This is a genomic window from Paenibacillus intestini (assembly GCF_030803945.1).
Classification (GTDB): Bacteria; Bacillota; Bacilli; order Paenibacillales; family Paenibacillaceae; genus Paenibacillus; species Paenibacillus polysaccharolyticus.
The window spans coordinates 57672-115342 of sequence record NZ_JAURUN010000014.1; the positions used below are offsets into that span (position 1 = coordinate 57672).

Here is a 57671-nt window from a genome sequence, read left to right on the forward strand (position 1 = left end):
TCCATCTTACGAATATATCGTTTGAGTTCCTCTTTATGGGCTTCAAGTTCGGCAAGTTTAGTGGAGGCTCCTTCTACAAAAGACTGCATTTTGGAGGTTAATTCGGTTGCCGATACCCCTACCCAATCCTGCTTTAATCTTCCATGGATCGTTCGCATTTTCTGTTCCTGTTGCATAAGCCGTTGTTGTAACTGTTCACATTGCTGAACTGCTCTTCTTAAGTCTGATAAGGATACGGAAATTCTGCCCATGTCCTTCCTCCTGTTAGTCTGAATAAGATGCCTTGTGCTTTACTGCTGGTCTGCAATGACAAAATCTTCTCGCTTACGCTCAATGTAATCTGCAATCTCACTAATCGATTCCTGGTACCAACGATTGATCCGTTGCAGAGTCGCTGTCGCGTTATACGCAATTGGGGTAAAAGACTGACTTTCGCTTGTGGAAATATGCGTCTGAAACATCTGAATCGAAGCTTGCGCATCACTGGAAAACCCAGTTAGACTCATTCTCATTTCACGAGCAGACTGTGCTAACTCTTCCGGTGTTAATTGTATCTTTCCTCCGCCTAGTCCCCCTTGATTCCCAGCAATAGCTGTTATCAGTGTGCCTACTGCTCCTGAGGTAATTTTAGAGAAGGCAGCAAGAGCCTCTTGGTGTGCAGTCCATCTTGGAGAGATATCCAGGGTAGCACCTGTTTTCCGATCAATTAATGGACTAATCAAATTCCCTTGTTCATCAAAACTATATTGTTTCATGGAGTGATATCCTTTCCCCTCATCCTTGGAAAAGGAATCCATGATTCTGACAATGTTGCCCATTTGCAGTTTATCCAGATCAAAACCGAGTTTTAAATCATGCACCAGCATCGGTGATCCCGCCCCCAGAGGTTGAAACGGGATTTTCAGCTGTAACTGAAATTTCCAATCCTGATACATCGCATTGGCCGACTCGAAATCTTGCCCTTTATATACGGTAACACCGACATGTCTGTCATATTCGACTAATCCGCCCGCACCTACAGAGTCATTAGGATGAACAACATTAAGTATTTTGTTATCGAAGTATCCTTCGTTAACCTTGGCAATGCTGGCATCATCCAGCAGATTCATCACACTTGGGGCACTGTAGGTCATCCCGGATACATCATTCCGAGCGGCAACATATTGAGCTAAGCCACCACCAAGAGAATGACCTGTCACCGTAATATCTGAGTCAGGATATGTCTTCTGTACCACCTCATATAGTTCCTCAGCTTGGTGAAACTGATTGTTCTCCCAAGACATTTTATCCATAAGAAGTTTGAAGGGACTATTTTTAAAAATGTTATGGCGTTCCGGGTCAGTTACTGCATCTTCGAGTCTTCTAGTTCTGCCACCTAAAACATCGAAGGCATCTGTTTCCCAATCCGCAGCCATATCAGTAACATTACCTCCTGGTTCTGTACCACGATAACCTATAATTACTTGATTCGTTTTTGGATTCTCAAGTACAACTGCATCAAATCCTGAATACTTTCTATGCAATTCTGCACCATCAGGTTCGACTGTAGTCCAATCTTTATATTCATCCTTATCTAAAACATTACTTCTTCCAGCAGGGACATTCGTATAAGCAAGTTCTGATATTTTCATATATAATTCGTCCGGCTTGTAAGAATTCAATCAAATCACCCTTTTCTCAATTTAGAAGAAGTTGTATAATGCACAATATCTAACGACAACATTAGGAATATGAGGTGAAATATTGAAAAAGTCATTATTTCTTTTTCTAATACTAGGCACGGTTGCACTTACTTTATTAGGTTGTATGTCCAGCGAAAAAAAGGAGATTATCCAAAAGGCCGAGGAAGTAAGCTTGGCTTATTTCAAAGAAACCTACGGCATTGACGTTGTGTTTACAGATCATAAGTTCATCCCCGCGGATCTATCTCATACGGTTTCACTGACAGGGTATGTACAAGGACACAAAGATCAGGAAATTTTTGCAATGGTTGATTATGATACGTATACGGTAAAAACCGGTTCAGTACCTGATGCGATCAAATCCTCTAAATAGAATATAATGTCACCAGCTTGACCCTGCGTAAGAGCCCGATACTCCATCAGGCTCTTTTTGGTATAAACGTATAGGATTGAATCTATCCTGCATTTTCCAAAGAAGTAGAATCATTATAGATCATCTAATACATATCGTGTATAACAACGCCCATAAATGAGTAAAAGGTCATTATGAACATCCTAATCTAAACCTACTTTATTAAATTTATTCATAGGACGTTGTTACCAGAATATTAATATTATATTGCATCTTTACACGTGCTCTATCAACACTTCTTCATCGACCACATCTTGCGCTTCACTCCACCCAAAGGGATGCCCAGATAAATAAGCAGAAAAATACAACGGGAGCCAGCGCTCCGGCAGCAATCCATATCCATAACTTAACCGGTCTAGCGTCTCTCCAATACTTTTTGACCCCATTCAAACGTCCATTGCGCCAGTTGGCGGACTTTAACTGACGAATCATTCGCTGCATCACTTGCTCCCGTTCTTTCCCTTGCGGCACGTCTTCCAGTGCACGACGAAGCTCCTCATATAAATGCGCCTCTTCCAGACTTGTTTCTTCTAGATGTGGATTACTCATCTTCTAACCTCCCATATCATGATCCCTATACCTACTCAACAAACGAACCCACCCTAAAGTTTGGTCCATTTCATAAAAAAGACAAGTCGATGACAATACGTTCAACATTTTAATAATAGAAAAAAGCCCAAGTGTTCCTGGGCTTGTTAACTTCTTTTCAGGCATATTGAAATTTTAGCGAATCCAAGTTAATTAACATCGGGTTCTACCATCTCTTACGCGGATGATCTCCAGATTGATGACCGTTAATATCACCCAGACTTTCTATGGTATCTTTATAAATTTTAATGAGAGACTGAACCTTGCGAAAGTCAGGATCTTCAGGCCCGATTCCCTCCATAAACATTCTCTGAATGATCTGTTGAAAAAAGTCCACCCTTGCACCCAGTTGCTGTTTCTCCAGTTCAAGCACCTCTTCAAAACTATGATTCTCTATGTAATCCATTAACTCATCGTTCTGTGATGACCGATGATCCCACCGATGATCCCTCTCGAACTCTTCCGAATCATCTGATTGTAGATTAACCGTGGTTCGCAGACGCGATAATACGATTTTTTCTTTGGCAAGCATCACATGAAAATCCTTGTTTTGTAACAGATCCGAAACGACCAGACGACACATCTCCCGGTTCTCAATCAGAATGCCATCAAACGGATGCAGCTTCCATTCTCCATTGGAACAGAACAGATTAAAGTTGAAAAACTGACTACCATACTTGTATTGAATGTTAATTTTGGCCTCATCAATGATTTCGAAAGTAAACTCCAGCATGTTAGGCGGCTCCTTCTTCGACTTCCAAGGTTTGCCTTAATTTTATCAAAGACTCCCCGGAAAATATAGCATATTAACGTTCATTTAATTCCGCAATAGACTCTGCTTTTTCACTGCTAGCTACGACGATCAGAACACCCACGATACCGGCAATAATGAGAGATAACATGCCCTGCCCCCTTCACGATGAAGATGTACATGTTCACAGTGTATGCCAACAAACTTCAATGTATGCCCAGTATCGTCCGCATGAGATTGGAATAAACCTGTGCCAATTTCGGACTTGAGAGTTTCTTCTCATCGATGCAACTACAGAAAAACAAAAAGAGACGCCACGGCGCCTCTCTTTTTGCTTATATTATGATTAATATATGAACTGACTTACTAGAAGCTATATAAATTGAACTATTCTTTTATACATTAACGGAGAGGACAGAAAAAACCTGGAAAAGCGAAGCGCTCGCCTTTATCACCGGATTTTTACCTTTGTGAAAGGAAATCCAAAAAATCTGGGGATAACCGCTACTCTCCAGGTTCTTCTGTCATCGGAGTGGACTGTGTAAACTCTCTAGTTCAACTTATATAGGCACCGAACTAATCCAGATAAGAGCTTAACGCATTCGCATCCGGTTGCTTTTTAGTCTGGATACTGCCGGCTTTGGGAGCTTCCAGGCCTAACCGTTCACTCATGCCAGCATTGAGCGCAGTCATCTTGGCTGTATAATCATTGCAACTTTCAATAATACGGCGATTCGACTGCTCCGAGAGATCCAGAGCTGACATCAAATCTCCAATAGCCTGATTAACCGATTCCATCGACATCGCCGGTTTGGCTAACAGATCATTTGTCTTTTCGGTCGTGGTTCGCAGCAATCTTGCATTCTCCTTGAACTGTTCTTCAATCGTTCTATTGGTGGCTTCCACAGCCGAGATAACCTTCTCCTGATCATTCAATGCCATTGCAATCATGGCGGATACCGTGATCAGATTGGCTGTTTTATCAATCGCATTGTTTACGGAATCAATCAGTTTATCATTGTTATCATTAATAATATCGGTAGCCGCAATCGCCTGATTATAGAGCATAATCATCTCGGTCATGGATTGTGTACGCGTAACAACCTTTCGCAATCCGCGCTCCAAGTGAGCCTTGCGGTTCTCATTTTCCGGCTTGGCAATCTCCGCCTCGAATAGTTCCTTCAACTGATTACCAAAAGCAATTTTGGTTTGCAAGTTATAGATTTCCTGAATCGAAGAGCGTTTTAACTGACGCATGCTTACAATGCTTTCTTCCAGATTGTCCTTACCATCTCTTAACCCATTAATGATACTATCAATGTTGGTTCTGACAGACTGGTAGCGATAGACATAGTTTTTCAGTGGGCTTTTGCGCAGTAACCGTCCTACAAAACTCACATTTTTGCTCTGTTGCAAGCTTTCGCACTCATCACGTAGCTTCAAGATCATCGTTGACACTTCTGCCCGATTACCAGACATCAGATCATTAACAGGTCGGTCCAGCATTTTTAGCGTTTGACCCGCTTTTTCTTGCGTTTTGACACCCAGTTTGCCGATATCATCCATTAACAGATCTAGCTGAACAACATCCGTCTGCGATACTTTCTGGATTAATTGGCTTGCTTCCTGGTTAATTCGCTGCTGATCATCCTGCTTCAGTTGAATATATTCCGTTGCCATCTCTGACCATCCCTCCTATAATTCGGAGCTACTATACCTCTGATGAATAAGCTCTGCTTTATTCTGAAGCTCCATTAAATCCTTATGTTCAATGGTAGATACAATCTCTGAAACTTTGGAATCCACATCCTTCAAACCATTTAACAACATTCGGCGATTCGTGCGCTTCGCTTCTCCACTCAAACGCAGGAAGGGATTAATAAATCCATTGAGATCTTTCAAAATCAATCTGCGCATCGTATGGTTAATATCACCATTGTTTAACTCTTTCAGTGCCGGAATGACTCGTTGTAATCTGGCAAACAAAGCTAACGACTTCTCCACAATTTCATTGTCCAGTTCATTCTTTTGTCCTTCGGAGATCACCATATCCTCAAGCACCTCAAGATACTCAATGACCGGTCCAAAGACAGGGTCCATATCCGTGTGTTTATGCTTTGAACTGACTTCGGAAGTGCTGGTCATCTCTGCTTGTCCAGTTGTTGGATGGATTCGCTGATTAGCCGAACGTTCAACACGTTCAACTGTCCCCTGCTCACTGGATGCACTATTGAGCGCCGAAGGTTCAGGGTACCGATTTGAATCCAATGTCTTCACTACGGGCTCATGCGGCCTGGATGGAATCAAGGCACCAACCATTGTAGCCACAGCCGGGATAGCCCAGGTTACAAATTCAGGGACAAAAAAGCTGCTTACAGCGGCAAGTCCATACCCGATCAGTGCACCTAATCCAATTTTTGTTTTGCGTAACATCTATTTTCCTCCTGCCTGTAACAACACTACCGTATACAATGAACAAATGAAGACTACACTTGATCACTTCGCTGCGGTGTACTTCTCAAGATCATCTATATAATCGTATTGTAAAAAAATCAGTCAGAAGGTGTCAATGTTTGGAAATGGTTCTTTAATGATTCCTAACCTTCTGCTCATCCATAATGAGTGACTGCTCTACATGGCTTCCCAGTATGCCATACTGCGGGTGTAGAGGCCCAACCTCATGACCCAAAGCCAGTTTTACAGCCAGATATGGAAAATTGATTCCTGAAAGACAAGACACATGTAACCCTCCAGACATCCTTGGATTAATCTCTAGCAGTTTGGGCGTTTCATTCTGATACTTCATCTGAATATTAAAGTTATATGGAATGCGATACGCGCTAGCCACCTCACTCGCAATGTTCAACAGGTCTGCATTTTCCTCAAGTTTTCTTAATCGTCCACCTGCTTTGCGGCGAGGCACAGCTGCCAGCAGATTCCCTTCACTGTCAGCCAGACAATCGATACTGTACTCATATCCCTGAAGTCTCTCCATAACCATAAGATTCGGAAAAGATTCTACAGAGGAGAAGGCTCGAAATGCGTCTTCAAATGATATACGATTCTGCGTATGTCCAGACAGTTCTTCCAGCGGATTACGACTATTGTCAATCACCCTGAATCCCATTCCGCCCTCACCGTTGCAAGGCTTGAAGCATACTTCATGTCCTGCGTTAGTGAGTGCTTCATAAGCATGTTTGAATTGAGAGGCATTACTGACGGTATAATAATCGGGAATGCTCATGATTCCAAGTTCACGAACTGATTCGTAGAAGTGATGCTTCTCCATCAACTTTTCCATCAATTCTGTATCTCTGCAAACCAAAACCTTGGTTCCTACCTTTTCAAAGAGATGTATATTCCGACTGATATCCAGCATGTGGAGACGTGGAATAAATAGATCAATCTGATGTCTGCGGCAAAAATCAACACAGAAATCAATATACTCTTTTCCTGTCACCTTCGGCTCCAGTTCTGCATGATCACATGCCTGAAGCGCCATGTTGTTCGGATCAGAATGTGTGCCATAGATTTCGAACTGCATCCCGTCTTCGTTGTTCCGAATCATATTCATATAGTGATATGCCACCGAAAACCAGCGGTTAAAATATATACGAGTCTTGGTCATGAGACAACATCTCCTATCGCAGCGTGGTGTATAGAGCGAACATATTTCAATATCTCGTCTGCGGCAAAAATACCGGATTGTTCGGTGAACTGGTAGTGAACCGTTTCAGGATTCCGCTGTTTCTCGCGGTATAACTCTCCATGCCGTGGAGCAATCGCATAATCTGCAAAATCGAGCAGACAACGATCCAGTAAAGAATCACCGGACGCAACAACGGGTACATCGCCAATCTGATAGCGAATATGCTCTACCGCAGCTCGTTTATTCACCGCCGAGGGAACCAGATATAACTTACGGCCTTGTATGGAAGCCTCCCAGCCCAGGGATTCCACATGCTTGATCTTCTCTGTAACTTCTTCTACCGGCATGAGATCACGATGGATGACAAAAGCAAAAAACAACTCATCACATAGTCGCTCTCCTACAATCCATTCCTTGTTCAGTACATCGTCAAAGATCTGGCGTACCTCGGCAGCCGTTGCTGCATGCTCTTGAAGCTTGGAACGAACATGTTCGTTCCAGGAGGGATCGACCTTGCCATTCATCAGAATGTTGCCACCATTGCTAGTTATCGCATAGGACGGAATAACCTCTTGCTGAAAGATCTGTATCCGCTGATACTGTGCCACTGTCCGTGTCGTTACTGGAATGAACAGGATATCTTTGGGGAGTGTCATCAGTTGATTCAACGTCTCGGCTGACATAAAGGCAGACAACTCACCACGAATCCATTCTGCCGGAACCAACCCGGGCGCATCCTCACCAACGCCCATAGAACGGCGAGAATAGACCAGTGTCTGATCCAAATCACTTGCATAGATCATTCGCCGCCCCCCTTTACAGATCGAATAATGCCACAACATGAATAACTTAGCCCAGGGAATACCTCAACGGGAACTCCACGATCTTGAGCAAGTAGCATGATATGTTTCAGGTTAGGATTGTTCGGACGGTCAATCAGGATTTTCCAAGGCACACGGCGTAGCAGTACCCGCGTCGTCTCCCCAATCCCTGGCTTGATCAGATTTACATCCTGGATATCAAACGCCTGTTGAATGGATTGAATATCCTTCATCCCCTGCCATGTGACTTCTGGAGGATCGGCTAGCGCATCCTCTGCTTGAAGCGAGGCCTCCGTTTCAACTTTGGTAAAATATTCTGAAATCTTGTCTACATACATCGTCGACAGATCAGAAGAAGCCCATTCCTTGTACCATTTGGCTCCATGGAAGTCATTCGGTCCAATAAGATCATCCCGTAGCACAGTCCGACTCATCAATCCCGATACGGTCGAGTTGAGACAGGCACTTGGAATCAAATAATCTTCTCGAGTGCCATAGGTATCTGAGCAATGACCGGGGTCAGCGAGTACGGCCAGATTATCATTCAACCGAATACCATAACGTTGATCCAGGCTGTCGCAGGCATCGACCAGCACCTTGCGAATAGCCCCTTTGCCTGTCCAGCCATCGATGAATTGGATTGGCATATCAACCCCATGCTGTTGCCAAATATATAAAATGGCATTCTCATCTATTCCTTTGCCACGGATAATCGAAATGCTGTAATGAGGCAAGTCCACGTTATATTTCATGGAAATATAACGTTTCACCAGAATGCCAATGGGCGTTCCTGCACGAGCCAGCGAGACAAGAACGGTGTTCAATCCCCGCTTGCGTACAATAATCTCCGCTACCGTTGCGGCGGCTCTGGCTACTTTTTCAGCGGATTGTGCTAAAGTCTCGTGAAATAGCTCAATATATTCATCCGAAGGGTGATACTCGACAGGTAGCATCTCTGAATAATGCACGCCCGACTGAATGGCATGTTCACGTTCTCCGGTCTCTTTTTCTAATGAAATGTTACTTAGATCCTTCAACAAAAATATAACATCGGACGGGTCATAACTCCCCATGGGTTCAGGAGGTTTAATCTGTTTCTTGATTATGCTTTCCATAGCAGGTAAGTTCATCGCTTGTCTTCTCAGCCTTCCTGTGGAGCACCGCAGTACACCACATGTATTTGCTTACATCCGAGTTGTAACAACACATCAAGCATAGGCCGCATGCGTTCCTCTGACATATGTCTTTCCATCAAAACAAAGATCTCATCATATTGCCCAGGCAATATATTGTAGATATAATTTCGGACAGCCGGATCTTCTGGAGAAGCATATCCTTCACCTGCAACAACAGCATATCCCGGGCGATTGACCGTATAGATCGGACTTCGAGTCGTAGACTGATAGAGAACACCGTCGCCCATCTCAGCTGCAATCCGCATCGGAATGTGCATAAACTCACCCGTTCCCATGACAAGGGTTCGTTGTCCTTTTCTTTTTTCACGTAAAATGGATGCAATCCTTGAGATGCCTGCACTCAGCATTGAATTAAGGCCGGAATGAATGCCGAATCGTCCCGAATATTTCAGGTAGGGCAGTGAACAGCGATTCCCCTCGGAATCTGCGGACACCATAGCCCGAGGCTCCAGTTCGCCTGCTACAGATATAACACTTATCAGAGATGTGGATTCAGAGATTTTCTTTTCCCCCGAGATATCAATGGCTGGCTCACCCGTGACCTGAATTTTTCCTTTTAACAAAGAGAGAGGGGTGATAGTTATTCCAAGTTCATCTTCTAATGAAGAAAATTTTTGCTCATCTGCATCCGTACGCCAATCCAGTAATGACGCAATATAATAATGTTTACGCGGATAATTACGCTGAATATCCCGAATGATGTTTAACGTGGTGTTGCCTGTCGTAATCTCATCATCCACGAGGACTAGCGGCCCGCCCTCAGCAAGGGAGGCAGAATCCACTGCATAACAGCGATGAGACATGGCATGGGAATGCTCCTCCTCGAACTGGATATCCGGCTCAATCTCGGGAAGGAATTCTCTCGTAGAATGAATGTAGGTTGCACGGTTAGCAAATAGCTCGTACATGCTGTGTCCCAAAGCTGTGGCCGTCTCGGCAAAACCAACAAAGCGAACCTCTTCAGGCAAACTCATCTGCACACCCATTAGATATTCATAAGCCTCACGGGCCTGTTCTGGATCGATTAGTCCACGGACCATTTGTTGCTTCCATTCTATAGTACGCTTGTCCTCTCCGTGCGTTACATCCTCATACAATAGAACGGCCAGAGCAGCGCCGCTTAGAAGTGAGGTATATGGATTGACGGCAATATGCTTGCCCAGCAGCTTACTGACAAAGAGAAAAGATCTCTTTTTATTCAGGCGTGCCGCCATGGAGAACAGATTCTCCAATGGGATTGCAAGCGGATTATGTGTAGCCTCGACGGTGACTTCGAACTGATCAAGAATAGGAAACGTAAGTCTGTTCGTGTTTGGGCAAGAGCCCGACAAAATGCTGCTGTTCATGTAACACCCCATATATTTGTGATCGGATCAAGATTCGTTTAGCCCAACTTAAATGCGGTTTAATTTCGTTCATTTTATTGGTATACGTGCTTTTAAAAACACCCAGGCTCCCATCATTTCGAGCGATAATTCCCTGTGCGTCCATGAATTCCTCATGCGTAACCACATACATCGCCTGAACAGGTTTGATCTGTGTCGGATGGATGATCGTTTTACCTACAATGCCGTTCTCCTTATCCATCATCACTTCACGCATGAGCCCGTCCATGGAGTTCGTAATATATTTCATTCTGAGGTTCCGCCCTGTCTTGCCCAGAGATTCCTCGAATGGCGTCTGCCTTAATTGGGGTTTGAATACACGTTCACGCTGGCTAAAATACTCCCAGACCGGCCCGGATATCACATATCCCTGATCTGCACGCCCGAATAAATTGACAATATCAGCTATGCAATCACGTATCGTTGCAATGTCGTAAATCGTAAGCTCCGGGCTTCGCCGCAGACCGAACAGGCTTGAGAAATCTGTGGCTCCGATTCGGACATTCAATACATATGGTGCATACTCATCCACAATCTGTTTCAGATCCATCAATGTCTGCCAACGTGACTCACGGTAAATAACTTCCGCCGTCTCCAGAATGGGCATCGCATATAAGAGTGGATGTGAATGATCTTTCTGCTGATTATACTGGTGAACAAGCTGCAAATAAGCACGTCCATTCTCACAGCTAAACTTCGGCAGTACAACACCTGTTAATAAAGAGATTCGTTCTCCCAACATTTCTATAAGGTGTTCCAACTGTTCAGGGGATCTCATCCGGACGAATAATAAAGGCATGTCATTGGTGTGCAATTTTCCTGCCTCCATGTAGTCGGTAATAAGTCCAAGTTGCTGAGACAGACATTGTTCCGCAAATTCGACTTGCTCGTCGCCTACCGCATCTTCCAGATCAATAACGATGGTTGTAAGTCCTTCATGTTTACGTTGTAGAATATCGTCTGCTATATGCGGACGTGTGGCTGGCATGTACAAAGCAGCCCCAACAGCGTATGCCAGCATTTCTTTGGAGGTTCGATGACTAAACGATATGGGCGAAGAAAAAAACAAAGCTTCTTCTTCCTCTGCATTCAAAAAACTAAAATATTTCAGGTTATTCTCCTCCTTGCACTTCTGACTTGAAGTCAGTTCTGCATCATAAAATGAATGCTGTCGGGGTATAAAAACCAATCCCTCCAAGATGCGGAGGGATTGGTAGTAGGTGTTGCGATTTTTAAAACTAAGCCTGACCTTGATTTTCTTTTTTCTTTCTTGCGGAACTTATCAGCATAGCTCCAACAAATACAACAATCAGTAACGAGAAGAAGAGTACGTTAGGGATATGGAAGCCAAAAGCACTCAACATCATTTTTACGGAAATGATCGCGATAAGAATAAATGCCGCTTTTTCCAATTCAGGAAATTTGTCAATGAGTTTGAGGAACACTTGTGCAACTCCACGCATCATGAGTACCCCGATAATCCCTCCGAGGAACAACACCCAAATCTGCTCACTGATACCAAATGCAGCAATAACACTATCGATACTGAAAGCAATGTCCATCAGTTCGACCATAAGTACGGTTTTCCAGAACGAGTATTGCTTGCCTTCCTGATTCTCCTCTTCCTGAGACTTGAATAGTCCCTTGTAAGCAATGTAGAGGAGGTATAACGCTCCAAGTACCTTGATCAAGGTAATCTTGACAAGGAATGTTCCAAGCCCAATAGCAATAAACCTGAAAATATATGCACCTAAAATACCATAGAACAATGCCCGTTTCTGTTGCTCCTTAGGTAGGTGTTTAACCATTACGGCAAGCACCAGAGCGTTATCTGCGGACAAAAGACCTTCCAGCAAGATCAAACTGCCGATGATTCCCCAACTTACGGGGTCGGAGAGAGTAGCCACAATCTCGGTCCAAGAGAAAAAATGACCGTAATTCTCACTAATACTTCTAAAGAAATCACTAAACATGAACAGAGAGCCTCCGCTAACTCAAATTGTTATTTACTGCCGGCAGTCCAGCGCATACCCCATCCATGGGCTTCATCCAGAGCGCGGTGTCCATTGTAGAACTGAACGATCCTCTCAATACTAAATGTTTCATCATTCACGTTGCTGAACATAGCGATTCCGCACATTCCTAAGGAACTTCCATATTCATTCATTCGCACGATAATGTCCGGGCCGTCCTTCTGGTTAATGGTAACGACACCGTCCGCTTGCGACCAATTCGTAACCCCTTCATAAATGTAGGTGAATACGAGGAGTCGTTTGATTTCGGAAATACGTGCACCATTAATACGCAGATTCTCTCCCGTTTTCACTGAACCTGTCCGGTCATCCCCATCCAAAGCAATATAAGGATACCGATTCAAAGAACCAAACGATTCACCTAACGCCTGGATTACTCCTTTGCTACCATCCTTCATTTCGAAAAGGCAACCCAGATCCAGATCCACGCTCTTGTTTCGCCCAAACAATCCCTTGCTCGTCTGTTGATTCCAGTTCAGATTAATTAGAATCTCACCAAGTCCACCTGCATTTTTCTTCAGATTGATGGTATCGCCCTTTTTCTTCAGCTCAATCTTGCTCAGGTTCAACTCAATCTTGGGTTGAGGCGGTGGAACTGGTGGAGCAGGAGGTTTAGGCGCAGGTGGCTGAGGCACTGGAGGGACGGGCTGTGAGGAGGTCGTGTCGTTCTCCACACTCACGCCAAAGTTACTGCACAGTGCATCCAGTCCACCGGAAAAACCAGCCCCTACAGCGTTGAATTTCCATTCTCCGTTATGTCGGTATAACTCGCCAATAACGATCGCCGTTTCCACGGTAAAACCACTCGCTAAATCATACCGCAACGCTTCCTGTCCGCTATTCGCATGACCAAAACGAATATAGGTGTTCTGAACCTGGCTAAAACTCTGGTTTTTGGACTCCCCTTCATAAATCGTCAGACTGAACGCAATCTTTTCAATACGGGCAGGAATTTGGCTCAGATCGATATCGAACTGCTTTTTATCTGATTGCTGCGGTGTGTCTTTGTAGGTAATAAAACCGCCTGTGGGCTGGTTATAGAAGATAAAATCTTCATCACCAGATACCTTTCCGCTAGCACCAAGAAGAAAAGCAGATGTGTCTAGTTCAAGCGCAGGAGAAGAATCCCAGCCAATGCCCACCGTCAGCCGGGTAAGCCCGGGATTCGTTTTAGTGAGGTCCGTTTTTTGCCCTTTGACGACAGTTACAGCCATAACAGATTCACCTATCCTTCTCTTATTTCGCGTCTAGTCCATAATTCTGGCATAACGCGGCGAGACCGCCTGCAAAACCACTGCCGATTGCTTGGAACTTCCAATCTACACCCGACCGATAAAATTCACAGAAAACAACAGCTGTCTCAGTAGAGAAGTCTTCGCCCAGGTCGTAACGTAATACCTCGCGGTCACTAGAAGCATCTACAACCCGAACAAAGGCGTTGGATACCTGACCAAAATTTTGTGCGCGTGCTTCATAATCGTAGATCGTTACTGTAATACCGATTCTCGTGATGTTTGCAGGAACCTTGCTGAAATCCACGATGATCTGCTCATCATCCCCGTCTCCCTCACCCGTACGGTTGTCTCCTGTGTGAGTCAGTGATCCTGCGCCGCCTGTTGGGTTGTTGTAAAAGACAAAATCATCTGTTCCTTTGGCTTTGCCATCCTCATGAAGCAGGAAAGCTGAAGCATCCAAGTCGAAATCGACTCCGCCACTATATTTGTTGGTATCCCATCCCAGACCTACTACAACTTTAGTCAAACCAGGATTTGTTTTCGTAAGATCAATCCGCTGTCCTTTAGCCAAGCTAATCGTCATCTATTCGTCCGCCCTTCTTTTCAGCAAAAGATTTTAAAAGATTTTAATGTAATGAAAAGGAAAACCGTCAGATCGACGGCTTTCCGGTATTGCTATACATGCACAGCTTGATTAACAATTCTATTGCAAGCCATAATCCCGAGTCAGTCCAACCAGACCGTCTTGGTAACCACTACCGATTGCGCTGAATTTCCACTCACCGCTATGACGGTACAACTCTCCAACGACAACACCTGTCTCAATAGAGAAATCTTCGCCCAAGTCAAAACGGATCAATTCTTCGGAATTCGCTTCGTTTACAATACGTACGTAAGCGCGTGATACTTGTCCAAAGTTTTGGCTGCGCTCCTGCGCTTCATAGATCGTAATGGTAAATGCAATTTTCTCAACATCAGCCGGAACGTTAGGCAGGTCGATTTTAATTTGCTCATCATCGCCGTCCCCTTCTCCAGTGCGGTTGTCACCTGTGTGCACGACAGAACCGTTCTCATTTTGAGGATTATTGAAGAAAATAAAGTTTTTCTCCCCGTTCACTTTACCGTCAGCGTTAGCGCAGAATACGGAGACATCGAGGTCAAAATCTTTACCGCCGTCATATTTGTTCGTATCCCAACCCAAACCTACAGTGATTTTAGCCAATCCCGGGTTTGTTTTTGTTAAGTCAATCTTTTGACCTTTAGACAGATTAATAGCCATTCAAGATTCATCTCCGCTCACTATAATTTTAGTTACTGAATTCATTTCAGGTAATCCTCATTTTTACGTATAACGACGAGCAAGCTCATCGATATGTACAGCATGAGCACCTTCACCAATAGCTGAGAATTTCCATTCGCCACCATGTCGGTACAGTTCTCCACAGATGAGGGCTGTCATACCCGCATAGCTATCCGACAGGTTAAAACGAACCAATTCTTGCGAATTGCTACCATCCAGGATACGAATATAAGCACGTTCAATCATTCCAAAATCCTGTTTACGATTAACACAATCATATATGTTCACGACGATCAGAATTTTATGAACATCAGCAGGTACGACGGAGAGGTTAATTTTGATTTGCTCATCGTCCCCTTCACCTTCGCCCGTCAAATTATCTCCGGAGTGAACGACAGATCTACATAAACTCGTTTTGTTATGAAAACAAACCAGATTTGTTTCTTTGGTTAACTTTCCATTTTCACCTAATAGCAAAGCTGAGGCATCACAATCGATATTGGCTTGTTTTTTTCTCCCGAAAAACCCTTTCGAGGCTACAGGGTCCCAACCCAAACCGGCGATCACCTGGGTTAATCCAGCTTTACCTTTGGTTAAATCAATTTTCTGTCCCTTTACCAAGTTAATACCGGCCACTAATATTCACCTCCTTTCAACTTCTCTATCTAATAGACTCTAGAGACTAAACTCACCTGGATTCAGGCCCAGAACTGTACAAATTTCCGCTACTACTCTTCGCTCTTGATCATCAAAGTTACCATCAGCAGCACCAATAGCACTGCATACACCTACAATGACACGCCCTACTTCAGGTTTGGACTTGAACTTGGCAATCGCCTTCAAAGCTTCCTGCTTCCCGATCTCAGGGGAAAATTCGAAATTATTTACATAATGATTGAATCTTTCAATCACGGTTGTCATATCAAAAACCTTCAATTCCTGACTCAGGTTAATATAACCTGCCATCTTGTTCTTCTCTGAAGCATCGACGGACCCATCTGCAAAAGCAACCAGGGCACAACCAGCTACTACAGCATCCATGAAATCTTTGTTCTTGAATCGCTTGACTTGATCCTCTAAACCTTGCTTGGTTGAATTGAGCCAATTCTTAAAAGCACTCATATGTACCCTCCGTTAACTTCATAATAAATGCATTTATTCTGGTCAATACACTGTAAAATTCCAGTATACTGTTTACAACCTAAATGTCAGAAATCAACAGTTAAATTCTTCCTCAACTATACTCTTTTCTGTGCCAATTTTCTACAATAAAAAACAAAAACCAATCTTTTATACCACTTCATACTTTTTTCTAATATAATTCGTAATTTATTCATTTTATCTACAATTTATTACAATATTCGACATCATAATTCGACAATAAATGCGCATATGAACAATATCTTTTGAAGAAAACAGGAATCATATAATCTCCAAAATTTGCGGATTTCTACCAAATAACATAAATTAGTACTAGAGAAAATCTTTAATTTAATCTATTACATGAGAATCCGATCTACACGCTACATACCAGTCCCATATCTACGAACGGAGGAATATATGAAATCAAAATCAAACTACTCCAAGCTGTTCGGTGCCTTTTCCCTTACGTTTCTAGGAGATGGATTAACGCTCGCTGCCGTCCCCTGGCTTGTCTCCACCCTAACAACGGACACGTTATATGCATCCATTACGATGACTGCCCTGCGATTACCTTGGCTGATTTTTAGCCTGCCGGTTGGCGTATTGATCGACCGATATTCACGCAAACATATGCTGGTTGGAGCCAGCTTTACCCGGATGATATTTCTATTGTTCCTGACGATCTGTATCTGGGGAGGCTGGATCAGCATACCTCTGCTTGCCTTGTTTATGTTCGGGATTGGTCTAAGCCGCGTTGTCTTTGACAGCACCGTGCAGACGATCATTCCCCAGGTTGTAGAGGAGAAAAAACTGGAAAAAGCCAACGGCCAATTTACTGCCGGGCAACTGATCACCAGTGATATTCTGGGCGTAGCGCTTGGCGGATTCATTATTACGATGCATATCGTCTACCCTTTTGCCATTGACACCGTGACGGCTATACTCTCGTTGTTACTTATTAGTGGTCTGCGCGGCAGCTTTCATCCCGCGAAATCAAACGAATCCCAAGTTGAAGAAAAGGCGGAGAAGGAAACTCGCCCGATGAAAAATTGGAAACGCGAGATGTGGTCCGGCATTCAGTATGTGTTTCAAGACCGCTTTCTTCGCGGCCTGGCCATCTTGTCGGTAACGATTACGCTAATGTTCTCGATGATTCTGGTCACTCAAATTTTCTTTGTACGTGAAGTATTACAGCTGGAAGCGTATGCCTTCGGTATTCTGATCTCTATTGCAACCATCGGCAGTATTCTGGGGAGTCAGGCTGTAGCTTATATGCGGAAACGCTGGAGTTCCAAGCAACTCATTCTGCTCTCCATTCTGTCGATGGGTCTACTCTATGGAGCTGTTGGTCTAACGTCCAATGCGTATGTGGTCGGTGGTCTATACTTCTGCGCAGCCTTCTTCATTGTTGTCTACAACGTGGTCCGTTCGTCGATCCTGCAACGCTCCGTTCCAAATGAACTGCTCGGACGTGTAGGCAGTGTGTTCCGTTTTCTGTCGTTTGGCATAAGCGCCATCGGCACCTTGCTGGGCGGATTGCTCGTTCGCGTGAGCGAAACCTTTTTCGACCGTCTGTTCTCACTGCAATTGCCTTATCTGTTACTTAGCGTCGTTTACATCCTGGCCTGCTTCCTGTTTGCTTCCAAAATGCGAAATGTAGCTGAGCAGTGACAGTAGCAATCGTCAATATACACATATCGTTGATTCGCTCCTTCGAAAACAGTGACAATCTTAACTATCGTTTCAGCATGAGGCTATCGTTGGATCTCCATGTTAAAACAAAAAAGCGGACTTGGAAGGAATATCCTACCCGAGTCCGCTTTTGAATTCATTCTGTCTTTATATAGCTATAATCAAGCCGGATTAATTCAGTTCTGCATTCAAGCAGATCGAACCATGCTGACGCACGTTAACGACAATGACTGGTGTATCCAGCATACCGCGCATCCAGTTCATATACTCTTCTGCCTTCTCGTTTGGTACAATCGCCAGAATAACACCTGCGAATCCACCACCATGCACACGACATGCGCCATCACCAAGGTTGCTCAGGTAGTTCTCGGTCAAGGCAAGCGCCACGGAGATCTCCTGTTCACGAGAAGCCCCGCCTTGATACACGTTCTGCAACCATTTCCATGAAGAGTTACCCGATGCAGTGATCAGTGACAAGAAATCAGCAAAACGCCCTTCGCGCAAAGCGGATACCTGTCCATCCACACGTTTGTTCTCAGCCAGGAAGTGCAATGCACGTAACACCGCACGGTCTCCTGCTGCTTCACGAATCGCAGGCAATTTTGCATAAATATCTTCTTCTGAGATTTCACGCACGTATTCAGCGCCAAGTGCTTTCGCAACAGCTCTCATCTCGTTAGGTACAGAAGCATAATCTTCTGTCAGATCGGCATGGTTGCCACCTGTATTCACGATGACCAAGGAATATCCGTTTTCTTGGAAATTCCACTCCACAGGCTCAATCACAGGTTCAGCCGGATTTGCAAAATCAATCGAGATCAAACCGCCAAATGCACAAGCCATCTGATCCAGCAGGCCGGACGGTTTGTTCCAGTAGTGATTTTCCGCATATTGTCCGATTTTTGCCAGCGTTACGACATCCAGTTTGCCATCGTTATAGAAATGGTTCAGGATCGTACAGATCAACATTTCGAAGGATGCAGAAGAACTTACACCCGAAGCCGCAAATACGTTACTGGAGATGTCTGCTTGGAATCCACCAATGTTGAACCCAAGCTCTACAAAGCCCGCAGCCATACCACGAATCAATCCGGTAGTACCGTCATCTTCGGTATTAGGTTTCAAGTCCGCAAGGTTGATGACATACTTTTTGTCGTATCCCTCGGAGTAGAACGTAATTACGTTATCGCCTGTCGGCACAGCCACGGCAATCGTGTCCAGCGTAATGCTTCCCGCGAGCACTTTACCATGGTTATGGTCCGTATGGTTACCGCCGATCTCACTGCGGCCCGGGGAACTGAATAGATGCATTTTCTCCTGCTCACCGAAATGCTCGCGGAACGAAGCATCCAGCTTCTCGTAACGGGCACCCTGCTCCTCTACATGCTGTGGTCCGTACATTTGCGCAAGCAAAGCCTGTCCCTGTGCTGATTGAATGAGTTCTGTTACCTGTGTGGTCATCTCTATTCCTCCCATTTCATATGCAAGCGGTATGTAACCGCTATCCCTTGTGTCGTCTAAAATCCTTCATCGGATTAGCCATCCCCATTATCTCAGCTTCTGAGCCGAAAAGGTAGGGCAGAATTGAAATTTTGGAAGCGTTTTTTGAAACATGTGTCCATTTGGGAAAATGCATAATCCCTAACTTGAACGAGATTATGGAATATGAATCTTGATGGTGTATTTTCTTCCATATTTTTGTTGAAAAGGAGCCGATATATACGTACTGACTACAGGAATTTATTTGAGTAATATACATACTGATGTGCTTTAGTCTTTTGGGTTGCATATCTGGTCTGATCTTATTTTGTTTTGTTAATTTGTTTGCCCGCCTGAAAAAAGAAAAAACCTTTAAGACTTATGCTCCGTTGTGGGAGCATGTCTTCAAAGGTAAGGTTCGGATGGATCGGACTTCCTTCCATGAACAGTCTGCAAACATCGTTGTGGACATGAAGCTATTGGATGCTCGACATTTGCGCTGAGATGGACACGTTCCCCTCTTTTACAATAACCTCGTTGAAAAAAGGTTCAAAGAATGAAGCAGGCACATAGGTTATGCCTTTTCTGGATTGAACGGGTACAGGCAATTCTACATCCTGAGTCAGATTGATGACTTTCAGTTTCCCCGTAAACTTAGCTAGCGTACTGCCATCCTTCACGATAACGGATTGAATGCTGTCTTCTACACGAATGGCCTTCTCTGCTACGAGCCAGCTGACCTTGTATCCCAAAGACTCTGCCGTAGCGCGCAAAGGCACCAAGACCGTTCCTTTTTGCTCGAAAGGCATCAATTCCGTTTTACTCGTCTGTATCTCTTTACCGTTCACGGTTAAGGTGTATGCTGGTGCGGCCGCCGCTGCACTGACTTTGGTAGCTGAAGCATATAGCGCACCGGCTACGGTGACAACGCATAGTGCGGTAGCAAACAGTATCCATTTTTTCATAAAAGTGTGCTCCTTTCTCGCTTATCCTCGGTTTGGAATTTATGTTTCAGACGTGAGTCGTAGCTATTTTGTTTCACAGCATACTTTATAATCCCCAGTCTAATTACAAGCCTTGTAGCTCATAATTATGTGCCAAAGCTCTATTGCAAAAAAAAGCTTATCTGCTTCGTTAATGATGAAGCACAGATAAGCTTTCTTAAAGGCCTATTTTAATCAGTCCAATTATATCTACATTTTATTGTAATTAAAAAATATGAATCTCCAAAAAAAACAAAATTAGCTGTACATTAAACAAATACTTCAGCGATTTTCCCCATAACTACACACTCTAATTTTAGTAGTTATCTGAACTCACCAGCTAAATCAACTCCATCGAATGTAGCTTTAGGATAGTAAAACACAAGAATAGGTAACCCAGTGAAAGAATCAGTCTTATTCAACGTCAGATAACTTACCTTACCAGATGAAGCCTGACTCACTGTATTATTATAAATCTTCCCCATTGAACCATTTTCAAAGTTGACAATACCTACACAATCAATCTTGATTTCTGCTCGAATATTTCTTTTTATTGCACTAGTGTCCCATGCATCCATGTATAGTTTCCAACTATTTTTACCAAAACTAGATTCATACTCTACATATCCAGTCAAGGCTAATGTTTTATCATTTCCTGTGAAATATTTCTTTGATGTAGATAAAATTGAAACTTCACCTTTATTTTGATTATATGTTATATTATTGTTTAAAGATGAATACTTTATTAAAAATTGTGTGTCCTCCTCGGAGAAAGGTTCGTTTATATCATACTTGTCCAAAATATTTTGTATTGTAGATGTAATATCTTCTTCTCCAACACTTGCATATGCTGAATTCGTAAAAATAGTAGAAATAGATGTAGAAACAAAAAGTATAATTAAAAATATACTGATCTTCTTCATTGTACTTCCTCCTGAAATTTATATTATGAAAGGGGTTTAGAAATGGATATTGTTTGGAGCAATATAATATTCTTCATTCTTGGTCCTATAGGTTTAGGAGTATTAATCTTCGGAATAATTTATTTTAGTAAGAAAAAGTCTTAAATTTATCACCTCCAACAAATAAACCTCCTCCCATATAATATTATATATTCTACAATTATCCATTTAACCTCTTTATAATTTTATTTTCTCACTGTTTTATTCATTCTTATAACTTCAACATACCAATAGTATGTTAATTAAAAATCCATCAATACCCTTGTTCACCTTGAAAGGGGTATTGATGGATAAGTTCTAAAAGCAAGTATATCTATATAAAATACCTTGTACCTTTAAGTTTTCTCTTATTTTTCTCCCTTCTCGAAATACGCATGCAACCGATACAAACATATTTCCCGTGTCCAGCGATATAACACTGCTCTTTCCTCTGAGTTATGCACCTCTATATTCAACGAGAATACGCCATTTTCGAACCGCGTCATACTTCCCTTTGCCCCGCTCCACTTGGACATGGGCATGTCAATGATTAGCTTCTCAATCTCCTTTTCTGTCAGATACGTATAGAAAAATTCAAAAGCTTGTCAGTGGCTTGGAACTGCTCATGCTTCTTATTATGCTGGAGATTGACCGCTGTATTCATTCCATCCATCTTTACTGCTCTATAGTAAATCTCATTATCTTCTACTGCAATATAATCATTTGTCTCTACATTTTTTACTTTAAATAATTTTGTCCCTTTTTGATACTTGTTGGAGAACAGATTGGGTAATTTATCGCCCTCATCTGTAGAGTGTTTTTTAATTGTTCCAATTTCGATTTCCACATCAGTTGTAGGAACAGTGTCAGTTGTCACCTTGTAAACCCCATTCTCCCAAGTTACGACATCAAATGCCCAGCTTTGAAGTTCATTGTGCCCTGAGTTTGAGCATGCCACAAGTAACAACATGGAAGTCAGAATGAATACAAAAGTCCTTCTCATAAAAATCCTCCCACTACAAAATAATGTTATATCATAATCCGGAAAATTATCATTATGCCAGAAGTATAGTCGTAGGATAGTTAAAAACTTAGAATAAGAACCTCCAAATTCTGTTACCTATAAGGAGTTCGGGTTCACATAACACCAATCAGACAGATTAGAAGTTTTCAAAGCTTTATCGAGATCAGACAATGTATACACCCAATCTTCCTCTATCCAAACTATCATCTGTGTGTATCTCGTAAGAAAATGATACAGAAAGGTCAGCGTGACCTCTTCATTTTGATAAACCTCATCAATAATAAGTGTGTTAAAGTATACCTGCCGACCCTCTCTCCATTCCAACTCTCTGTATTGATGTAGAGCAGGTTCATCGTACACGTCGACTCTGATCGTATTATTTACCTTGCCATGGTCTGACTCTTCTTGGTTTGAAAGTGAAATGCCTAAGGCACAATGTTTCATGTTCTGTTCTGAATCTACATCTTGAATTCCATCAATGAAGTGCAGGTTTGATTCCAGACAGACTTGTCGTATATCTTCCACCAAACGATCTATGGGTATATTGCTGTTCTCTTCTACCAATACAAAAGCCGATGCCATTATTTCAGTACCTCCAAACAAAACAGCCCATTACTCCTCTATTAAAAGTGAAATGGGCTTCTTATAATAATATTTATTTGTTAAACACGATATTCTCCTGTTCACTTTCAAAAACTTTATTCTCATATATCTGCCAGCACAAATGATAGTCTCCATCATGATCATCTATCAAAAAATATCCTGTTATATCCTGAATGTTAGCCATCTCAGAAAGTTGATTTTTCATAAAATCAAGGTGATACTCTCTAATATCTGCCCCATAAAAAACATATGCTGTCCAATTAATTTGCTTCTCCGGGAATGTCCAGCCCAACTGGTACAGTGCCAATTTATCTTCATCTAGTAAACCTTCATTAGAACTCGCTGTGAAGTCATCTCTTATCTTTTTCACTTCGCTAACTGTATTCTCATCACACTCTAACCAACCTCTAACAGATACATACTTTCCCATGTCCAAAACTCCTTTGGGCAGTAAAGATCATTCGTCCAAACCACTCTGGTTAAGTTCGCGGAGATTGAATTGAAATTTCGTGTTGTCAGCTCAATATCTCAATATATCTATCCATTTAAACATTTCAACTTTTAACTGCTCATCGCATTGTTTAAGAGCCTCTTCTAACAAGTCTTCAAAGATTTCTTTACGACTTATAGTTGTCAACCACCTATCTAATTCAATATCCTTCAATCCTGGTGGCATATCTTCAAAATCACTCCACCATTTTTCTATTGCAAGCAGTAACCACCCATTTTCGGTATACAGTTTAGTTGAATTCTGATCCATTACTTTAAAAATGCACTGAAGTACTGCACCTAATTGAGCATCATGTATATAACGTGTACGCTGAGCATAGCGAATTGCACTTTGTGCCAAAAGAATCTCCCCTACTCACTAATTTGGTATGGTAGGTGGATAGAGTTGTTTGTGCTCCAACTCGAACCATTGCTCAATATGGTTGCATAATAGAGGAATATCTCGAATCGCTAGTTCACAGATTTCTTTATAAGATGCTTGAAGCACTTCTTCCAGTTCCAAATTCAACTGATATGCCTCCGTTTGTTTTGCATGATATACATCGGCGGGCTCAATAACATAATTTTTATTTTTAGATATAGAACTTAAATGTATTGCCCATTTTAGGCTACCTTTAAATTCCTCGATGCAGTGCTTTAATTGTTCATAAACCTGATCAGCTTTGTGGAATCTAAAATAAAAACCTGCAGGTTGCTCATAGATCCGATTTGGATTGTACATCTCAGTCCTATTCCATTCGTACGATCCCAATTTGGCCAATGTATAAGCCATGAGTTCCTCTGGTAATAACTCTTCTTTTTCCTTTAGATAAATACTCTTTGACATAATATTCACCTCACTTAAGAGTGCGTTTACTTACTACAATATCACCATTGTTATGTCTGCTAACTGAGTCCATATATTCCTTTATAGGCACAGGATCATTAGTTAGACGAGGATCATAAATATACTTACCATCAGAATAAACGGTATGATAAACATATGATTTCATTTCTCCATATTCTTTTACTTGGATATCCTTCAATTCTGTCCTAGATTTAATTGTGAATATCTCACCTTTTCCACCTGCTGCTTGAGCTAAATCGTCTGCAATCTCTGAACAATCGTAGGCTAGCTCTTTTTTATAAAATTTTGACCTTGATTGTATTGTATTCAGAACTGCTGAATTGCCAATTCCGGTAGTGGAATCTTGAGATGATTTTGTCCCATGTTCAGACGTGGATCTCCGACTAGATAAGGATCTATCACTCATACTATTAAACTTAGACTTTGTGAAGGCTAGTCCGTCTTTCGGAACTCTATAGCCCCTATTATACATCCCCGTAAAAGCCATCGCGATCTTACCGATTTGTAAACTTGCAATAGAAACTCCTGCTTGCCACGGGGGTATAGATGCTCCTGTAATAGGATGATGGCCTTCTTCAAAGGCCTTAATTTGTTCATCATATATATCTCCCCCACCTGACGCCGGTCGCTTCGGCCCTGCTCTCATTTCTTCATAGGTGCCACCATGTTCCCAATACTTAACAAACTCTTTTTGCCCTGGCATCCCATCCTCAGCTTCACTGGCAGGCATGTAAACACCAAACAATGAATTATATACCATTCTCCGTTCCTTTTCGAGATTACCAGTATCACGATTCGTCATAATGCCGGCAGCAATCTGTCCTGCAACTGCCCCCACGTTAACCTGTTCCTGATCTGCTTGCTGGAACCTCTCGGCAATAACCTTGAGTTCCTGAGAGGACTTCACCATACTCTCCAATGCACGATCCAATACAGGACGAGATTGCTGAAAAGCGAAGAAAAACCGTTCTTGTGTGGCTCCCGCCCACTGTGACTCTATGAAATCGATCCGTACGGTCAGATCACTTCGTATAGACTCCAGCTGTTGTCTTCCCTGCTCAATCTGTTTAGATACATGTAGTAGTTGCTCTGGTGTTACTTTAATTGTACTCATAAGGTTCTCTCCGAAATAAATATGATTTAACTATGTTAGCAGAAGTATAAGACACATACATCCGTCCAATATCCTGATTTTTCCTTATTATAATAAACTTTCGCTAAGTACCTGTACTCTTGAAGTCCTATTTTTAATAAAGCTGACCACTACATTCAATTAATAGTTTATTTCAATTCTGCATCATTCTTCAGTCGATTCTCTAACTTCCCTAGTATTTCTTCTGTTCGTTGAAGCAGCTTCTCGATGTTGTTTGGTTTTAGCGTCTGATCTTGGTTAAACTCTTCTATGCAAGACATATGTTGAATCGTACCGATGAACATAGCAATATCCAGTCCGGGCTCAGTATCCGTATGCACTATAGGCAAAATCTCATTCATGGTAAGCTCCTTCGGTGGATGTACTACCTGATACTTTTGGATATATAATGCCTTGATCATGGAAGCTAGCGCCCAATCGCAGAGGATCAGACAAGCTTGGAACTGATTGTAAGCAAGCATAATGTTGGCAAGTTTGATGTGATGATTAGAAAGTTTCTGATATTCAATTGCCTCAGTCTTTAAACGAGATGAACTATCATTCAGGCCAATAGCAAATTCTTCATTCTGCCGATTCGTGTAGGAGTAAACATGATTCATATCAATCAACTCCTCAATATATTAGTTTAGAAATCACAATACATTGAACACCCTGTTATGATTTTTTGTTATTTTGGACAAGATATAACTGAAATATTACTACATAGTAGTTTTTATTACAAATAACTTATTTTCTATTGGTTAAATAACCATGGTTCTTTCTCTACACTTCTAATTAAAGAGAGGTGTTCATATGTCTGAACTTTTGGAACTGGTGGGCGCGAGGATCAGAGATCTAAGAAAGTCTAAAGGTCTTTCTCAAGAGGTATTAGCTGAAAATGCGGGATTTAATCCGAGTTACATTGGTTTTATCGAAAGAGCAGAACGAAACATATCATTGAAAAATCTAGAGAAGATTGCTGCTGCCCTAGATGTCGGCGTATACGAACTATTTACATATGTTAAAGAGCGTGAAGAGCTTTCACAATATGATGAAAATATTGTTAAGATTATTTCTCTTCTAAGAACCCACGAACCTAAGCACACTCTGATGGTGCTTAATGTCATTACGGAAATCTTCGATACTTACGATAAAAACTAAAATAACGAGGTACATCGATCTAAGAAGATCGAATGTACCTCGTTATTTCATTATGTCTTCATCTTTTATTCACGTAATTACGTACTATATTTACTTTATTATGTAATTTAGACATTGAACATTCGTTCGTATTACGATAAAATCAATATACATTCTACGTTATTACGTACGTAAAATAGGAGGATGCCTATGAATTTTAGTTATAGTTTTCCAGCAATTCGCGGGATTCAAGCTGGAAGAGATTTCTATACAGTAATGTGTCCATTGAAGTTAATACCCAGGATATTCCTTTTTGATGAGGAGGAAATTCCGGCCGACCACCGTGCACAACGCTTAATGAATAAATCAAGAATTCCGGATATTACAAACTATATTCTTGAGAATCCTAAAGATTATATTTTCTCTTCGTTAACTGCATCAGTAAACGGCGAGCTAATTTTCCAGTCACAATCGGAAGAGTTTAAGGATCTTGGTTATTTAAATATTTCTTTAGATGCTCAATTTCTCATTAATGACGGTCAACATAGACGAGCAGCTATTGAAGAAGCTCTCAAAATCTCACCTGAACTTGGTGATGAGACAATTTCTGTAGTTTTCTTTCACGATCTCGGACTGGTGCGCTCCCAGCAAATGTTTTCGGATCTGAACCGTCATGCGGTAAACACTACGTCTTCGATCGGAATTTTATATGATCATCGAGATCAACTATCCTTGATTACCAAAAGTCTAATTAATGAAATCCCATTGTTAGAACGTTATACAGATCGTGAAAAAGTTTCTTTGTCTAAAAATTCTCCAAAATTATTTGCACTGAATCACATATTTAATACAATATGTAGGCTTTTAGGAAAACGTAAAGGTGAGTTGATTTCGGAACCGGAGAAGAAATTCGTATCCGATTTTTGGGCTCTTCTTTGTGTTTCTATTAATGAATGGCAAGATGTATTTAATAAACGAACCTCTCCAAGAGATCTTCGTATTGGCTCCGTTGTCGCTCATGGTGTATTTCTAGAAGCTGTTGGTATAGTCGGTCACTATCTTTATCGTTATCATGCAGATGAATGGGATTCATATGTTAAAAAGTTCTCAAAAATTGACTGGAGTCGAGATAATAAAACGGATTGGCTAGGGCGAGCTTACGGACAAACTGGACGTATCAATAAGACTAATGAGACCATTCAATTGACTGCTAATCTTATAAAAATCAAACTTGGTCTCCCCCTCACAGAAGCCGAGCAGAAAATTGAAAATAAAATAAAAGAAGGTATATCTGCTGATGTTTAATATATTTGATACAGGAACAAAGTTTATAGAAGCCAAAGAGCTTGTTAAAGAAGTCTATTTATCTGATGAGCGGCCGTGGGTCGTCGGATTCAGTGGAGGAAAAGATTCCACAGCAGTTGTACAGCTGGTTTTCCAAGCCTTGACCGAATTGGAACCTTCTCTTCTGAAGAAAAAGGTATACGTAATTTCATCCGATACGCAAGTAGAAACACCACTAATTATTGACAAAATCACTAGAACTCTTGGACGCATACAAAACAAAGCACTTGCAATAGGTTTGCCTATCGAAACTCACAAAGTACGTCCAAAAGTTGAACAAACATTTTGGGCCTCTATTATTGGAAAAGGGTACCCTACTCCTCGTCAAAAATTCAGATGGTGCACAGATCGCTTGAAAATCGAACCTGCAAACCGTTTTATTTTGGATAAGGTAGATCAGTTTGGTGAAGTCGTTATGCTACTAGGAGTTCGCGATTCAGAAAGTTCTACAAGAGCAGGAGTAATGCAATCTCATACTATAGAAGGATCAAATTTAATGCGTCATTCTACTCTTCGTAATGCATTTGTTTTTGCACCGATCCGCTCCTACAATCTAGATGATGTATGGGAATTTTTATTGCAACATGAATCGCCCTGGGGCGATGATAATAATGAGTTACTTCAACTCTATCAAGATTCAAGTAGTGAATGCCCTCTCATCGTAGATAAAGAGGTAAAAGAAAGTGCAGGATCTTGCGGCAATAGCCGTTTCGGTTGTTGGACTTGTACAGTTGTTAGTGAAGATAAGGCTTTAAGTGGGTTTATTAACAATGGCGTGGACTGGTTACGACCTTTATATGATTTCAGAAACTTCCTAGTTCAAATCAGAGAGGATCGTACCAAAAGACAAAAACATCGTATGAATGGCGAAGTCTATTTAACGAACAATTTAGGCGGTATAGATCCTGAAGATCTGAGTAATCCAAGAATCTACAAATCTGAAATCAAACATTTCATTGAAGAAAACAATATCGATCTTGCCTCAGTTGAAGAATTGGATGTTTTAATTTTTGATGATTCAAATCCAGATGCTCCTCCAAAACGCTTTGGTGTTGGTCCGTTTACAATGAAAGCACGTGAAGAAATCCTAAGAAAGCTATTGCAAACTCAGGAAGAAATACGCCGCTTGCATGATCCTAATGTCGAACTGATTACATTTGAAGAACTTAAGGCGATTCGTAAATACTGGCATGATGACTTACAGTGGGAAGATCGACTTCCACTAATTGTTGAAGAAGAAACAGGCATTTCCTACGACTGGCATCAAAATGATCGTCCTGTTTTCAAAGAAGATCAGGTTACTGATCTTGAATCTCTCTGTCAAGAAGAAGGGGTCAATCTTAATTTGCTTAAAGAGTTAATATCTGTTGAAAAAGAATATTCAGGTGTAAAGGTTAGAAGAGGTTTATTCCAGGCATTTGATAAAACACTCAGACAAGATTTCTTACATTTATAAAGGTGGATTAAAAATCAATGCACATTCAAAAACTGGCTCTTCGAAATATAGGAGCTTACCATGGAGAGCTTAATAAATTTGATTTTCGTACAACAACTAACCGTAATGTAATTCTACTTGGCGGTAAAAATGGCGCTGGTAAAACAACAATATTAGAATCTTTAAGAATCGTTTTATTTGGTTCAATGGCATATGGTTTTGTAACAGAAAATGAACCCTACTATCGTAAAATTAGAACATTGCTCAATCGTAAAGCAATTAATGAAAATGTAAATGATGAATTTCAGATTACTCTCGATTACAGTTCAACTGAGGATTTCGAATTGCATGAATATTCATTAGTAAGAAGCTGGCGAATAAAGAATGATCGTATTCGTGAGAGTTTTTCAGTAAAAAGAGACAATCAATTTTTAACAGCACAACAGACTTCTGATTTTCAGAGTCGTTTAAGGGAAGAAATGCCTCCAAAATTGTTCGAACTTTGTCTTTTTGATGGTGAAGAGATATCACGGATCGTTTCAGAAGAAAAAATTCCAGAATACTTGAAAGAGTCAGGTAAAATTCTTTTCAATCTTGATCTCTTTGTGAATCTTGAAAAAGATCTGAACACATATCGAATGCAATATGCTCAGCAAAATGCTAATGCAGCGGAAGAAGTTGCTCAGTATGAGAAACTTGAGAATGAAATTAGGCAGCTCCAAGAGACCATTGAAGAAAAGCAGCTACTTTCAATTTCATATGAAGATGAGATCAACAATCTGAATCATGTAATTAAACAAGATAAAAAAGATTTTGAGACTCACGGAGGCTTATTACAAGAAAAAAGACAAGAAATTGTTTCACGGATCAATGTGATTGAAAACAAACGCAAAGCAAATTCAGAACATGTTCGCCATTTCGTTTCTTCCCTTCTTCCCTTTTTTATAGCAAGAAAACAGCTCCAACAAGTGGATCATCAGTTAAATGCAGAAAAACAATATGAGTCATATGAGTATGCTGCGAATACGCTTAAACAAGACAAACTAACTTCACTTCTGACTAGTACTCTTGGACAAACTAAAGAAATTGAAAGTTCCGAAATGAAGTCCATTTTTGAAGGTATCCTGGATTTAATCAAACCGAATCAAACGGAATTAATACATCGTGCATCTTTTGAGCAACGTAGCGAGATTCATAATTTGAATAAACAACTTGAATCTCTTAATATTACAGATTACATTAACCGCTTTGATGAGAATGCTCTGCTATTAAAAGAATCTCAAGAACTAAGGACTAAATTGGAAACCAATGATCAGGCCAGTGAGTTTAAGGAACTTCTTGAACGTATCGAGCAAAAAACAAAACTATCTGAACAACACAAGATATTAATTGAACAGCTTGGATCGGAAATTAATAATCTTACAGAAGCCTTGCACACTAAGCTGTCTCAAAAAGATAAAGTAGAAGAAAAAATTAGAGAATATCATAAATCAGAAAAGTCATATGAAATGACCGAGAAATTACTGACAGTTAGTCAACGTTTCAGAGAACGGCAGTGGCGTAAAAAACTAGATGATGTAGCTAATGAAACAGTACGTATGATTGACGTACTGTTTCGAAAGAAAGGTTTTATAAAAAGAATTCACATCGACCACACTTCTTTCGAATTAAAGCTGTACAACTTAATGAATCAAGAAATTTCAAAAGAGCGCTTATCTGCTGGTGAAAAAGAAATGCTCATGCTCACTGTAATATTGGCAATGTTTCGAGTATCGGGTTGGAAGCTACCTTTTGTATTTGATACACTCATGGGGAGATTGGATCAAGACCACAAAAAGTCACTTATTCAACATTTTATTCCTCGTTGTGGAGAACAAGTCCTTATGTTTACAACGGACTCTGAAATAACGTCAGAACAGTTTCCTGTGATTGAAGAAATTACGGCACGTTGTTACACCTTAGAATATGATACCTCTAAGGAAAGTGCAGTTATTGTGAAAGACCGCTACTTTGATATTATTAGAGAGGCGGTACAATAATTATGAATTTCACCTTAAAAACATCAAAATACGCTAAAGAAATTCTTACGCAACTTCATGCCTCTACTGGAATCACACCTAATATCCTGATCCGGTATGCTGTTGCTTTATCCCTAAGAAACACTACTGAGATTGTGCCTATTACAAAGGATTTTACAGATGGTTTAGTATTGAATCGAAGTACTGTTACTGGTGAATATGACTATGCCTTCCGAGCGATGATTACTCAGGCTGCAGGCTGTGAATTGACAGATGAGGAGTTTTTCCCTGCTTATTTTAATGCTCATTTGGAACGTGGTATACGAATGTTGGCTTCAGAATATAAAACGGCAGGAAATTATGAGAAATTCATTCGTAATTTGTTATCTTAACGAAAGTAGTGATCCTAATGCTATATCTCGACAATAGCGCTACAACAAAGATCCATCCTGAGGTTTTGGAAGCAATGCTCCCTTATCTCCAAGAGGAGTTTGGTAATCCCTCCAGCAAGTTTTACTCCTTGGCGGAGAATGCTAAAAAAGCGGTGGCTACTGCAAGAGAACAAGTTGCTCAACTTTTAGGGTGTGACCCGGACGAGGTTGTATTCACAAGTGGGGCTACTGAAAGTAACAATATGATTATTAAGGGTGTAGCTGATTATTATAGTCATAAAAACAATTCTTCTAAATATTTGTTAACCTCTGCTGCTGAGCATCCTTCTGTACTCGAAACAGTAGAGTTTCTCGGTGAACGTGGGTACAAAACGAAATTCCTTGAAGTGGATACTTTTGCAAGAGTTAATGTTCAGAATGTCACTGAAACAGTTACTAAGACCCAGCCTCTGCTTACTTCTTTTATGTGGGGAAATAATGAAATCGGGTCATTAAATCCCATTGACGAAATTTCCAATTTCTTTTCCACAAATGATCTATTCTTCCATACGGATGCGACACAAGTTATAGGTAAAGTACCTGTTAATTTGCGGAAGCATAGTGGAATTCGCTTTCTCTCTATGTCGGCACATAAAATAGGCGGCCCCAAAGGAATCGGGGCCGCCATCATACGGAAACAGTCGAAAGAGATTTTCACTCGCCTTACCCCTCTTTTACACGGGGGAGGACAGGAGAACAACTATCGAAGTGGAACTCTTGCTGTTCACAACATTGTTGGACTAGGCAAAGCTGCTGAGCTAGCTTCTCAGCATTTAGAGAAAAACTCAAAACGTTTAAATCAATTGGAAACCTATCTAGTTGATATTCTAAAAACTAATCTAGGAGACAAGATTAGTTTTAACAGTGACGTTCACGATAAAATCCCAGGATTAATTAGCCTTCAATTTATTGGTGTAAACAATGAATTATTGCTGAAGAAACTTTCTAGCTTCATTGCTCTTTCTTCCGGGTCTGCTTGCAGCTCAAGTAAGCCTAGCCATGTGCTGAGTGCCGCTGGTAAAACGCTGGAGGAGGTTCGCCAGACGATACGAATTACTTTAAGTGCTGATGTAAGTGAAACAGAGCTGGACTTATTTAGAGATATAAAATAACAAAAAATGACAGTCAGGCCTTAAAAGAACCTGACCGTCATTTTTTTAAATTTTCATTATAAGTTGTGAAGAGATATAATTGATTCTTCTTCCCCCAATATCCGGTGTCCTATTCGGCTCCAACAGTTCAATTTGATCAAGCTGAGAGGACTGATTGTAATTTGTAAACTCTTCAACTAACCACAAACAGTAAGGGTGTACCTGATGTGTGTTTGATTGAATGTAATTTATATATATACCTTGTGGCCCTAACTTTGAGGAGCAAGAGGTAGCTTTGGCTACCCGGTTTTGGTTTTGAGGAAGAGGCGCAAAATTCCTCAAACTTTCTCCCTCTTCATTCAAACTACCTATTAGACTTTGGGGAATCAAATGATCTATATGAAAACTAGCTGATGAACGTCCAAAAACTAACGGTGTGTAATCTGTTCCTTGACCTCTATTTGGCAACAACATAGCATTGAATATCCGCTTAGCTTTATTTTTATCAACCTTATTTAAGCAGGCAAGCAGCCAATTTAAATCCGCAGATTCGGAAATAGATCTATTTATAAAGTGCACTGATATTTGATTTGCTATATCAGTAAGAGTTCCTACCTGTGTTCCACTAATTATTCTTTCTGCATAGATTCTCGACCTTCCTATTGTCCCATCTAATAATACACGATAACTTGAGATTAAAAGAGATTTTAAATCTTCATCTTCACATGTCCCTCCTTCCAAAAAGGAAGGTTTAGGAAGATCATAATGAATGAATTGAATATAATAATGAGAGATTAATATAGCTAATGGGATACTTCCACAATCTTTAATCTCTTGTAAATAACCATTAAATCCTGTGGGACTCTTAAAATACTCGACAAAATCAAGAAAATTATTTACATCACTTATAAGAAGATCTCTTCCCCAAGTTGGAAATACCCTTGTCGGACTCTCATTTAAAGATTTTAGTATAACATTTACAAACGGCAAAAGACTGGTATCAGGTTTATCATTATTTGTGAATATTCCTGTAAAGTCGTTCTCGATCTCATCTATATCAGTTGCAGACCAACCGGCACTAGCACCTTGCTCTACAATAAGTGCTCTCAACAAGTCAACAGGCCCTAAATCAACCCTTACAGTATTTATTCCTAAGAAAGTACTCATTATTTCTATTGGTCCATTAAAATTAAAATAGATATCTAATGCAACTTGTCTATTTAAATAAGTAGAATGAACTAATCTTGACAATCTTTCACCGTTATCTCTAATTAATTGCTGAGATATATAATTTTCTACTTTTTCTTTTAGTAGCCGATATTGCGTTTGAATTGCCATTCTAGGATGATTTAGAAACTCATAGTCATTATGCAAATACACAGCTGATAAAGATAAAACTCTAGCAATAAGTCCTGTAAAATAACGACTACAGCTAGAATGAGCTGCTGAGCCAGAAGAAAAAACTTTTTCATGTAGTATTGATAAAATCATTGTTCCTACTGAGAATCTTTGTAACCCATCGACTAAAATAAGATAGTTAGGAGAACGTAAATTACTAAATTGTCCCTCATGTGGGAACTGAGCAAGTATAACATTCCCTAGTAGAATAGAGGGAGATTCCAGAAACTCCTCTACATTATCAATCTCCCATGAAATCCCTCTTTGATATCTTGGAATTTCTATCCATTCATGTATTCCTAGATCAATAAGTGTGCTAACATCACTTCCGTTATGGGGAATTAATGCTTTACTTGTTACATATTCGTAGAATGGGGGTACTGGACCACTTCGTTGTATCGGCATATTATATTTCTCCTTCTAAACTATATTTATTATAACTCCCAGAAAGCCTTATCCCGCATCGAAATCGGCTGTGCTGAACCAGCCTTTACGATACTATAATGCTTCTGCAACGATTTAATCCTACTCATGATATTATCTTCTTCTGATTTACTCTGCGTGCTGAAAACCATTCTAATCTCCTTCGCAGACATTTCAGACACATTATGCACAATCCAGGTCAAAATGTAATTCGCATACTCATTATCAGAAGTTGAGAAATGGCTTAAGAATTGCGTAGATAGGATTGTGCCAACACCATACTCTCTTCCTTCCTTCAGAATCTTTTTAATCGAAGTGAAGTCTTTACTGAGAAAATTATCCGCCTCATCAACCAAGATCATTCGCGTAATCTCACGATAAGCTCCATCAATTGCACTGTGTCCAAACATTTGCATTTGATTGTAGAAAACATCGAGTGTAATGGACACAACTAGATTTTGAATACTCTCACTGTATCCAGACAGATTAATTACCGTGATCCCATCAATCATGTCGAACAATGAGATGGTTTTGGAGGAATCTGTTTCAAACACTTCGGTTTCATATAGCTCTTTCAGTGCCGCATACAGAGAATCAATTTTAGAGTTTTCTTTACTAGCATAAAGTTCGTATATATCACTCATCGTTGGAGCTGGTAAATCCCAAGTCGTAGAATCCCCTTTAATAATGCCTTTATTAGCGTATGCTTCCATCATTAAATCCTTCAATGTTATTGCTTGAACTTGTCCAAGATTGAAAGACCTTACAATTGTGTCTGTTAGAGAGTTACTTGTATGAAGAGGCAGCAACGGTTTAATAGGCTCTGCCATGTATAAAGACAAGGGATTAAACGGTAAATGAAATAGATTATATACCTTCGCATTTGTCTTTTCAGTAAAATCAGGCTTTATATAATCACCTTTATAGTCAAAAATCAAAATACCAATAGGAGTTTGATTCACGTTGTCACAGCTATTGCGACTTAACTGCGTAATCAATGATTTCGTGAATTGAGTTTTGCCTGTTCCCATCGTTCCAATAATCCCTGTATTCGTGTGCATAATTTTATCCGTTGAAGTGGGGAACCATTTCACTTCTTCTTTAGAAGTTGCATTATGTCCAAATAAGACTTCTAGTGGTTTTGCCGGTGCCTGTAAATCTACAGTTCCCTGAGACTTTATATCATTTATTTCATCTATTGAATTTTCATCAGCTCTAAGCATAGTCGCTGCTACTTCATACATTCCCACTTCATAATGCCCGCTATTCTCAGCAACAAGTAGTGTCGATTCCTCAGTATCTTGTGCTATTTCAAAACGTTTGGAAGGATCATATAGATTACTCAGTAATTGCTCAGGAGACAAATCCCCTTGATCGCTCTGTATATATTCCTTCATCTCTTCAACACTTTTGAGTATGAATTCATATCCACTTTGTTCGGGGTAGTCATAGACCATAACATCGTCGTTCATTTTAATATCCGTAAACACGACATCCTTTTTAAATGAAATTACAGCACCTTGGCCAATATACTGATCCAATGTATTTACAATCGTGTATTTATCATTAAGAAGATACTCACGAACATCACTTTCCGTAATTTTACTCCATGATTGTTCAGACCACACCGAATAAAGCTTCATTTTCTCTGCACTTGCAATTGCTAATTGCATAAAGAAATTACGATATAATACAGCTTGGAAACTCTTTTCATCACCAGTTAAAAACTCCATTAATAACTGCTTAGTTTCTTTTACTTGTTTTACCGCTTTCTCTCGCACGTTAGCACCGTTATGTCCTATCTTAACCTCAATAGGGTAAAAGTGAACAAACATCTCCTGATCAGAAGGTTCAATCCCAATTAATAACAGATCATCACTGTATGAACCAAATTTCCCTAGTTTTTTAGCAGAAAATAAACCTTCAGATTGTCTTAATCCAGTCCCACCTGAGATTCTAAGAATTTCTTCCATTGAGATAGGAATCCATATAATATTGCTGTGTGCATAAGCAGCAAGGGATAGTTTTACTGCTGAAAGAATACTAATCTTTTCCTTTGGAAAATAGTTCTTCTGAGCCAACAATCGAAGCAACCAATTCCCATTAATAGCATTGAAGAAATTAATGATTGGAGGTAACACATGATCGTCTACATACAACCTCTGATGACCAAGGAATTCTTTAATTAAGCGTTGATATTGTTTTGATCGTCTGGTCACCGTGATCGCATCAAACCCACTCGAGGATGTATATTGATCACTGTAATGAATAACAAGCAGCTCTTTTTGAGCATCACTGTTCTTGAAGAAACTCAGATCTACTTTAGGCTCAATAAAAGTAACCCAATGGGCGGAATCGTAGACTTGATCTAATTGCTGTTTATGATCAGCAGAGATTGCAGTAACAATATTTATATCCTCTTGATAATTATCAAGAGTTCGGGCAACCCTCAGTAATGAATTCAACTTCGGTACCATTTTCAATAGCGGAGCTTCTTGTATTGGATAATATCTCGTTCCGAATCCCGTTTTATAATCTTCGTTGATGAATACAGAAGGAACACCTGAAACAAGACCGAATAATGAAACTCCAGTAATAATTTCCGCAGCATTGCTAGTAGCAATCTGTTCAATTTTATTCATCTGATAGAAAGTAACGTGACTGTACTCGTAATGATTAGTATCCGAACTTTTAGAATAAAACTTCACTTTATCTCGGAAAACATTCAATAATTCTTCAGCATGATATCCATCCAATTCCAATCGAAGATTGAACTGTTTGGCAATCTCTTCTGCATCTGTATATTGTGACATCTCCTCAAATACATTGTTGATACCTTTTTCAGCATAGATGTGAATTTCAATAGGTAGAAGATTCCCTTTTTCCAAATTATCTTTAAGTTGCTTCTTGTAGTATTCAAAAAGACCTTGAAGAATTTCCTGACAGTCCCCCATATTAATAGTATTAATTTTGAGGGGAGCACGACGATCTAATTCAAAAAGATATCCGAAATGGCCAGTAAACTCTTCGATTTTTTCTTGAACCAATTTACTTACAAATGTTTTGGATGACTCGAATCTTGGTAAACTTTGATCCAAGTAAGAAGCCCACTCATATGAATCCATCATTTCAATTGCCTTGTATAGTTTGGAATTGAAATTAACATAAGGCAATAAATTCGTTGGTCTCATGGAATGCAGCAATTCATCATTTATTAACTCATCACCCACCACTTCATTTAATTGTAATTGGTACGCCAAATGAAGAGGATGTAATGGTGTAAGTAGCCACTCTGGATTTATATGACTTTTCTGAATAGTTCCAATTAAAACAAGGTCTCTTTGGATCTGGTTTAATGACTGACCGTTTTGTAATTGTTCAAGCTCCTGTAAATACACATCTATATAGTTACGGGCTAGTGCAGTATAATCTGCATCAAAATAAGCTAAACTCGGGAGTAAACCGTTAGACCTGAAGTATCGCAATAAATCGCAGTATGCCTCTTTTAACGGTTCAGAAACTGAGATCGATTGAGGAACAATCTCTCCTAAGCTATCTTCTAGAAAAAACAAATGATTGGTTTCTAAAAGTTTTCGTTCCCTCTCTAAATTACGCTTGAATTCTCCTTGAGCATAAGTCTCTCTCGTTCCTTGTACAATCTTCATCTTCTCATTCTCTATGCGATAGATGAAGTGTTCTTGCTTTTCACGCTTTAGCTTCCACACACTAAAACCACCAATCGGAACAGGACGTTCAACTAAATCCTGCACAGCAAATGGAATGCCTGTGTGAGGAAGTTTAATATTAAAATAAATCATTTCTTCATCAGTATTATTTTCATCATTACGAGATACTTCTAATTCCTGGTCCTCAGAAATGTCAAATGTGCTATGAGATTCTGTTAAATTAACTTTGGTAATTTCTGATGCATCTTTATTGAAAAACCAACGTTCCGCATCTGAATTAATTAAAAGATACGAACTTTTGGATTTTGATAACGTAATGGCATAGGCCGTTTGTATCGACTGAAGAAACTTGGGCTGAGTCTCAACCACTGTAATTCTAAATTCATAAGCTGGAGATACCTCTGTTTTGTATTTCACACCGTAAAATGTAGTTTGTCCAACTTCATGCTTTAAGCGTACGCGAATCTTTTTACCTGCTTGTTCCGCCAGTATTAAATGTTTAATTTTAGTTTCATTGATATACTGATTTTTGATAAAATCATTAAATGTAAATTCTAATGTGATATCTTCTTCTTGATCAGGATTGAACACGATAATGTTTCGTTTGCGTTGCTTACTCTTGGTTTCGCCATCGGCTCTCTCCCAATACTCTAATCCTTCCAGAGTCAATTTCTTACCAGCCTCTACATACTCTAGACCTTTTCCTTCTAATTTTTTTTGATTCGATCTTCGTACTGAACCAAAATCAACATCCTGCCATGTCTCTGACTCCGATAAAATCTTAACCCCTTGATCATCAAAGTACCGCTCGAGACTGACCTCAGCAGAACCATATTGATGGGCAATTTCAACGTCACTATAAAGAGAATGATTTTCCTTTAGTCTTTCTTTAATTTCCTTAGGAGTTCTAGGGGTATTAAAAAGTTCCGCATCATAAAAAAGTCCAAAGTTTTTATATTCATGCTTTTCTAATTTCTCATTGTTCAGCACAGTAAGTATATTTTCGTAGTCAAATAAGTTCACTCTCTCATGAAGTCCTTGTTGGGCTTTCATTGACTCAATGGAGAAGTTAAGAACTTGTTTCTCTTCTGAGGATAGATTCGTTTGCTTCATCATTTCTTGCAAATCTTTTTCAATTGAATCAATATGAAAAGGCATACCTTCTTTTGCAAACGAAGTCATTCCTTGAACCAAACTATCTAAGTTTGAATTGTGGATTAAAAGCATAGCTAGATCTTCAAAATGTTCTTCATGTATGCCAACTTTATTCCTTAATGTTGTAAGAAAGTCTGGAGTGGTCTCCTCAATATTTGATGCGATTAATACCTTGGTTTGATCATAATCTAAAGTTTGAGATTGATAGAATCCATCCTCCGTTGGCATTGAGAACGGACTAACTCGATTCATACCCTTAATTTGATTTACTAGATTTACTACTTGTTCTTCACGTTCAAATTGAATATGATATTTTTCTCCTGCCTGAATATTAACGTCACTCAAAAAACGTTCCACGAGTTGAGCAAGATAACTATAAAAATGCTTTGACATAAATAGCATCCCCACTATCACTTTTTTTCTCTAGCAAATTCAACTTCTCGAAATACTCAATGATTGAAACCTGAGTATCCCTATCATAGATAATTCCTCTTACTTCGAATTGTTCAAATAGCTTCTTCAATCTGATTTTATGCTCATCTTTAATGATGATTTTAGTCAGGAATAATAAATAATCTGTATCCAGAATTAACATTTTTCCAGATCTCCCCCTAGATTTGAGGAATGTTCTCTGACAAAAATGTGTAAACCACATTTTATATTCGTTATACGGTTTGGATCGAAATGAATTATTGAACTGGTATTCAATCATTTGAAATAATATAGATAATTTATTTAACACAGGTAGGTCATATGTTTCGGGATTTAAGCTCATTTGACTCCACTTCACATCAGATAGCCCCTCACGATATTGCTCTATCACCTTATCCACAGCTTCTTCGATTGCAAGAATTTCTTCATTTGTTCCTGTGCGAAGTACTTCAGCAATTTCTTGATAAGAAAGTACCTCCTCTACTCCCTCCACTGAAATATTAAGCATTTTAAGAAAATTTACATGTGTAAACATTCTATTAATCGATCTTTCAATGTTTTTCCATCCGTATTCGTAACTAACTCTGGTTTTCGATAATCTTTCTTCTTCTTCAAATGTAAAATAAATAGGCACTATACTCTTCTCGTATTTGGCAAACAAAGCTTCATTTCTACGTAACATTTGAGTAATATAGAAAAAATAATAGTAAGATAGAAGTTTCTCAAATTGTTGAGTAAACAAATCCTGTTTCGTAGAAAGCCATTCAAAATCAACAGCAAATAATTCCGATATTTCTGGTAATAACACCGCATACTTAGGGGATTGTAACTCCTCACTTTTCAACTCTGGTAAAGCTTTGAATATTAACGAACTCATCAAATCATCCGTCTGATGTTCTTCATTACTAATTTCCCATGCAGCGTTTCCATTCCATAAAACCTCAAAGAGAAACTCAGCCAACTTTCTGTTCTCGTTCTCAACCGTATTGATGTAATAAAGCGTCTGAGGATGGAATAAGAATAGTTGGTTGTTTTCGTCAATGAATAAAGTTCTAATCATTTGCTTGAATTCGTTTTTTTGATTTATATCTTTGAAATCAATAGATTTTAATACGGCTTCAACTAGTTGTTCGGGATTCGCTTCTGAGGACATTTTTTTTTGCCCCACCAGACGCAAAAACTCACCTACAACTTCCTTAAGGTTAAATTGCATATCTTTAAATTTTGTATTGTAAGGTAAGAGTTCAACAGAAATTTTAGGATTATGCCTGATGGAAGAATCAAATTTGAACTTGTCTATAATGGTTTCTAAATCCAACTTAAACTCCATATTTTCACATCTCCGTATATGAATATTGGTCGAATAAATCATCGTAAGTCAGTCGATAACGCTGAGACTTACCGAACTTCTTGCTTTCAAAAATAAGCTCATTTTTGTCGTTCCCTTTACTACTCAACTGATCTATGAATTCAACAAACTTGATATATTGGAATTTGTCCTTTTTATTCGGTCGATAACCGTTTTTGATTCGAATCAATAAAGAATATAATGAGAAATCGATGTCTATTTCAACGGGTGCTCCACCCTTAGGTCTGAAGGCAATCGTTAACATCGGCAAAAACTTCATTAAGACATCTTCTGCTCTAGCCTCTACTCGTTCAAGCGCAGGTTCAATCTCAAGTTTTTGCAAAGCATAATAGTGCGTCTGCGGTTGTCCAATCTGAACATAAATAAGTCCGCCGTGGCCTTCACCATTCCATTTATAGATCGCATCACGAACGTCCTCTCTGTAAAGCTTGGATAACATACTCCATGATCTTCTATTCCAGTGAAACAAGTAATTCATATATTGATCATAGTCCTGATCTTTGAACGAATCGTGTTGTTCCCTGGGAACCAAATAGTATAAATATACAAATAACTTAACTAACTCATTTCTGAAAGAAACGCTCTTTTTGTCCTCATCTTTCCATGGAGAATGCGGAACAAGAGATTTCGCAAAATATGGTGCTCTATTTACATCAATATATTGACTAAATAAATATGCCCCGTCCTTTCTAGACTTAAAATCAATGAGGTGCTGGTCAAGCAACTCTGTACGATATTGCGTAGGATTAATATGATTTATAGCTTGATGTATAGCAGATGCATCCTCACGATCAAATAATTGGAAAGGCAGTAAACATGCCGTGTAAGATTGAAAATCTTGATCTATGATTAATTCCATCAATTTCTCATGCTCCATGTTATCCATTGAAGAAGGAACTATTATATTGTATATAAAATCAAGCAGTGCCCGAGTAGAAATAATAAGTTTTTCTTTTACCATCGCTTGAATCAATAAATCAATGATCTTGTCCTGAATATCATCATATTGTAACAACTCATAATTTTGAAGAATTGGATTTTTTAAAGCTAATTCGGGATAATTATCTTTTTCTCTGAGATAAGACTTGTAGAAAGGGTTTTGTTCTGTATTCTGAGTAATTCTTTTTAGAATTCCCTTAATGTAACTAGAGCGAGGCCCATGTTCCGTTAACTCATACATATGATAATCACTAAAATTCACATATTTGAATATGTGATCATCTTGAGAAACTTCCTCCGTGATCACAGACTCTATGATTCTCTTTGCATGTACAAATTCTCTAATCCGTGTGAACTCTTTTCCTTCATCTGCATCAATGAAGTTATTCAGAGCACCCAGATTAATAGCTAAAACAATGGTTATATTCGAACCCTTTCCAATCTCTTGATCTGAAAATGGCTTCAGTATCTTGGCCAATGTTTCAATTGAAGTTTTCCTAGGAGAGAAACTTTCCGTTGCATCATTATGTAAATAAAATCGTTCTGGATCTTCTAAAAAATCATACTTATCTTTTAAGTAAGATAAAATATGTGATTTACCATCGCCCACTCCGCCACATACCAATATTAACTGTGGTTCTTTTGTCCGATTAGCTTCTAAAATATAGTTTTCAAGTTCTTTCTCAACTGGCCTCTGAACATGCATATATTGTTTAAATTCGCTAAATCCCTCAAGATTCTCCACAGCTTCCTTAGAAGACTGTTTACAGCGCTTAAGAACATCAATGAAATGAGTATTTATAGACATGCCCCATCCTCCAAAACACTTAATATATTTCACAACAAAAAAAGACACAGTTCTCCTATTGGAACCATGTCTGTCATCATACGCTGTTTACTGTGTAATAGACCATGCTTTGGTCCCGCATACATAAAGTTAGAAATAAAATAATTCATTACCTGCAATAATGCGAAGTACTAATCTACAATAAATGACTATTTATAGGATAAATATACCACACTTATGGTTCTTAAGGTACAAAATTAAGATTTATAGGTATTATTTCCAAGCTGAAATTATGTCCTATAATAGCAACCAGAATAAGACTTGCTAACATAGCAGGTTTCTTAATAATGCTTTCTCAAACAATACACTTATTCGCCACCGCCACCATCTTCGCAGGCATCTCTTCCCGCAGTCGCCATACAAAGCTCATGGGTTTGTTCCCTTCATGACTCACATAATCCGCTTCGCCCAGGAAGACAAATGGAGAAGTATAACCATTCTCCTCCTTGTACTCCCGCACGAACAACGCGATACGGTTCCCCGTCTCCCGATGATGAATATAACGCTGCGCGGTAGCCGTATGCTCCGACACCCTGCTCTGAGTCTGCCAGTGGAACAAGCGCTCGTTGATCGCATAATCCTCATATAGTGTGGAGGGCGAGAAGTCTTTGTCAGATTTGTTCAAAGTAATGAAGAAGATATCCGTCTGTTCATCGGCAAAATATTTCACGCCTTCGCGGAAGGTTGGCGATTGCTCGGCATTCCAGTAGCCGAAAGCGGCGAGCACTTGGTCGATGGAGTACATACAGTGGATATCCAGTGGACAAGTGTACGGGAACGCGTTGCTTTTATCCACAAATCGCAGATGAGTGAGGTTATATTTGAAAATATCCACAAGCTCGGCCCGGAATGCTGCGCAAGACAGAACACGTGTAATCCCTTCTTGAATGCTGCTTAGCCCCAACTTCTCCGGTGCAGCCCGGTGGAAGGTGTAGTAGAACATGATCAACATGCGCTGTTCATCGGCAGTGGTAGGCTCTTTACCATTTTCAATATAGTCGATCAGGAACTTCAACCAGCTTCGGGAATTAATCGTCAGCACCGACGGCAATCTACGGATATATTCCACTTGCTCATCCTCTACTGGCTCGGTTAGTCCCGCTTCGGCCAACAGACCGCGGAAATATCTTTTACCTGTACGTCCACCATACAATTCATATAGTGTTATTCCATGATGCTCTACAAAATGAGCCAGCGTCAGCGGCAGTCCAGTGTCCTGCTGGAACGTTTGCAGTTTCTGGATCAGCGCTCTGCGATTGCGGCTCATCTGCTTCAGATTACGCATAACGTAATCCTTGGCCTGTTTTTCCAACTGAATAAACGTGCCACGAGGCAGGTTCGAAAAGCCGTTCTCGACATAATACGAGATGGAATGTTTGGTCGCACCGATCAGGGCGCGGAATTTATCCTGGTACCTGTATTCCTGATGCGCTTGCCCGATGAAGTCGAGCACGGTCAGGCACTCTTTGCCTTCTGCCATCCGTAGTCCACGACCGAGTTGTTGCAGGAATACGGTTAAACTTTCGGTCGGACGCAGGAACAAAATCGTATTCACCTCAGGGATATCCACACCCTCATTGTACAGATCGACAACAAAAATCAGGCGCAGTTCTCCGTTCACCAGTTTTCCTTTTGCAGAATGACGCTCCTGTTCACTTGAACCGCCATGCAAAGCTATAGATGGAATACCAGCTTCGTTGAAAACTTTAGCCATATACAGCGCATGATCCACCCCTACACAAAATCCTAATCCTTTAACATCATCCAGGTCGGTGACGTATCGGTTCAGACTTTGCATGATCTGATTGGCACGGATTTTGTTATGGGTGTAGAGCTTCTCCAGTTCGTTCAGATCGTAGCCTTTACGTGACCATTTCACCTGAGACAGATCAACGGTATCCGTGACACCGAAATATTGAAACGGGCTAAGCAGCTTGCGGTCGATGGCATCCGTCAGACGGATCTCGGCGGCAATCGTATGATCGAAGTACGCAGTTATGTCTTTACCATCCATCCGTTCAGGTGTTGCTGTGAGTCCAAGCAGAATATGTGGCTCGTAATGAGACAGCAGTTTCTGGTAGGAAGGTGCAGCAGCATGGTGGAATTCATCCACAATGATATAGTCGTAATAGTCTGGGCTGGTTATGTCCGTTAACTTCATGGAATTAAGGCTCTGTATGCTGACAAACAGATGCTCCAGCGCCTCCGCGCGGTGATTCCCGACGTGTAGCTCGCCAAAGTTCATGTCCTTCAGGATATACCGGAACGTGTCGCGGCTTTGCTTCAAAATCTCTTCCCGATGGGCGACAAAAAGAAGCTTGGCTCCCGCTCGGCTTGTGCGGAATCGCTTGTAATCGAAGGCAGAGATGACCGTTTTGCCAACGCCTGTGGCGGCCACGATCAGGTTACGGTTTCGTCCATACAGCATGCGCTCGGCGTCAAGCTGTTCCAGCACTTCCTTTTGATAATCGTAAGGCCGGATGTCGAGGTGGAATTGTCCGGATTGGTCTTTTTTGCGATTCAGGGCTGCTCTCAGCTGTGCCTCATGCCCCTGATCCTCAGGTATGTACCTCGTAAATTCGCGGTCATTCCAGTAACTCTCGAAGGTTGCTTCGATCTTGCGCAGTACATCCAGGGAATCCTTCTCCGTCACCTTGAGATTCCACTCCATGCCACTGGTCAGAGCCGGGTTGGACAGGTTGGAAGAGCCGACATAAGCGGTGGTGAATCCCGTATCGCGGTGGAAAATGTACGTTTTGGCATGCAGCCGCGTGACTTTGGTATCATACGAAATCTGGATTTCGGTGTTCGGTAATTTGCTGAGTTCGGTAATCGCCTTGAGGTCGGTTGCCTCCATATAGGTGGTCGTGATGATCCGTAGTTTGCCTCCACCCGATGTGAATTGCTGGAGCTGTTCCAGCAGCAGGCGAAGTCCGCTGAATTTGATAAAAGACACCAGCCAATCGATCCGGTCGGCGGTCACGATCTCTTTTTGCAACTCGAGCAGCATACTTGGTTCAGACTTGGCACCTGTGAATAACGAGCTCTGGGCAATTGGCGTATCCGGGCGAATGATTTTGGTATCCCGAATGGCACGAATGCTGTTCAGCTTGGAATACACATGGGTCAGCACCTCACCCTGCTCATCCAGTTGCAAGTCGTTATACTCCTCTTCCCCCAACGTGTCTTTCAGGGTCGCAATAATCTCATTGCAGGTTCGAATCTGCTCTAATACAGCCATTTTGTCTTCCGTCTGTTCCCGTACAATCTTGAGCGCTCGCCGTGTCACCGCTGCCAAATACGTAGATAGTAGTTTACGCGCTTCCTCCGCATCCAACTTCTCAGTCCCAATGTGATACACATCCGGGTCGAGCGCCGAAATCTCTTGTCTGGTGATGGTGTTGATAAGCTGTTCATATATGCCTTGTTTCATGAATGTACCTCGCGAGGGTTAGGATGGTTGTGGATATGTAGTTGCGCTCTATTATGTAATATCTTTAAAGGCTTCTATACTATTATCGACAAATGAAGAGAACTTTTCATTATAGTTTACGATTTAAATAATATCTATCAATATAAGGGAGCATATGGAAGCAAGTTTAAGATAGGCCGTGGATACAGTACTACCATTAGGATGAACAGGATGATATGTCAAAATACACCTATATTCCACATTTTACATGTGCATAATTTGTATATACAATGAACAACTGTTATACAAATTCTATACGTGAGGAGAAAGTAATTGAATAAAATACTAAAAAATTTGGCTCAATGTTCCCTTTCCATGGTTTTGTCAGTATCCTTATTTACGCCTGTCTCTAGTGCAGCATCGACTCAAGTCCAAGGTAATGAGGTATTATTGAATTCAGGATGGTCACAAAAAGAGATTAATGACCTTTTATCAGAAGACGAGATTCAAAAATATGCATCTGGTGAAATTTCAGATACAACTACTCATTTTGTTAAGCAAACCATTAAGGTAAAAGTAGATCAAAGCAGTAAAGCAATGTCTACCCTACAATCTGCACCAGAACCAACACTTACTCCAGTAGAAGGCTCTGAAGAAAGAGTTCTTCTATCCGAAGAAGAATTCTATCAAGAAATGAAAGAATACGAAAAAGCTGAGGGGAACCCACAAGCTATACTTAAACTAGGTAAGCAACAGAACTCTCCTACTGCTCTCCGGGCAGCAAATGCTGAAGTGGATTATGTAATACCTGACGGGTATATGAAATACACTATGCAAGCATTTAAAACTGGAAGTAAAGATTATCAGTTGAATTTGAGATTTGAATGGTTGAAAATGCCTGCTAACAGAGGAATAGATGTCTTTGCATTGGGGCATGGACCTGGGTTAGTCCAAACAGGTACTCAGGATGACCTAGTCTTTACTGGTAAATATAATTATGTGACGGCGGGACAACCTATAAAAGAGGCTAATATTACTCCCATTAGCAAAAAGACAGATAGTGGCGGAAGTTTTGTAACTTTTCGGCTTGATCAAAGTTCCTTAGCATACTCCCTTGCTGCATATAGAGGGTATCTTAGTTACCACACTTCTGTGAGTAACTCCACAGAGCTTACAACATCTGTTGAAGGTTACTATAAACACAAAGTTAGCAAGCTTACTGTCTCGCCATCTGTAAGTTACCCTTTGTCAGTTGGCTTGAGTATATCCTCTGAAAGTTCGTATGTTACTGAGTCTCCTACTCCGTATTTTAGTCTGAAGTTGTAATTATGTTAATATAGTTAGGGTAATAAAGAGTGTACAGACTGTACACTCTTTATTTCATGAAAGGAGCACGAAATTTTTATGAATAAAAAGAGCATAGTCATTGCCCTAATCATTGGTATCCTTATATTGGTTCTTCCCGCTGGATTTTACTTTTTTACTGGATCATCAGAAGAATCAGCGCTGCCTGAACCTAATATCCCCATTCAAACCAAAACCGTAAATGGCATCACGATCACGTTACTCAATGCAACGTATAACAACAAGGATTTGCAGATTGGATATGAGATAAAGGGAGGCGGACAGTCCGAGAATGATTTGGGATATACCTTCTATAATGAAGGTGAACCTTTCGCTGAAACTGTAAGTGGAGACATTCTAAAACTCGGAGACAAACATTATTACATTACAACAAGAACGGATCAAGTCCGTGATCTACCAGAAACATTGAATCTTACTTTTGAGATTAAAGCACGTCCGAACTCGGCCGAACAACATAACATTTCTATCCCGTTCGAACTTGTACTAGAGAAAGAAAAGAGTTAATTCATGATCTCCATGAGTTAGCTCTTTAGAATCCACCTTTATTGTAAGTTGAATTCGTACAGTATGACAAACGGCTCCTATCACAGATAGAAGCCGTACAATGCTTTGTTAAATCACTTCAAGCAATCCTTATGACACTACAAATTGCACGACAATTGGGGTGCCATCATTCAATGCATCTCCACCGGGGATGGTAAGTGTGGTGGTGGTAACCGAGGATGTGTCTGCTGTTTGCATAAGGCCATTAATGTAGAGATTATAGTAATTGAACGTGCCTGGAAAAGCTGTTGCGGCTGTACCTGCATCGTCGGTAAAAGCCGTCGCAGCAATTGCAAACGTTGCTCCGGTTCCTGTTCCATCCCCTATAGTCGCAGCGAATCTTAAACTGTTCTGAAATGGTGTAACAAGTGGCATGTTTCTCACCTCCTACCTGACATAGTATATGTAGTAGATTTGAGAGTAGTGAAGGCAGAGGGATGAGATGATATAACCATTTTCAATTATTTAGGATTACCGCTGTTAATTGAACGATCTCAATAATGACTGGTGTTTCAGCAAACAGGACACCGCTTTGAGATGGAATAAATAAATCATCTGCAGTTAACACATACGAATTGCCAGGTTGTACGATCCCATTAATATAAAGATTGTAGTAACTCGTCATGCCGATCCCTGCAAATTGAGATATACTTCCTCCCTCATCATTAACAAATTCACTAGCAGCAACCGTAACCGAGTTCGATAAATCCAAATCAGTGTCAGGGAAATAAAAGTAGCGGTCTGATGTAGGAATAATCTGAATTCCGGGGATACTTCCCGGCGGGCCTTGCTCACCCGGAGGTCCTGTTGGCCCTTGCACTCCAGGAGGTCCCTGCTCCCCAGCTACACCCTGTGGGCCAACCGGACCTTGAGCTCCCGGACTTCCCGGTTCGCCTTGTTCACCACGAGGACCAGCAGGTCCCTGCACTCCGGGAGGCCCCTGCTCACCGCCGACACCTTGAGGGCCAACCAGACCTTGAGCTCCCGGACTTCCCGGTTCGCCTTGTTCACCACGAGGGCCAGCAAGTCCCTGCACTCCAGGGGGGCCCTGCTCACCAGATACACCCTGAGGGCCAATCGGACCTTGGGCTCCCGCTCTTCCCGGTTCACCGCGATCGCCCCGAGGACCAGCGACACCTTGTACTCCTGAACTGCCTGCTTCACCCTGCTCTCCCCTTGGGCCTGCCAAGCCTTGGGAACCTTGTTGTGTGATCAGTCCCTGCGTTTCAGGAAAACTGACTGTTTTTATTTCCTCCATTTTAGCGGGGGTAAAATCCAAAGTGGGCTCAGGACAGGCGAGAGGAATATTTCTTCTTCCAGAGAATATGCTATTTCTGTATCTGCGGGATACTTTCTTTTGTCTCACGCGTTGCTTGCAAGCACATCTTTTTCTTCCCACAGCTTTACGTATCACATACCGTTTCTTACGTTTTCTCGGGTTATTGTTACAGCGTTTCGTTGAAGAATGTCTCTTTCTTAATGAGTGAAGAGTCGTTTTCACCTTTTTCGTATGCTTCAAAGTCGCCACACTCCTTAGGCCAGTAAACACAGTATATATGCCCTATACTATGTCTTCTGCACATGCGGAGAGTGTGCGAATAACTATGACCACAGCCCAATAAAAAAGAACTACAGCTTCTGCTATAGTCCTCCCTCTTACCTGTTTCACCCTTATTTGCTTTGATCGTACCTGGGATTCAACGCATCTCTCCAAACGTCATCTTCCACGAAATCAACCTTTTTCTCCTTAAAATAAGATCGTGTCTCTTGCTCCAAATCATTTAGGATTTGAGGCCAGTCCTTCTCTTCGATCACTGTCGTTTCAAAATCTCCGACGATATTCAACCACCGCTGATTTAACTCTTGGTAGCCCTGTATTCTGGCTTTTAGTTCAGCGGATACAGGATAATTGCTGATATCCAGCCTTTCGAATGTCATCTGCATCCGGCGAAGTGCCTGCGGCCATATGTCTCCTACTTCTATATGATTGATAAATAACGGCGCAGGTTTAGCGAGCCAATTCGCTTGCTGACTTAGAGTGAGATTCATGAAGTTATATTTATTGATGATCTGCATCATATCTATTAGACCGTAATAGACTTGCCTTGCCTGCTCTCCGTCCTCAACCATCTCGTTTATGATTTTGCCATCCTCCAGTATGCGGTCAAAAATACGATCATTCGTGATAATCGTACTTTTCATATCAACCATATCTTGACGGATATTCGAGGTCAGGTATTGTTCATACATTCTTTTTTCTTTGTAGAAACTGTAAGTTAGAACAAGCAAGATCACAAACGAAAGGTAGCAACCGATCTTGAAAATCCGTTTTTTAAGGATCATGGCGAGATTTTCCCCTTGGATTTTATAGTAAGAAGCACCTCTACGTTTATGGGGTAGAAGTGCCTTAAGTCTTTCATCGTTTTAGTTGTAAGATTTCATCTAGATCGTTCTCGGATCAATGTAACACCAACGATTACTTCGTTATCTTGTATTTGATCAGATGATATCGGCCGTCGCTAACCACGGTACGATAGACCACATTTTCAGACGCGTCATATGTGAAGTTACTCTTATGCACATCATCTAAAACAAAGTATGTACTAAGCAACATGTCTCCATTATCTTTCATTAGTGTATACCGTTCTCCCCATTTGCCATTAATGGTTCCATAATCAATATACTCAATATAGCTATCGTTACGATAGAAGCTCATTAAATAGTTAGCATTAAGCTCACCTTCGTAATCATGTGAAAACAGCTTTTTGAAGTTATGGTCGTATACCGTGAAATTGTGTTCAGTTTGGTTATCAATTAATAGTTTACTTCCGGTTGAATGCATAGACATGCTCATGTTTCTATCGAGCACGGTGTCCCATTTGAGTTTACCATTCAATCCATAAGCCATTAATTTCTGTCCACCATCTGAATTGTTTCTAGCATATTCTATAATCAGTGTACCGCCACTTAATTGATGATACTTCGTAGCGTAGAATCCACTGAACTTTTGAGTGTTTATCGTAAATAATGGCTTTTTCAACGATGTTACATCTTTGAAAACCTCGATTTTATTCTCACCTTTAAAATGAAGTACATAACCGGAATTCAATACCTTCGTATTAAAACCTAATACCGTTTCGCTTGTCATCACCCCTTTGGAATTTAATGTAATAAAACGAGACTGATCTTTAAGACTATCCGTTTGTTGCAGAACAATTCCATTTTTATACGGATAGATATTGGAGAAACCTATATCCTTCTTCTCGAATAGACGCTTTCCTTTCCCATCTAAACTGAGAATGTTAAACGTTTTTCCGCGATTCGTAGAATACTGATAGAATATACTGCCGCTTTCGTTATAGAACCAAGTATGATTCAGAGGGTAAAAGTTCTTCACTTTATTTTTAATGTCATACGTCCAAGCTAGTTTCCCTGTCTTATTATTTATCGTGTATAGGCTGAAGTTATTACCAGATACCTTGGCGGGATTTACCATCACAAGCTGAGCAGCACGATTAATAATATCTAGTGGAGTGTAACCCAGATCAAAGCTCAGATAATCAATTTCTTTCGGAAACGTATGTATCCACTCCTGCTGTAACCCTCCGTGCTCTTCTAAGCTTAATTCCTTAAACTCTGCATAAGTCTGATTTGTACTGGCTAAATACAATGTTAAAACTACAAAAATGGCTATTAATCTTTTGGATACTTTACTTTTCAATACGACACAGCCCTTCTCTTATTTTATGTTTACTTTTATGTACACGAAGAAAAATGAATTCATACTAATCCATTTTCAGATCATGTGTTGCATTTATACATTCAAATACGATAAAAGATGAAATACTCATTCATTCTCCATCCTCTTAACTCAAATAACTTTTTCACTACACCACTTAGGGTTATAAGGTCTTTGACTTAGTCTAAAGATATCATCAGCCGTGTAGCACCACTCAGCATCATCAAACCACAAGTAATCTTCTGGATTATCTTTAAAATACTCCACTACAAACTTGTAAATGAATTCATAATCCTCATATTTTATATTTTCAATGTCTAATGCCCAAAAATAATTCTCGTCCTGTGTAAGCCATGTAAAACTGTCAAGCGAATCCTCTTCGATCGCATTAACGTTAAAAGTGAAATACTTCAAACCTTCTTTATTCTGTATACTTTTAAACGTGGATTCATCTACATCAGAAAGTGTTCCTTCCCCGGATAAAAAGAGTTGTCCATCATATTTAAGTTTTACTAAAATACAATACATATTTGCTTTATCAGCTGCCTTCTGAAAATCTTCAATAGCTTTCTCAGGGACGTAATGTTCTATGTTTTTCAAAATAATTAACGAACTCACTTTCTCATAACCTCCTCTAATTCACCGGTAGAACTTATTATTCTTATCCCTTTATCATGAATCATTTTAAGTATATTTTCCTGTGTTTTATTTTTTACAGTAGTATCTTCGATATAGTAAATAACCTCTCTATTATTGAAATTGAAAAATTTTTCGTCCATTGGATCAGTAAGTTTATTGAATTGTTTTTTGCTTACCGCGCTTAACGATTTCTTTACCTCAATAAGATGGGAATCGGTCAAAATATCAATGTCTCCTGCTTTTGTATCATCTTTCATATGCAATTGTATTGCCGTTCCTTGTAACCTTCCTGTACCTTTTACAGTTTGTGCTACTTTGCCCTCTAAGATATCACCATCGATCGAGCTTTTTAAATTCTTCTCAATAATTGCGTCTAAATCTTTTGGGCCTTGATTCGTCCAGGATATTTCATTCCCATATGAATTTGTATATATGGTTTTAATACCTTCCATTCTTATTTTACCGTTATGACTCAGGCCACTCTCCTTATCAGTCTCCTTCTTACCTCCCCCACCTCCACCCGATTCATGACGTTCCTTCGGGTGTAAGGCTCTGCCGAAGATCAAATAAGAGAGGGCTTGGCCGACCATCGCACCTTTAACATAACCTGACTCGTCCTCATCGAGTTGCTTCTTCTTTCCATCCACAAACTGCTCGATCTCAGACCTTGCTGTTCCGTTGCCCCAGGCTGCATCCCAAGCAAATGCGAGTCCACGTCCAGCGTCAACTACCTTACCTAGAGTCATCGCATAAGCCAAACTGCCTAATGTGCTTAACGGATTATAGATGAGTGCTTCGGCTGTCTCGCCCATACCTGTAACGGTGTCACCAATGGCTTTGTCCACGGCTCCAGTGAAAAAACTTGGTTTCAACTCATTAGGGATGTACAGAGCCACCTCACCTGTGCTGTCTGTCGTTCTGAAATTATTCGCAATGAAGGTAAACTCCTTCTGAATATTATCCAGCATGCCGAGTGTTGACGGGAAAACATGCTTGACCTCCATGAAATCCCAGAAGAACTTTTCTTGTGTAACCCCCGACCATTCAGAATGCAGCGTATTAAGAGATTTGTCCAGTTCACGAACCATTCGGTCCAAATCCAATTTACATTGCTGAACATAACGTGCCTTGGCATCCAATTCATCGGGGTGTACCTGAATCCGCAACATGCCGTTTTCACCACCAAACCTGATCATAGTCGTTATACCTAAATTTTAACAAATGGAATTTATCTTTGAAATTGAACAGAAGGATCATTTTCTCCCTCAAAGATTCAGTAATTAAGCAACTGCCTACACAACCAAGATTGCGCATTCAAACATACGTTCTATAATGATGAATCACTTCTATGTTTATGTGTAGAAGTGCCTTTGCCCCGTTTTATTTCAGTCGGTATTTCAATCCAATCAATGTTCCCTTGGAATGATTAGTTGGATTATGATTCAATTTATTATGGAAATCATTGAGCCTTCATATTACGCTCTCTTAATGAATTAGCAAATCATTCAAGTAAGTTCTCTTACAAATCTATGGGATTCTTATAGCACCATTCATTGTCCAATGGCTTATTTTTTATTTTTTCTAAATCCTCTATTGTATAAAACCAATTATCTTCAATCCATACTTTTGCAGAAGGATATATTTTTAGAATTCCATAAAGTACTTTAAATAATAAATCTTCATTCTCATAGAAATCTTCAGATACTAATGCCTTAAAATATTGGCTTTTAGAATCATCCCAATTAAAATCTACGGTTTGAAATTTATAAGGCTCATCATACAAATTCCAAGGTATTTGCCTTGAATAACTGTCTTCAAACGGAATGTCACTAATATATATTGAGCAAAACTTTAATTTCCCAGTTTCATCATACTTGTCATAATTGTTAGCAAAGTAGAGCCCGTAATTAATAGATATTTCTCTAATAATTTTTAATAAATCGCTTGCCGAGATACTTTCTCCTTGCCTAAATAATACAAAAGTTGAAATTCCCATTATTTCAGCCCTCTTAACTCAAATAACTTTTTCACTACACCACTTAGGATTATAAGGTCCCTGACTTAGTCTTAAGATATCATCAGCCGTGTAGTACCACTCGGCATCATCAAACCACAAGTAATCTTCTGGATTATCTTTAAAATACTCTACTACAAACTTGTAAATGAATTCATACTCATGATTGATATTCACAATATCCAATGCCCAAAAATAATCCGTTGATTGGGTGAGCCACGTGAAACTATCATATGAACTTTCAACAACCTTGTTTACGTTAAACGTAAAGTACCTAATTTTATCTTCATCTTCGGAACTCAACAGAGTCTCTTCGTCTACCTCGGATAGTGTGCCTTCTGCAGATTGAAAGTTCTGATCTGTATCAAGTTCAACTGTAATGTGAAAATAGTACAAAATATTCGCTCTCCGCGCTGCCTTCTTGAAGTTCTCAAGGGTCTGCTCTGGAGAATAATTTGATATTTTTTTTAGAATTATTACTGAGCTAATTTCCTTTAAGCCTCCTTGAAATTCTCTATATCTCCTGATAGTTTCGATTTTGAATCAACGTTCTGTACTCTTCCCGATTCCAAGATCCCTCTTCGTTATTAATTCTCAGAATTCCGTCAATTCTGTAGAAGCATTCATTATCGTTATGGGGAAAAAGTAGATTACTATCTGTTGAATCAATGATTTCGAAGTAATGCTATCCCACTCATTATCTAGGCAAAAATTTAAACTCAGAATATATTCAAAGTCACTAGAGAGGAATTTCGACTCGTATCCAAAGGGATCATCTGACGTATCAATTAAAGAATTAGAGAAGCCATATCTGCTAATCGTTTCATCAATCTCAATTCCTTTCTTTAACTGGATCACCTCGTTACAAATAAACCCAATCTTATTTAATTTCTTTATTAACGCTTCTTCTATAAATACAACGTACAGACATTCAACACAAGAAGTCCCTCTTACATTTACATGGCAGAATTGCCTTTAAATCTAACTTTAACGTTCCATAAAGTTCTCATATTCAATATGCTCAAGAAGCTCTCCATAATTCGTCTGAAGCATTTCAAGGTAAGTTATGTTGAACGTATACGTTCCTTCTGCATAAAAAAATATTTCCTCTCCCGATGTGTGATAGAATATTCCACTTACATGGAGCGATTCTAGAATTGCAAATGAGATTTCGTACATCATTTTATAACAGATTTCATAATGTTGATTGTTTTTTAATTCGTAAGATATAGTCTGTTCATATATAAAATCCTCTTCTTGGAACATCGTTTCATAAGAAGCGGCTGGATGATTTCGCGGGAAATGATTATCATATAAAGTTATTTTCAAACCGTTGCCCAGATCAAACTCATCATTGTTTTCATTTTTTTTATAACTCACCTTAAGATTTTTACTTATTAATAGATTCTTCATCCGTAAGGCATCCTGTTTTCCGTTTAGTTTAAGTGAATACTCCATAGACTTATCTCCCCTACTTTATGGATATACAGAAATTATCTTACCGTCCTTTTTTATTGCGATAACTTCTTCTAAACCTTCAATTTTCCAATCTCGGAATTGTTTCAGCAAAGAAGCGTCATCTCCAGCCCACTTTGACAAGTTAATTACCACATTCTTAGTTTGTTTTTTGGCTACGACTTTTTCTTCTACTTCACTCCAAATACCTCGGATACCTTTATTCTCAGTTGGTGAGTAGCAATCAAATATACGATCTTCAATTCGAAAATCTGGATCTCTATTAATATCAATACCATCGCTTTCGCGAACTTTTGGGTTTTGTTCAATTTGATAACCATTTTTCGCTAATACATCAGCAGCATCATTTTCAAGTTCTAAGGACTGTTTAGTTGCCTTATCTGCATTATTGGGGATTTTTGTTCTGGTACCATTTGGCACAGCTTCTGGATTAGGTAGTCCACTTGGCTTAATCACACCAGATTTTGCATTGTTTTTTTCATTTCCCTTTTCCTTCTTACCTCCCCCACCTCCACCCGATTCATGACGTTCCTTCGGGTGTAAGGCTCTGCCGAAGATCAAATAAGAGAGGGCTTGGCCGACCATCGCACCTTTAACATAACCTGACTCGTCCTCATCGAGTTGCTTCTTCTTTCCATCCACAAACTGCTCGATCTCAGACCTTGCTGTTCCGTTGCCCCAGGCTGCATCCCAAGCAAATGCGAGTCCACGTCCAGCGTCAACTACCTTACCTAGAGTCATCGCAAAGCCAAACTGCCTAATGTGCTTAACGGATTATAGATGAGTGCTTCGGCTGTCTCGCCCAGACCTGTAACGGTGTCACCAATGGCTTTGTCCACTGCTCCAGTGAAAAAACTTGGTTTCAACTCATTGGGGATGTACAGAGCCACCTCACCTGTGCTGTCTGTCGTTCTGAAATTATTCGCAATGAAGGTAAACTCCTTCTGAATATTATCCAGCATGCCGAGTGTTGACGGGAAAACATGCTTGACCTCCATGAAATCCCAGAAAAACTTTTCTTGTGTAACCCCCGACCATTCGGATTGTAGCATATTAAGCGATTTATCCAGTTCACGAACCATTCGGTCCAAATCCAATTTACATTGCTGAACATAACGTGCCTTGGCATCCAATTCATCGGGGTGTACCTGAATCCGCAACATGCCGTTTTCACCACCAAACCTGATCATAGTCGTTATACCTAAATTTTAACAAATGGAATTTATCTTTGAAATTGAACAGAAGGATCATTTTCTCCCTCAAAGATTCAGTAATTAGGTAACTGCTCTACACAGCCAAGCTTGCACATGTACGCATACCCTATCTAATTTGATGTATTATTAGGCTCCCATATGAAGAACAGGCGTTC

54 protein-coding genes (1 of these 54 only partly in view) are annotated in these 57671 nt (G+C 40.1%); 10 read left to right on the forward strand and 44 right to left on the reverse strand.

All coding sequences use genetic code 11. The annotated features are described in order from the left end of the window. Together J2T16_RS25760 and J2T16_RS25765 are read right to left on the reverse strand one after the other, a co-directional pair. Positions 1-251: the 5' portion of a WXG100 family type VII secretion target gene (locus J2T16_RS25760; protein ID WP_336121011.1), read on the reverse strand. The gene continues 46 nt to the left of window position 1, outside the view; 251 of the gene's 297 nt are visible here — the first part of the coding sequence; its start codon is at positions 249-251; the stop codon falls past the left edge of the window. A 39-nt stretch (positions 252-290) separates the two neighbouring features. Next, positions 291-1631, reverse strand: coding sequence for a lipase family protein (locus J2T16_RS25765; RefSeq protein ID WP_499019583.1), 1341 nt, complete (start codon positions 1629-1631; stop codon positions 291-293). A 175-nt stretch (positions 1632-1806) separates the two neighbouring features. Here J2T16_RS25765 and J2T16_RS25770 point away from each other — a divergent pair, with 175 nt between their 5' ends. Continuing rightward, entirely contained in the window at positions 1807-2055 is a 249-nt protein-coding gene (locus J2T16_RS25770) for a DUF1433 domain-containing protein (RefSeq protein WP_154891236.1), read from the forward strand. Positions 2056-2355: 300 nt separating this feature from the next. Here J2T16_RS25770 and J2T16_RS25775 read toward each other — a convergent pair whose 3' ends face one another. The 15 genes from J2T16_RS25775 to J2T16_RS25845 all read right to left on the reverse strand — a co-directional run bounded on the left by J2T16_RS25775 (position 2356) and on the right by J2T16_RS25845 (position 16174). After that, positions 2356-2643, reverse strand: coding sequence for a hypothetical protein (locus tag J2T16_RS25775; protein ID WP_154891235.1), 288 nt, complete (start codon positions 2641-2643; stop codon positions 2356-2358). 205 nt (positions 2644-2848) lie between these two features. Next, on the reverse strand, positions 2849-3415 hold the full coding sequence (locus J2T16_RS25780; protein ID WP_499019586.1) for a hypothetical protein: 567 nt from the start codon (positions 3413-3415) through the stop codon (positions 2849-2851). Positions 3416-4009: 594 nt separating this feature from the next. Then, positions 4010-5113: a toxic anion resistance protein gene (locus tag J2T16_RS25785; RefSeq protein ID WP_090917612.1), complete on the reverse strand. Its 1104-nt coding sequence runs from the start codon at positions 5111-5113 to the stop codon at positions 4010-4012. A 15-nt stretch (positions 5114-5128) separates the two neighbouring features. Beyond that, entirely contained in the window at positions 5129-5866 is a 738-nt protein-coding gene (locus J2T16_RS25790) for a hypothetical protein (RefSeq protein WP_154959760.1), read from the reverse strand. Between the two features lie 154 nt (positions 5867-6020). Further along, positions 6021-7061 carry an ATP-grasp domain-containing protein gene (locus J2T16_RS25795; RefSeq protein ID WP_499019588.1) on the reverse strand — a complete coding sequence of 347 codons (1041 nt, stop codon included), beginning with the start codon at positions 7059-7061 and terminating at the stop codon, positions 6021-6023. Next, entirely contained in the window at positions 7058-7885 is an 828-nt protein-coding gene (locus J2T16_RS25800) for an HAD family hydrolase (protein ID WP_499019591.1), read from the reverse strand. The genes J2T16_RS25795 and J2T16_RS25800 overlap by 4 nt, the downstream gene beginning before the upstream one ends. Continuing rightward, positions 7882-9033: a cysteine protease StiP family protein gene (locus J2T16_RS25805; protein ID WP_308722335.1), complete on the reverse strand. Its 1152-nt coding sequence runs from the start codon at positions 9031-9033 to the stop codon at positions 7882-7884. Before J2T16_RS25805 ends, J2T16_RS25800 begins: the two co-directional genes overlap by 4 nt. A gap of 11 nt (positions 9034-9044) precedes the next feature. Further along, the gene (locus J2T16_RS25810; RefSeq protein WP_499019594.1) at positions 9045-10445 is read right to left on the reverse strand and encodes a phosphoribosyltransferase family protein; all 1401 of its coding nucleotides are present in this window, start codon (positions 10443-10445) and stop codon (positions 9045-9047) included. Beyond that, positions 10381-11577 (reverse strand): HpcH/HpaI aldolase/citrate lyase family protein, encoded by a 1197-nt coding sequence (locus J2T16_RS25815; protein ID WP_276539747.1) that lies wholly within the window; start codon positions 11575-11577, stop codon positions 10381-10383. Before J2T16_RS25815 ends, J2T16_RS25810 begins: the two co-directional genes overlap by 65 nt. Before the next feature lie 145 nt (positions 11578-11722). Further along, positions 11723-12457: a TerC family protein gene (locus tag J2T16_RS25820; RefSeq protein ID WP_090917599.1), complete on the reverse strand. Its 735-nt coding sequence runs from the start codon at positions 12455-12457 to the stop codon at positions 11723-11725. Positions 12458-12486: 29 nt separating this feature from the next. Continuing rightward, a complete protein-coding gene (locus J2T16_RS25825; RefSeq protein ID WP_154891227.1) occupies positions 12487-13731 on the reverse strand; it encodes a TerD family protein in 1245 nt (414 codons plus the stop codon). Positions 13732-13753: 22 nt separating this feature from the next. After that, positions 13754-14335 (reverse strand): TerD family protein, encoded by a 582-nt coding sequence (locus J2T16_RS25830; RefSeq protein ID WP_145415228.1) that lies wholly within the window; start codon positions 14333-14335, stop codon positions 13754-13756. Between the two features lie 120 nt (positions 14336-14455). Further along, the gene (locus J2T16_RS25835) at positions 14456-15031 is read right to left on the reverse strand and encodes a TerD family protein (protein ID WP_154891225.1); all 576 of its coding nucleotides are present in this window, start codon (positions 15029-15031) and stop codon (positions 14456-14458) included. A gap of 63 nt (positions 15032-15094) precedes the next feature. Further along, complete coding sequence (locus tag J2T16_RS25840) at positions 15095-15688, reverse strand: TerD family protein (RefSeq protein WP_154891224.1); 594 nt, start codon at positions 15686-15688, stop codon at positions 15095-15097. 39 nt (positions 15689-15727) lie between these two features. After that, positions 15728-16174: a tellurite resistance TerB family protein gene (locus tag J2T16_RS25845; RefSeq protein WP_090917587.1), complete on the reverse strand. Its 447-nt coding sequence runs from the start codon at positions 16172-16174 to the stop codon at positions 15728-15730. A 438-nt stretch (positions 16175-16612) separates the two neighbouring features. On the opposite strand from J2T16_RS25845, the gene J2T16_RS25850 reads away from it, so the two are divergent. Continuing rightward, a complete protein-coding gene (locus tag J2T16_RS25850) occupies positions 16613-17866 on the forward strand; it encodes an MFS transporter (protein ID WP_499019597.1) in 1254 nt (417 codons plus the stop codon). 192 nt (positions 17867-18058) lie between these two features. Here J2T16_RS25850 and J2T16_RS25855 read toward each other — a convergent pair whose 3' ends face one another. The 11 genes from J2T16_RS25855 to J2T16_RS25905 all read right to left on the reverse strand — a co-directional run bounded on the left by J2T16_RS25855 (position 18059) and on the right by J2T16_RS25905 (position 26026). After that, a complete protein-coding gene (locus J2T16_RS25855; RefSeq protein ID WP_499019600.1) occupies positions 18059-19348 on the reverse strand; it encodes a galactokinase in 1290 nt (429 codons plus the stop codon). A 494-nt stretch (positions 19349-19842) separates the two neighbouring features. Next, positions 19843-20331 carry a stalk domain-containing protein gene (locus tag J2T16_RS25860; protein WP_221789210.1) on the reverse strand — a complete coding sequence of 163 codons (489 nt, stop codon included), beginning with the start codon at positions 20329-20331 and terminating at the stop codon, positions 19843-19845. A 341-nt stretch (positions 20332-20672) separates the two neighbouring features. Then, positions 20673-21272, reverse strand: a complete 600-nt coding sequence (locus J2T16_RS25865; RefSeq protein WP_499019604.1) for a hypothetical protein — start codon at positions 21270-21272, stop codon at positions 20673-20675. A 386-nt stretch (positions 21273-21658) separates the two neighbouring features. Beyond that, complete coding sequence (locus J2T16_RS25870; protein WP_499019605.1) at positions 21659-21832, reverse strand: hypothetical protein; 174 nt, start codon at positions 21830-21832, stop codon at positions 21659-21661. Positions 21833-21864: 32 nt separating this feature from the next. Then, positions 21865-22293, reverse strand: a complete 429-nt coding sequence (locus tag J2T16_RS25875) for a hypothetical protein (protein ID WP_499019607.1) — start codon at positions 22291-22293, stop codon at positions 21865-21867. A 117-nt stretch (positions 22294-22410) separates the two neighbouring features. After that, positions 22411-22896, reverse strand: a complete 486-nt coding sequence (locus tag J2T16_RS25880) for a hypothetical protein (protein ID WP_499019610.1) — start codon at positions 22894-22896, stop codon at positions 22411-22413. A 73-nt stretch (positions 22897-22969) separates the two neighbouring features. Further along, positions 22970-23347 (reverse strand): hypothetical protein, encoded by a 378-nt coding sequence (locus J2T16_RS25885; RefSeq protein WP_499019613.1) that lies wholly within the window; start codon positions 23345-23347, stop codon positions 22970-22972. 90 nt (positions 23348-23437) lie between these two features. After that, entirely contained in the window at positions 23438-23767 is a 330-nt protein-coding gene (locus J2T16_RS25890) for a hypothetical protein (RefSeq protein ID WP_499019616.1), read from the reverse strand. Positions 23768-23785: 18 nt separating this feature from the next. After that, entirely contained in the window at positions 23786-24253 is a 468-nt protein-coding gene (locus J2T16_RS25895; protein ID WP_499019619.1) for a hypothetical protein, read from the reverse strand. A gap of 10 nt (positions 24254-24263) precedes the next feature. After that, on the reverse strand, positions 24264-25388 hold the full coding sequence (locus J2T16_RS25900; protein ID WP_499019621.1) for a WXG100 family type VII secretion target: 1125 nt from the start codon (positions 25386-25388) through the stop codon (positions 24264-24266). Between the two features lie 167 nt (positions 25389-25555). Beyond that, positions 25556-26026 (reverse strand): hypothetical protein, encoded by a 471-nt coding sequence (locus J2T16_RS25905; RefSeq protein ID WP_499019623.1) that lies wholly within the window; start codon positions 26024-26026, stop codon positions 25556-25558. Positions 26027-26219: 193 nt separating this feature from the next. Here J2T16_RS25905 and J2T16_RS25910 point away from each other — a divergent pair, with 193 nt between their 5' ends. From J2T16_RS25910 to J2T16_RS25935, 6 genes are all read left to right on the forward strand, one after another. After that, positions 26220-26567, forward strand: a complete 348-nt coding sequence (locus J2T16_RS25910) for a helix-turn-helix domain-containing protein (RefSeq protein WP_342554414.1) — start codon at positions 26220-26222, stop codon at positions 26565-26567. Between the two features lie 189 nt (positions 26568-26756). After that, positions 26757-27851 (forward strand): DNA sulfur modification protein DndB, encoded by a 1095-nt coding sequence (gene dndB, locus J2T16_RS25915; protein WP_342554413.1) that lies wholly within the window; start codon positions 26757-26759, stop codon positions 27849-27851. Beyond that, positions 27844-29346, forward strand: coding sequence for a DNA phosphorothioation system sulfurtransferase DndC (dndC, locus tag J2T16_RS25920; RefSeq protein WP_342554412.1), 1503 nt, complete (start codon positions 27844-27846; stop codon positions 29344-29346). Before dndB ends, dndC begins: the two co-directional genes overlap by 8 nt. Before the next feature lie 17 nt (positions 29347-29363). Then, positions 29364-31364: a DNA sulfur modification protein DndD gene (dndD, locus tag J2T16_RS25925; protein ID WP_499019626.1), complete on the forward strand. Its 2001-nt coding sequence runs from the start codon at positions 29364-29366 to the stop codon at positions 31362-31364. 2 nt (positions 31365-31366) lie between these two features. Continuing rightward, positions 31367-31735: a DNA sulfur modification protein DndE gene (gene dndE / locus J2T16_RS25930; RefSeq protein ID WP_499019629.1), complete on the forward strand. Its 369-nt coding sequence runs from the start codon at positions 31367-31369 to the stop codon at positions 31733-31735. 17 nt (positions 31736-31752) lie between these two features. After that, the gene (locus J2T16_RS25935; RefSeq protein WP_499019631.1) at positions 31753-32886 is read left to right on the forward strand and encodes a cysteine desulfurase family protein; all 1134 of its coding nucleotides are present in this window, start codon (positions 31753-31755) and stop codon (positions 32884-32886) included. 45 nt (positions 32887-32931) lie between these two features. Here the strand turns inward: J2T16_RS25935 and J2T16_RS25940 are convergent, their stop codons facing one another. From J2T16_RS25940 to J2T16_RS25960, 5 genes are all read right to left on the reverse strand, one after another. Next, a complete protein-coding gene (locus J2T16_RS25940; protein ID WP_499019633.1) occupies positions 32932-34668 on the reverse strand; it encodes a GmrSD restriction endonuclease domain-containing protein in 1737 nt (578 codons plus the stop codon). A 29-nt stretch (positions 34669-34697) separates the two neighbouring features. After that, positions 34698-39920, reverse strand: a complete 5223-nt coding sequence (gene dptH / locus J2T16_RS25945) for a DNA phosphorothioation-dependent restriction protein DptH (RefSeq protein WP_499019636.1) — start codon at positions 39918-39920, stop codon at positions 34698-34700. After that, positions 39901-41289: a DNA phosphorothioation-dependent restriction protein DptG gene (dptG, locus tag J2T16_RS25950; protein WP_499019637.1), complete on the reverse strand. Its 1389-nt coding sequence runs from the start codon at positions 41287-41289 to the stop codon at positions 39901-39903. Before dptG ends, dptH begins: the two co-directional genes overlap by 20 nt. Positions 41290-41293: 4 nt before the next feature. Continuing rightward, positions 41294-43075: a DNA phosphorothioation-dependent restriction protein DptF gene (gene dptF, locus J2T16_RS25955; RefSeq protein WP_499019640.1), complete on the reverse strand. Its 1782-nt coding sequence runs from the start codon at positions 43073-43075 to the stop codon at positions 41294-41296. 334 nt (positions 43076-43409) lie between these two features. Continuing rightward, a complete protein-coding gene (locus J2T16_RS25960; protein WP_499019642.1) occupies positions 43410-46547 on the reverse strand; it encodes a DEAD/DEAH box helicase in 3138 nt (1045 codons plus the stop codon). Positions 46548-46859: 312 nt separating this feature from the next. Here J2T16_RS25960 and J2T16_RS25965 point away from each other — a divergent pair, with 312 nt between their 5' ends. Next, entirely contained in the window at positions 46860-47852 is a 993-nt protein-coding gene (locus J2T16_RS25965; protein WP_336121028.1) for a hypothetical protein, read from the forward strand. A gap of 78 nt (positions 47853-47930) precedes the next feature. Continuing rightward, positions 47931-48395: a hypothetical protein gene (locus J2T16_RS25970; protein WP_336121029.1), complete on the forward strand. Its 465-nt coding sequence runs from the start codon at positions 47931-47933 to the stop codon at positions 48393-48395. Positions 48396-48524: 129 nt separating this feature from the next. Here J2T16_RS25970 and J2T16_RS25975 read toward each other — a convergent pair whose 3' ends face one another. The 11 genes from J2T16_RS25975 to J2T16_RS26025 form a co-directional block, all read right to left on the reverse strand. After that, a complete protein-coding gene (locus J2T16_RS25975; RefSeq protein ID WP_253496935.1) occupies positions 48525-48809 on the reverse strand; it encodes a DUF4183 domain-containing protein in 285 nt (94 codons plus the stop codon). 82 nt (positions 48810-48891) lie between these two features. Next, positions 48892-49692, reverse strand: coding sequence for a DUF4183 domain-containing protein (locus tag J2T16_RS25980; protein WP_221789243.1), 801 nt, complete (start codon positions 49690-49692; stop codon positions 48892-48894). 413 nt (positions 49693-50105) lie between these two features. Then, positions 50106-50777: a hypothetical protein gene (locus tag J2T16_RS25985; protein WP_499019645.1), complete on the reverse strand. Its 672-nt coding sequence runs from the start codon at positions 50775-50777 to the stop codon at positions 50106-50108. A gap of 133 nt (positions 50778-50910) precedes the next feature. Then, the gene (locus J2T16_RS25990; protein WP_499019648.1) at positions 50911-52155 is read right to left on the reverse strand and encodes a hypothetical protein; all 1245 of its coding nucleotides are present in this window, start codon (positions 52153-52155) and stop codon (positions 50911-50913) included. A gap of 150 nt (positions 52156-52305) precedes the next feature. Then, complete coding sequence (locus tag J2T16_RS25995; RefSeq protein ID WP_221789250.1) at positions 52306-52791, reverse strand: hypothetical protein; 486 nt, start codon at positions 52789-52791, stop codon at positions 52306-52308. Continuing rightward, positions 52788-54008, reverse strand: coding sequence for a WXG100 family type VII secretion target (locus J2T16_RS26000; protein WP_499019650.1), 1221 nt, complete (start codon positions 54006-54008; stop codon positions 52788-52790). The genes J2T16_RS25995 and J2T16_RS26000 overlap by 4 nt, the downstream gene beginning before the upstream one ends. A 323-nt stretch (positions 54009-54331) precedes the next feature. Further along, positions 54332-54808, reverse strand: a complete 477-nt coding sequence (locus tag J2T16_RS26005) for a hypothetical protein (RefSeq protein WP_154960824.1) — start codon at positions 54806-54808, stop codon at positions 54332-54334. 18 nt (positions 54809-54826) lie between these two features. Beyond that, positions 54827-55222 (reverse strand): hypothetical protein, encoded by a 396-nt coding sequence (locus J2T16_RS26010; protein WP_154960823.1) that lies wholly within the window; start codon positions 55220-55222, stop codon positions 54827-54829. Positions 55223-55813: 591 nt separating this feature from the next. Then, positions 55814-56284, reverse strand: coding sequence for a hypothetical protein (locus tag J2T16_RS26015; RefSeq protein ID WP_154891196.1), 471 nt, complete (start codon positions 56282-56284; stop codon positions 55814-55816). A gap of 18 nt (positions 56285-56302) precedes the next feature. Next, the gene (locus J2T16_RS26020) at positions 56303-57043 is read right to left on the reverse strand and encodes a CdiA C-terminal domain-containing protein (RefSeq protein ID WP_222592190.1); all 741 of its coding nucleotides are present in this window, start codon (positions 57041-57043) and stop codon (positions 56303-56305) included. Then, complete coding sequence (locus J2T16_RS26025) at positions 57040-57492, reverse strand: WXG100 family type VII secretion target (RefSeq protein ID WP_154891195.1); 453 nt, start codon at positions 57490-57492, stop codon at positions 57040-57042. The genes J2T16_RS26020 and J2T16_RS26025 overlap by 4 nt, the downstream gene beginning before the upstream one ends. Positions 57493-57671 lie beyond the last annotated feature (179 nt).

What these genes read in the sequence shown, in the direction of transcription:
- J2T16_RS25910 (WP_342554414.1), top strand. Translation starts at nt 26,220, where the DNA reads ATGTCTGAACTTTTGGAACTGGTGGGCGCGAGGATCAGAGATCTAAGA.
- J2T16_RS26000 (WP_499019650.1), bottom strand. Translation starts at nt 54,008, where the DNA reads ATGATCAGGTTTGGTGGTGAAAACGGCATGTTGCGGATTCAGGTACAC.
- J2T16_RS25795 (WP_499019588.1), bottom strand. Translation starts at nt 7,061, where the DNA reads ATGACCAAGACTCGTATATATTTTAACCGCTGGTTTTCGGTGGCATAT.
- dptH (WP_499019636.1), bottom strand. Translation starts at nt 39,920, where the DNA reads ATGTCAAAGCATTTTTATAGTTATCTTGCTCAACTCGTGGAACGTTTT.
- J2T16_RS25775 (WP_154891235.1), bottom strand. Translation starts at nt 2,643, where the DNA reads ATGAGTAATCCACATCTAGAAGAAACAAGTCTGGAAGAGGCGCATTTA.
- J2T16_RS25825 (WP_154891227.1), bottom strand. Translation starts at nt 13,731, where the DNA reads ATGGCTGTAACTGTCGTCAAAGGGCAAAAAACGGACCTCACTAAAACG.
- J2T16_RS25855 (WP_499019600.1), bottom strand. Translation starts at nt 19,348, where the DNA reads ATGACCACACAGGTAACAGAACTCATTCAATCAGCACAGGGACAGGCT.
- J2T16_RS26005 (WP_154960824.1), bottom strand. Translation starts at nt 54,808, where the DNA reads ATGGGAATTTCAACTTTTGTATTATTTAGGCAAGGAGAAAGTATCTCG.
- J2T16_RS25865 (WP_499019604.1), bottom strand. Translation starts at nt 21,272, where the DNA reads ATGAAGAAGATCAGTATATTTTTAATTATACTTTTTGTTTCTACATCT.
- J2T16_RS26015 (WP_154891196.1), bottom strand. Translation starts at nt 56,284, where the DNA reads ATGGAGTATTCACTTAAACTAAACGGAAAACAGGATGCCTTACGGATG.
- J2T16_RS25875 (WP_499019607.1), bottom strand. Translation starts at nt 22,293, where the DNA reads ATGAGAAGGACTTTTGTATTCATTCTGACTTCCATGTTGTTACTTGTG.
- J2T16_RS25975 (WP_253496935.1), bottom strand. Translation starts at nt 48,809, where the DNA reads ATGCCACTTGTTACACCATTTCAGAACAGTTTAAGATTCGCTGCGACT.
- dndD (WP_499019626.1), top strand. Translation starts at nt 29,364, where the DNA reads ATGCACATTCAAAAACTGGCTCTTCGAAATATAGGAGCTTACCATGGA.
- J2T16_RS25800 (WP_499019591.1), bottom strand. Translation starts at nt 7,885, where the DNA reads ATGATCTATGCAAGTGATTTGGATCAGACACTGGTCTATTCTCGCCGT.
- J2T16_RS25935 (WP_499019631.1), top strand. Translation starts at nt 31,753, where the DNA reads ATGCTATATCTCGACAATAGCGCTACAACAAAGATCCATCCTGAGGTT.
- J2T16_RS25830 (WP_145415228.1), bottom strand. Translation starts at nt 14,335, where the DNA reads ATGACGATTAGCTTGGCTAAAGGACAGCGGATTGATCTTACGAAAACA.
- J2T16_RS25960 (WP_499019642.1), bottom strand. Translation starts at nt 46,547, where the DNA reads ATGAAACAAGGCATATATGAACAGCTTATCAACACCATCACCAGACAA.
- J2T16_RS25970 (WP_336121029.1), top strand. Translation starts at nt 47,931, where the DNA reads ATGAATAAAAAGAGCATAGTCATTGCCCTAATCATTGGTATCCTTATA.
- J2T16_RS25985 (WP_499019645.1), bottom strand. Translation starts at nt 50,777, where the DNA reads ATGATCCTTAAAAAACGGATTTTCAAGATCGGTTGCTACCTTTCGTTT.
- J2T16_RS25835 (WP_154891225.1), bottom strand. Translation starts at nt 15,031, where the DNA reads ATGGCTATTAATCTGTCTAAAGGTCAAAAGATTGACTTAACAAAAACA.
- J2T16_RS25845 (WP_090917587.1), bottom strand. Translation starts at nt 16,174, where the DNA reads ATGAGTGCTTTTAAGAATTGGCTCAATTCAACCAAGCAAGGTTTAGAG.
- J2T16_RS25895 (WP_499019619.1), bottom strand. Translation starts at nt 24,253, where the DNA reads ATGTCAAAGAGTATTTATCTAAAGGAAAAAGAAGAGTTATTACCAGAG.
- J2T16_RS25905 (WP_499019623.1), bottom strand. Translation starts at nt 26,026, where the DNA reads ATGAATCATGTTTACTCCTACACGAATCGGCAGAATGAAGAATTTGCT.
- J2T16_RS25980 (WP_221789243.1), bottom strand. Translation starts at nt 49,692, where the DNA reads ATGGAGGAAATAAAAACAGTCAGTTTTCCTGAAACGCAGGGACTGATC.
- J2T16_RS25810 (WP_499019594.1), bottom strand. Translation starts at nt 10,445, where the DNA reads ATGAACAGCAGCATTTTGTCGGGCTCTTGCCCAAACACGAACAGACTT.
- J2T16_RS25785 (WP_090917612.1), bottom strand. Translation starts at nt 5,113, where the DNA reads ATGGCAACGGAATATATTCAACTGAAGCAGGATGATCAGCAGCGAATT.
- J2T16_RS26020 (WP_222592190.1), bottom strand. Translation starts at nt 57,043, where the DNA reads ATGACTCTAGGTAAGGTAGTTGACGCTGGACGTGGACTCGCATTTGCT.
- J2T16_RS26025 (WP_154891195.1), bottom strand. Translation starts at nt 57,492, where the DNA reads ATGATCAGGTTTGGTGGTGAAAACGGCATGTTGCGGATTCAGGTACAC.
- J2T16_RS25870 (WP_499019605.1), bottom strand. Translation starts at nt 21,832, where the DNA reads ATGCCCATGTCCAAGTGGAGCGGGGCAAAGGGAAGTATGACGCGGTTC.
- dptG (WP_499019637.1), bottom strand. Translation starts at nt 41,289, where the DNA reads ATGGAGTTTAAGTTGGATTTAGAAACCATTATAGACAAGTTCAAATTT.
- J2T16_RS25885 (WP_499019613.1), bottom strand. Translation starts at nt 23,347, where the DNA reads ATGGGAAAGTATGTATCTGTTAGAGGTTGGTTAGAGTGTGATGAGAAT.
- J2T16_RS25850 (WP_499019597.1), top strand. Translation starts at nt 16,613, where the DNA reads ATGAAATCAAAATCAAACTACTCCAAGCTGTTCGGTGCCTTTTCCCTT.
- J2T16_RS25940 (WP_499019633.1), bottom strand. Translation starts at nt 34,668, where the DNA reads ATGCCGATACAACGAAGTGGTCCAGTACCCCCATTCTACGAATATGTA.
- J2T16_RS25770 (WP_154891236.1), top strand. Translation starts at nt 1,807, where the DNA reads ATGTCCAGCGAAAAAAAGGAGATTATCCAAAAGGCCGAGGAAGTAAGC.
- J2T16_RS25900 (WP_499019621.1), bottom strand. Translation starts at nt 25,388, where the DNA reads ATGAGTACAATTAAAGTAACACCAGAGCAACTACTACATGTATCTAAA.
- J2T16_RS25880 (WP_499019610.1), bottom strand. Translation starts at nt 22,896, where the DNA reads ATGGCATCGGCTTTTGTATTGGTAGAAGAGAACAGCAATATACCCATA.
- J2T16_RS25820 (WP_090917599.1), bottom strand. Translation starts at nt 12,457, where the DNA reads ATGTTTAGTGATTTCTTTAGAAGTATTAGTGAGAATTACGGTCATTTT.
- dndC (WP_342554412.1), top strand. Translation starts at nt 27,844, where the DNA reads ATGTTTAATATATTTGATACAGGAACAAAGTTTATAGAAGCCAAAGAG.
- J2T16_RS25805 (WP_308722335.1), bottom strand. Translation starts at nt 9,033, where the DNA reads ATGAACTTACCTGCTATGGAAAGCATAATCAAGAAACAGATTAAACCT.
- J2T16_RS25790 (WP_154959760.1), bottom strand. Translation starts at nt 5,866, where the DNA reads ATGTTACGCAAAACAAAAATTGGATTAGGTGCACTGATCGGGTATGGA.
- dndB (WP_342554413.1), top strand. Translation starts at nt 26,757, where the DNA reads ATGAATTTTAGTTATAGTTTTCCAGCAATTCGCGGGATTCAAGCTGGA.
- J2T16_RS25780 (WP_499019586.1), bottom strand. Translation starts at nt 3,415, where the DNA reads ATGCTGGAGTTTACTTTCGAAATCATTGATGAGGCCAAAATTAACATT.
- J2T16_RS25860 (WP_221789210.1), bottom strand. Translation starts at nt 20,331, where the DNA reads ATGAAAAAATGGATACTGTTTGCTACCGCACTATGCGTTGTCACCGTA.
- dndE (WP_499019629.1), top strand. Translation starts at nt 31,367, where the DNA reads ATGAATTTCACCTTAAAAACATCAAAATACGCTAAAGAAATTCTTACG.
- J2T16_RS25765 (WP_499019583.1), bottom strand. Translation starts at nt 1,631, where the DNA reads ATGAAAATATCAGAACTTGCTTATACGAATGTCCCTGCTGGAAGAAGT.
- dptF (WP_499019640.1), bottom strand. Translation starts at nt 43,075, where the DNA reads ATGTCTATAAATACTCATTTCATTGATGTTCTTAAGCGCTGTAAACAG.